The 57,671-nt window shown below is 42.4% G+C and carries 54 protein-coding genes and 2 pseudogenes (2 of these 56 running past the window's edge); 20 read left to right on the top strand and 36 right to left on the bottom strand.

What is annotated here, in order from left to right:
- The 3 genes from addB to BN1765_RS06050 form a co-directional block, all read right to left on the bottom strand.
- Positions 1-3,468: the 5' portion of a helicase-exonuclease AddAB subunit AddB gene (gene addB, locus BN1765_RS06060; protein WP_050614266.1), read on the bottom strand. Its footprint begins 42 nt before the window's first position; 3,468 of the gene's 3,510 nt are visible here — the first part of the coding sequence; its start codon is at positions 3,466-3,468; the stop codon falls past the left edge of the window.
- 136 nt (positions 3,469-3,604) lie between these two features.
- Positions 3,605-4,174 carry a signal peptidase I gene (gene lepB / locus BN1765_RS06055; protein ID WP_050614265.1) on the bottom strand — a complete coding sequence of 190 codons (570 nt, stop codon included), beginning with the start codon at positions 4,172-4,174 and terminating at the stop codon, positions 3,605-3,607.
- 1 nt (position 4,175) lies between these two features.
- A complete protein-coding gene (locus tag BN1765_RS06050; RefSeq protein WP_050614264.1) occupies positions 4,176-4,808 on the bottom strand; it encodes a TVP38/TMEM64 family protein in 633 nt (210 codons plus the stop codon).
- A gap of 313 nt (positions 4,809-5,121) precedes the next feature.
- Between BN1765_RS06050 and BN1765_RS06045 the strand changes: the two genes are divergently transcribed.
- Positions 5,122-5,481 (top strand): YhjD family protein, encoded by a 360-nt coding sequence (locus BN1765_RS06045; RefSeq protein ID WP_050614263.1) that lies wholly within the window; start codon positions 5,122-5,124, stop codon positions 5,479-5,481.
- A 10-nt stretch (positions 5,482-5,491) separates the two neighbouring features.
- Here BN1765_RS06045 and BN1765_RS06040 read toward each other — a convergent pair whose 3' ends face one another.
- Positions 5,492-5,998: a competence protein ComK gene (locus BN1765_RS06040; protein WP_187119426.1), complete on the bottom strand. Its 507-nt coding sequence runs from the start codon at positions 5,996-5,998 to the stop codon at positions 5,492-5,494.
- A 198-nt stretch (positions 5,999-6,196) separates the two neighbouring features.
- Between BN1765_RS06040 and BN1765_RS06035 the strand changes: the two genes are divergently transcribed.
- Complete coding sequence (locus BN1765_RS06035) at positions 6,197-6,436, top strand: IDEAL domain-containing protein (RefSeq protein ID WP_050614261.1); 240 nt, start codon at positions 6,197-6,199, stop codon at positions 6,434-6,436.
- Between the two features lie 75 nt (positions 6,437-6,511).
- Here BN1765_RS06035 and BN1765_RS06030 read toward each other — a convergent pair whose 3' ends face one another.
- Positions 6,512-7,783 (bottom strand): M48 family metallopeptidase, encoded by a 1,272-nt coding sequence (locus tag BN1765_RS06030; protein WP_050614260.1) that lies wholly within the window; start codon positions 7,781-7,783, stop codon positions 6,512-6,514.
- A gap of 311 nt (positions 7,784-8,094) precedes the next feature.
- Between BN1765_RS06030 and BN1765_RS06025 the strand changes: the two genes are divergently transcribed.
- The gene (locus BN1765_RS06025) at positions 8,095-8,679 is read left to right on the top strand and encodes an SCO family protein (protein ID WP_050614259.1); all 585 of its coding nucleotides are present in this window, start codon (positions 8,095-8,097) and stop codon (positions 8,677-8,679) included.
- A 38-nt stretch (positions 8,680-8,717) separates the two neighbouring features.
- Here the strand turns inward: BN1765_RS06025 and BN1765_RS06020 are convergent, their stop codons facing one another.
- The 4 genes from BN1765_RS06020 to BN1765_RS06005 form a co-directional block, all read right to left on the bottom strand.
- Complete coding sequence (locus tag BN1765_RS06020; protein ID WP_050614258.1) at positions 8,718-9,512, bottom strand: ABC transporter ATP-binding protein; 795 nt, start codon at positions 9,510-9,512, stop codon at positions 8,718-8,720.
- Positions 9,487-10,518 (bottom strand): ABC transporter permease, encoded by a 1,032-nt coding sequence (locus BN1765_RS06015; protein WP_050614257.1) that lies wholly within the window; start codon positions 10,516-10,518, stop codon positions 9,487-9,489. Before BN1765_RS06015 ends, BN1765_RS06020 begins: the two co-directional genes overlap by 26 nt.
- Positions 10,519-10,639: 121 nt before the next feature.
- Entirely contained in the window at positions 10,640-11,635 is a 996-nt protein-coding gene (locus BN1765_RS06010; protein WP_050614256.1) for an ABC transporter substrate-binding protein, read from the bottom strand.
- A 517-nt stretch (positions 11,636-12,152) separates the two neighbouring features.
- Positions 12,153-14,240 (bottom strand): peptidoglycan D,D-transpeptidase FtsI family protein, encoded by a 2,088-nt coding sequence (locus BN1765_RS06005; RefSeq protein ID WP_050614255.1) that lies wholly within the window; start codon positions 14,238-14,240, stop codon positions 12,153-12,155.
- Between the two features lie 576 nt (positions 14,241-14,816).
- Between BN1765_RS06005 and BN1765_RS05995 the strand changes: the two genes are divergently transcribed.
- A complete protein-coding gene (locus BN1765_RS05995; RefSeq protein WP_050614253.1) occupies positions 14,817-15,485 on the top strand; it encodes an FHA domain-containing protein in 669 nt (222 codons plus the stop codon).
- Between the two features lie 59 nt (positions 15,486-15,544).
- On the opposite strand, the gene BN1765_RS05990 is transcribed toward BN1765_RS05995, so the two are convergent.
- The gene (locus BN1765_RS05990) at positions 15,545-17,089 is read right to left on the bottom strand and encodes a fatty acid--CoA ligase family protein (RefSeq protein ID WP_050614252.1); all 1,545 of its coding nucleotides are present in this window, start codon (positions 17,087-17,089) and stop codon (positions 15,545-15,547) included.
- Between the two features lie 441 nt (positions 17,090-17,530).
- Positions 17,531-18,520, bottom strand: coding sequence for a lipoate--protein ligase (locus BN1765_RS05985; protein ID WP_050614251.1), 990 nt, complete (start codon positions 18,518-18,520; stop codon positions 17,531-17,533).
- Positions 18,521-18,753: 233 nt separating this feature from the next.
- Between BN1765_RS05985 and yhfH the strand changes: the two genes are divergently transcribed.
- The gene (gene yhfH / locus BN1765_RS19280; RefSeq protein WP_069202997.1) at positions 18,754-18,882 is read left to right on the top strand and encodes a protein YhfH; all 129 of its coding nucleotides are present in this window, start codon (positions 18,754-18,756) and stop codon (positions 18,880-18,882) included.
- A 227-nt stretch (positions 18,883-19,109) separates the two neighbouring features.
- On the opposite strand, the gene BN1765_RS05980 is transcribed toward yhfH, so the two are convergent.
- From BN1765_RS05980 to hemE, 5 genes are all read right to left on the bottom strand, one after another.
- A complete protein-coding gene (locus BN1765_RS05980; protein ID WP_050614250.1) occupies positions 19,110-21,491 on the bottom strand; it encodes a YhgE/Pip domain-containing protein in 2,382 nt (793 codons plus the stop codon).
- Between the two features lie 199 nt (positions 21,492-21,690).
- On the bottom strand, positions 21,691-22,260 hold the full coding sequence (locus BN1765_RS05975; protein ID WP_050614249.1) for a TetR/AcrR family transcriptional regulator: 570 nt from the start codon (positions 22,258-22,260) through the stop codon (positions 21,691-21,693).
- A gap of 107 nt (positions 22,261-22,367) precedes the next feature.
- Positions 22,368-22,520 carry a hypothetical protein gene (locus BN1765_RS05970; protein WP_154666078.1) on the bottom strand — a complete coding sequence of 51 codons (153 nt, stop codon included), beginning with the start codon at positions 22,518-22,520 and terminating at the stop codon, positions 22,368-22,370.
- Positions 22,521-22,612: 92 nt separating this feature from the next.
- Entirely contained in the window at positions 22,613-23,545 is a 933-nt protein-coding gene (gene hemH, locus BN1765_RS05965) for a ferrochelatase (protein ID WP_050614247.1), read from the bottom strand.
- A 342-nt stretch (positions 23,546-23,887) separates the two neighbouring features.
- Positions 23,888-24,922: a uroporphyrinogen decarboxylase gene (hemE, locus tag BN1765_RS05960; protein WP_050614246.1), complete on the bottom strand. Its 1,035-nt coding sequence runs from the start codon at positions 24,920-24,922 to the stop codon at positions 23,888-23,890.
- Positions 24,923-25,205: 283 nt separating this feature from the next.
- Between hemE and BN1765_RS05955 the strand changes: the two genes are divergently transcribed.
- Both BN1765_RS05955 and BN1765_RS05950 read left to right on the top strand, forming a co-directional pair.
- Positions 25,206-25,715 carry an antibiotic biosynthesis monooxygenase family protein gene (locus tag BN1765_RS05955; protein WP_050614245.1) on the top strand — a complete coding sequence of 170 codons (510 nt, stop codon included), beginning with the start codon at positions 25,206-25,208 and terminating at the stop codon, positions 25,713-25,715.
- Positions 25,716-25,812: 97 nt separating this feature from the next.
- Entirely contained in the window at positions 25,813-27,201 is a 1,389-nt protein-coding gene (locus BN1765_RS05950; RefSeq protein ID WP_050614244.1) for a hypothetical protein, read from the top strand.
- Positions 27,202-27,267: 66 nt separating this feature from the next.
- On the opposite strand, the gene BN1765_RS05945 is transcribed toward BN1765_RS05950, so the two are convergent.
- The 3 genes from BN1765_RS05945 to BN1765_RS05935 form a co-directional block, all read right to left on the bottom strand.
- Positions 27,268-27,948 carry a phosphatase PAP2 family protein gene (locus BN1765_RS05945; RefSeq protein WP_050614243.1) on the bottom strand — a complete coding sequence of 227 codons (681 nt, stop codon included), beginning with the start codon at positions 27,946-27,948 and terminating at the stop codon, positions 27,268-27,270.
- A gap of 152 nt (positions 27,949-28,100) precedes the next feature.
- Entirely contained in the window at positions 28,101-29,324 is a 1,224-nt protein-coding gene (locus BN1765_RS05940) for an ABC transporter permease (protein ID WP_050614242.1), read from the bottom strand.
- Complete coding sequence (locus BN1765_RS05935) at positions 29,317-30,060, bottom strand: ABC transporter ATP-binding protein (RefSeq protein WP_050614241.1); 744 nt, start codon at positions 30,058-30,060, stop codon at positions 29,317-29,319. The genes BN1765_RS05940 and BN1765_RS05935 overlap by 8 nt, the downstream gene beginning before the upstream one ends.
- A 632-nt stretch (positions 30,061-30,692) precedes the next feature.
- Here BN1765_RS05935 and BN1765_RS05930 point away from each other — a divergent pair.
- From BN1765_RS05930 to BN1765_RS05920, 3 genes are all read left to right on the top strand, one after another.
- On the top strand, positions 30,693-31,112 hold the full coding sequence (locus BN1765_RS05930; RefSeq protein ID WP_050614240.1) for an HIT family protein: 420 nt from the start codon (positions 30,693-30,695) through the stop codon (positions 31,110-31,112).
- Between the two features lie 158 nt (positions 31,113-31,270).
- Positions 31,271-32,383 carry a 3-phosphoserine/phosphohydroxythreonine transaminase gene (serC, locus tag BN1765_RS05925; protein ID WP_050614239.1) on the top strand — a complete coding sequence of 371 codons (1,113 nt, stop codon included), beginning with the start codon at positions 31,271-31,273 and terminating at the stop codon, positions 32,381-32,383.
- A gap of 92 nt (positions 32,384-32,475) precedes the next feature.
- Entirely contained in the window at positions 32,476-33,003 is a 528-nt protein-coding gene (locus BN1765_RS05920; RefSeq protein WP_050614238.1) for a tryptophan transporter, read from the top strand.
- 186 nt (positions 33,004-33,189) lie between these two features.
- Here BN1765_RS05920 and BN1765_RS19970 read toward each other — a convergent pair whose 3' ends face one another.
- Positions 33,190-33,372 (bottom strand): hypothetical protein, encoded by a 183-nt coding sequence (locus tag BN1765_RS19970; protein ID WP_147554158.1) that lies wholly within the window; start codon positions 33,370-33,372, stop codon positions 33,190-33,192.
- Positions 33,373-33,778: 406 nt separating this feature from the next.
- Here BN1765_RS19970 and BN1765_RS05910 point away from each other — a divergent pair, with 406 nt between their 5' ends.
- The 4 genes from BN1765_RS05910 to BN1765_RS05895 all read left to right on the top strand — a co-directional run bounded on the left by BN1765_RS05910 (position 33,779) and on the right by BN1765_RS05895 (position 36,259).
- Positions 33,779-34,159, top strand: a complete 381-nt coding sequence (locus BN1765_RS05910; protein WP_050614236.1) for a YtxH domain-containing protein — start codon at positions 33,779-33,781, stop codon at positions 34,157-34,159.
- Positions 34,160-34,355: 196 nt separating this feature from the next.
- On the top strand, positions 34,356-34,925 hold the full coding sequence (locus tag BN1765_RS05905) for an HTH-type transcriptional regulator Hpr (protein WP_050614235.1): 570 nt from the start codon (positions 34,356-34,358) through the stop codon (positions 34,923-34,925).
- 502 nt (positions 34,926-35,427) lie between these two features.
- Entirely contained in the window at positions 35,428-35,967 is a 540-nt protein-coding gene (locus BN1765_RS05900; RefSeq protein WP_050614234.1) for a DUF3267 domain-containing protein, read from the top strand.
- A gap of 100 nt (positions 35,968-36,067) precedes the next feature.
- The gene (locus tag BN1765_RS05895; RefSeq protein ID WP_050614233.1) at positions 36,068-36,259 is read left to right on the top strand and encodes a hypothetical protein; all 192 of its coding nucleotides are present in this window, start codon (positions 36,068-36,070) and stop codon (positions 36,257-36,259) included.
- A gap of 46 nt (positions 36,260-36,305) precedes the next feature.
- Here BN1765_RS05895 and BN1765_RS19470 read toward each other — a convergent pair whose 3' ends face one another.
- The 3 genes and pseudogenes from BN1765_RS19470 to BN1765_RS19465 form a co-directional block, all read right to left on the bottom strand.
- Positions 36,306-36,401: a YjcZ family sporulation protein gene (locus tag BN1765_RS19470; protein ID WP_075050784.1), complete on the bottom strand. Its 96-nt coding sequence runs from the start codon at positions 36,399-36,401 to the stop codon at positions 36,306-36,308.
- 44 nt (positions 36,402-36,445) lie between these two features.
- A pseudogene (locus BN1765_RS20660) lies at positions 36,446-36,508 on the bottom strand (YjcZ family sporulation protein); the annotation flags it as partial.
- A 107-nt stretch (positions 36,509-36,615) separates the two neighbouring features.
- The gene (locus tag BN1765_RS19465) at positions 36,616-36,702 is read right to left on the bottom strand and encodes a YjcZ family sporulation protein (RefSeq protein WP_075050783.1); all 87 of its coding nucleotides are present in this window, start codon (positions 36,700-36,702) and stop codon (positions 36,616-36,618) included.
- Positions 36,703-36,885: 183 nt separating this feature from the next.
- On the opposite strand from BN1765_RS19465, the gene BN1765_RS05890 reads away from it, so the two are divergent.
- The gene (locus BN1765_RS05890; RefSeq protein WP_050614232.1) at positions 36,886-37,749 is read left to right on the top strand and encodes a peptidylprolyl isomerase; all 864 of its coding nucleotides are present in this window, start codon (positions 36,886-36,888) and stop codon (positions 37,747-37,749) included.
- 49 nt (positions 37,750-37,798) lie between these two features.
- On the opposite strand, the gene BN1765_RS05885 is transcribed toward BN1765_RS05890, so the two are convergent.
- The 6 genes from BN1765_RS05885 to BN1765_RS05860 all read right to left on the bottom strand — a co-directional run bounded on the left by BN1765_RS05885 (position 37,799) and on the right by BN1765_RS05860 (position 45,822).
- Entirely contained in the window at positions 37,799-37,978 is a 180-nt protein-coding gene (locus tag BN1765_RS05885; RefSeq protein ID WP_050614231.1) for a sporulation YhaL family protein, read from the bottom strand.
- An 81-nt stretch (positions 37,979-38,059) separates the two neighbouring features.
- Positions 38,060-39,289: an HD domain-containing protein gene (locus tag BN1765_RS05880; protein ID WP_050616687.1), complete on the bottom strand. Its 1,230-nt coding sequence runs from the start codon at positions 39,287-39,289 to the stop codon at positions 38,060-38,062.
- 25 nt (positions 39,290-39,314) lie between these two features.
- Positions 39,315-42,308, bottom strand: a complete 2,994-nt coding sequence (locus BN1765_RS05875; protein ID WP_050614230.1) for an ATP-binding protein — start codon at positions 42,306-42,308, stop codon at positions 39,315-39,317.
- Positions 42,305-43,513 (bottom strand): metallophosphoesterase family protein, encoded by a 1,209-nt coding sequence (locus BN1765_RS05870; RefSeq protein WP_050614229.1) that lies wholly within the window; start codon positions 43,511-43,513, stop codon positions 42,305-42,307. The genes BN1765_RS05875 and BN1765_RS05870 overlap by 4 nt, the downstream gene beginning before the upstream one ends.
- A gap of 169 nt (positions 43,514-43,682) precedes the next feature.
- Entirely contained in the window at positions 43,683-44,930 is a 1,248-nt protein-coding gene (locus tag BN1765_RS05865; RefSeq protein WP_050614228.1) for an ABC transporter permease, read from the bottom strand.
- Positions 44,923-45,822, bottom strand: a complete 900-nt coding sequence (locus BN1765_RS05860) for an ABC transporter ATP-binding protein (RefSeq protein WP_050614227.1) — start codon at positions 45,820-45,822, stop codon at positions 44,923-44,925. The genes BN1765_RS05865 and BN1765_RS05860 overlap by 8 nt, the downstream gene beginning before the upstream one ends.
- Before the next feature lie 115 nt (positions 45,823-45,937).
- Here BN1765_RS05860 and BN1765_RS05855 point away from each other — a divergent pair, with 115 nt between their 5' ends.
- Positions 45,938-46,123 (top strand): YhzD family protein, encoded by a 186-nt coding sequence (locus tag BN1765_RS05855; RefSeq protein ID WP_050614226.1) that lies wholly within the window; start codon positions 45,938-45,940, stop codon positions 46,121-46,123.
- A gap of 350 nt (positions 46,124-46,473) precedes the next feature.
- On the opposite strand, the gene BN1765_RS05850 is transcribed toward BN1765_RS05855, so the two are convergent.
- Both BN1765_RS05850 and BN1765_RS05845 read right to left on the bottom strand, forming a co-directional pair.
- Positions 46,474-47,271, bottom strand: a complete 798-nt coding sequence (locus tag BN1765_RS05850) for an enoyl-CoA hydratase (protein ID WP_082195420.1) — start codon at positions 47,269-47,271, stop codon at positions 46,474-46,476.
- Between the two features lie 347 nt (positions 47,272-47,618).
- Positions 47,619-48,416, bottom strand: a complete 798-nt coding sequence (locus tag BN1765_RS05845) for an enoyl-CoA hydratase (RefSeq protein WP_082195420.1) — start codon at positions 48,414-48,416, stop codon at positions 47,619-47,621.
- 514 nt (positions 48,417-48,930) lie between these two features.
- Here BN1765_RS05845 and BN1765_RS19460 point away from each other — a divergent pair.
- A pseudogene (locus BN1765_RS19460) lies at positions 48,931-49,296 on the top strand (IS110 family transposase); the annotation flags it as partial.
- Here BN1765_RS19460 and BN1765_RS05840 read toward each other — a convergent pair.
- Entirely contained in the window at positions 49,271-49,795 is a 525-nt protein-coding gene (locus tag BN1765_RS05840) for an enoyl-CoA hydratase-related protein (protein WP_315969843.1), read from the bottom strand. The pseudogene BN1765_RS19460 and the gene BN1765_RS05840 sit on opposite strands and share 26 nt — an antisense overlap.
- A 583-nt stretch (positions 49,796-50,378) precedes the next feature.
- Here BN1765_RS05840 and BN1765_RS05835 point away from each other — a divergent pair.
- Entirely contained in the window at positions 50,379-51,590 is a 1,212-nt protein-coding gene (locus BN1765_RS05835) for an IS110 family RNA-guided transposase (RefSeq protein WP_050614224.1), read from the top strand.
- A gap of 343 nt (positions 51,591-51,933) precedes the next feature.
- Here the strand turns inward: BN1765_RS05835 and BN1765_RS05830 are convergent, their stop codons facing one another.
- The 4 genes from BN1765_RS05830 to BN1765_RS05815 form a co-directional block, all read right to left on the bottom strand.
- Positions 51,934-53,430, bottom strand: coding sequence for a coproporphyrinogen III oxidase (locus tag BN1765_RS05830; RefSeq protein WP_050614223.1), 1,497 nt, complete (start codon positions 53,428-53,430; stop codon positions 51,934-51,936).
- Positions 53,431-53,583: 153 nt separating this feature from the next.
- Positions 53,584-54,450, bottom strand: coding sequence for an HAD-IIB family hydrolase (locus tag BN1765_RS05825; RefSeq protein WP_050614222.1), 867 nt, complete (start codon positions 54,448-54,450; stop codon positions 53,584-53,586).
- A gap of 139 nt (positions 54,451-54,589) precedes the next feature.
- Positions 54,590-54,943: a YlbF/YmcA family competence regulator gene (locus BN1765_RS05820; protein ID WP_050614221.1), complete on the bottom strand. Its 354-nt coding sequence runs from the start codon at positions 54,941-54,943 to the stop codon at positions 54,590-54,592.
- A 33-nt stretch (positions 54,944-54,976) separates the two neighbouring features.
- Positions 54,977-56,110, bottom strand: coding sequence for a DUF445 domain-containing protein (locus BN1765_RS05815; protein ID WP_050614220.1), 1,134 nt, complete (start codon positions 56,108-56,110; stop codon positions 54,977-54,979).
- A gap of 211 nt (positions 56,111-56,321) precedes the next feature.
- On the opposite strand from BN1765_RS05815, the gene BN1765_RS05810 reads away from it, so the two are divergent.
- Positions 56,322-57,218, top strand: coding sequence for a PucR family transcriptional regulator (locus tag BN1765_RS05810; protein ID WP_050614219.1), 897 nt, complete (start codon positions 56,322-56,324; stop codon positions 57,216-57,218).
- Positions 57,219-57,318: 100 nt separating this feature from the next.
- Positions 57,319-57,671, top strand: the beginning of a protein-coding gene (locus BN1765_RS05805; protein WP_050614218.1) for an ABC transporter ATP-binding protein. Its footprint extends 745 nt past the window's final position; 353 of the gene's 1,098 nt are visible here — the first part of the coding sequence; it begins with the start codon at positions 57,319-57,321; its stop codon lies off the right edge, out of view.

Genomic DNA, 57,671 nt, shown 5'->3' with positions numbered 1-57,671 from the left:
TTCTTCCGGTTTCTTTGGCGGCAGAATGCGGTACTGGTTTTCTTTCAATGCATTGTCAAACATGCACACACTCTTATACGGACAGAAGGTGCACGGTATGCGGTCTTTTAGTTTGTATGGGTTAATGATGGTATTGCCATCCATGATTTCATTGCCTGCCTGCTCATAGACATGATGGATATGCCCGCGAAGCCGGTTCATATCCTGTTCACTCGCCACTGGCGCATTTTTCGCAAAGGAACCATCCTTCAAATAGCTCATTGAAATGACATTAGAAGAGCTTTTTTCTCCCTTGACCAAGTCATGGTCCATCATATTCAATACATCTTGGTCTCCAAGCAACAGACCTTTCATCTTAAATTGCTTAAAGATTTCTTCTTCGATGACATCCCCGCTCAGCATCTCGTTCGCTTTGATGATCGGGTTATGCATATGGAAGTAAAGCATGCCTGCCGGATGGGCGGAAGTCCCGATCAGTTTTTGCGCATGGAGGATAATCACGTCGATATAGGTAAGCATCTGAAGAGCCAGGCCGTAATATACCTCATCCAAATTGATATCCTTGCTGCTTGATTTGTAATCAATGATGCGAAGATACGTTTGCTGGTCTATTTGCGCTTTATCCACTCGGTCGATCCTGCCGATCAATTCCATCTCTGTGCCATTTGCCAATCTGAATGTCAAAGGCGGCAGGCTGCCGGTACTCCCAAATCCAAAATCCAATTCGAGTTTAATCGGTTCAAAGCCGCTGTGCCGGGCTTGCTCGCTCAAGACCATGCTTGCTCTGCTGATGACATTTTCAAGTTTGCGTTTGATATAGAAATGCCGGTTCGTACTGAGCAGGATTTGATTTTGCAGTTTAGGAGCCAGCTGTTCGACTGCCCCATTTGCATATTTTTTGCATTCCTCTTTTGTCAGTGAAGCCCATGACCGCTTCTTCTCCAATAAAGCATCCGATATGATTTTTAATGCCCCATGGAACATTTCGCCAATATCAGGGGCTTCCAGACGGAAGACTTTGCGCTCCTGCAGCTTCAGCCCATGCGATGCAAAATGGGAAAAAGCGCAAGCATTGTATTTCTCCATCCTTGAAACGCTTGCCTTCATGCGTTTGCCGTACAGTTGCTTAGAGGTTTCTTCAGAAAGCGGCTGGGCAATATTTTCATAAAAAAGGCTGCCCAACACTTTTTTGGCCGCTTCTGAATAGATGTCCGATTGGATCAACTGGTTATAGAGGCTGTACCACACGTTTTCAACTTTATAACCGCGGGTTTTCTGCTGAAGCACAGCGGATAAATAGGACAGGGCGACATTTTCATTCGGCATGTACGCAAGCTGCTGTTCTTCGCTTTCCCCGCTCGGCTCGTTTTGGTAGGATTGTTCCTTCAGAGAAGGAATTACATCTTTAATCCTTTGCACATACGGTGATGGCAATAAACTTCCACCTTCCTCATCGCCCAGCGGGTAGCTGAGGAACAATTTCTTTGAAGGAGTGGTGAAAGCCCTGTAGGCGGTGAATTCCTCATCCAAGAGCCGCCGCGTGGAATCCGGCGCCAGTTCAATTCCTAAAGATGAAAGGGATTGTCTGTCCTTATCAGAAAGAATGCCTTCTTCACTGACTTTCATCGGCAGGACCCCTTCATTCAAACCGATCACAAAAGCAATATGGACATCTGTCAGGCGCGATAAATCCATATTGGCGACCATGACTTGGTCGATTGCCGGCGGAACTTGGGAAAACTCCAGCGCTTGGAGGCCGGCATCCAAAATGGTAATGAACTGTTTAAGGCTCAGAGAAGTGCTGCCCAGCGTCTCCACAAACTGATCCAATAGTTCTATTACTGATTTCCATGCTTGGTCATGCCGCCTAGCGCTCAGTAAATCGCCCTTCTCTTCCGCAGCCAGTTCAAGTGCTTCCAATTTCTCAGGGATTTTTGATTCTTCGAGAAACAAATATAATGCCTGTGCATAATCCTGGCCCGTCTTGGCTTTTTTGCATCTTTTCTCCAAAAGGGCAAGTGGCGCGGCAAAAAGTTCCTTCAGTTCATTCAATGATTGCTCAATCGCCCGTTCTTGATCGGTCTGCCCTTTCTGTTCCAATTCAAGACCGCGGAATCTGCGGTATCTCCATCTCTCTTTATCCGTCCAACGATTCCCTTTCACTCCCCGCGAAAGTACATAGTTCTCCAATTGGTCGACGCGCAGCCTCATATCCTTCAGATCACTTTCCAATGGATAAAGCATATCCGTTTTTATCGCCCGGAAGACCGGTTCATATCGCCAATGGGTATTTATGGTTTCAAGCGAGGAACGGATTAGTTCGATCAGTGGATGATGAAGCATTGTCTCCTTGCTGTCAATAAAGACAGGAATGCGATAATCACTGAAGACAGTTGTTATGAGGTCGCTGTAATCATGGCCGTTGCGGACAAGTATAGCAATATCTCTCCATCTGCAATGCCCTCCTCTAACTTGGGAAATAATGTCGCGGGCGACGCCTTCTATTTCTGCGCGGCGATTGACGGCCATCGACAAAGTGATATCACTCTTTCCTTCAAACGAATGCGCCGGTCTCTTATTATAGTAATACTCCAGATGTGCAAGGCTTGGGGATTGCTTGAAACGCCGGATTTGCGAGAATACTAAGTCTTCTTCTATCTCAACATCCAGTTGGCGTGCATGTTGGTATAGCTGATCATACAGGCGCGCGCTCATTGCGAAAAGATAGAATTCATCAGGCGGGCCCTGCCTGAACGGGCGATCCATCGTAAGTGCAATGGTCACCTTGCGACAATGCTTCATCAGCCCATTCACTACTTGTAATTCCTGCGGTGTCATACTGTAAAAACCGTCGATATAAATCTCGGCATCCTGCAGATAAGCCGAGTGCGGTATCTTCTCTGCAAGCAGAGTCAGATAATCCTCTGAATCTATATATTTGCCTATCAAGGCTTGTTCGAATTCACTGTATATAATCTGAAGGTCATGCCATTTATCTTTCAGGCTCTGTTCGGTTTCCTGCTCCATTCTTTCCTTCAGCAAGTTTCCCATATCTTCCGGGGAAATGCAGTACCGCTTCAATTCAATCAGCATCTGTTCCATGGAAGCTGTGAATCCCGCTTTGGATGCGGAACGTTGGAAAAGCCTAAGTTCATCCTTCTTCTCTTCAATGATCTTAGTGATCATCATATTAATGCCTGCAGAGCTTAGATGCAGCCTGCTCATGCCCCCGGTTTCCTGCAGCACCCGAAGGGCCAACCGCGGGAAACTGAAAACCTGCGCTGCTATCGTTCCTTTTAGCCCGGGTGTTCCCGCCAAATTGTATTCCGATAAGAATGTCATTTGATCAGGGACCAGATACAATAATGGTTTCCGGCCAGGCTGATCGTACAGCTTTTGTCTAATATCATTGATCATATAAGTTGTTTTTCCGCTTCCGGAACGCCCTAACACAAAACGCAGTGACAAAAGACACAACTCCTTTCAGGGTAAAACGATGTATTTATTATATCATTTTTGGCCCTTATACCTTTAATGGCAACTGCTGTTATCCAGCATTTCCCTAAAACTCAAAAAGGCAGCTCATGCCCCGAGCTGCCAACAATCAAAATCCAACTTTCAATTCGTCGATTGGCCAATACCTGGCCACCACTTTCCCAACCACTTTTTCTTTTTTGATAAAACCAAAATGCCTGCTATCCAAACTATTCAGACGATTATCTCCCATGACAAACAACATATCCTCCGGGACCTTTTTTTCGCCTGTAAAATCCTCCAACGAAAAATCGCCTGTTTCCTTTTGGCCTAACAACGGTTCAGGCAATCCTTTCAAATACGGTTCCTGGTAATACTCCCCATTTACCAAAAGGCGATCATCTTTATAAACAATCCGATCCCCCGGCAAGCCTATTACCCGCTTTACATAATTTTTTTTAGAATCACCTGTAAATACAATGATATCAAACCGCTTGATAGGGTTGAATTCATAGCTGATTTTATTCACAATCAACTTGTCTGTATCATTTAAAGACGGTTGCATCGAGATGCCATCCACATCATAGCTTGAAAAGAGGAATGCCCGTATACAAGCAATGAGCAACAAACCCCATATGGCTGCTATCAGCCATTGTATTGCTGCCTTTTTGGCACCTTCCGTGGATTGTAATTGCTCCATGCTATCCCTTTTCTCTCTGTCTCTTTTTAATTTTTGATTCTATATCCCTATTTAAGCTTAGTTCAATTCTCTTTCCAACATACCACAGAATAAAAATAATCACTAAAACAATAGCCGTACGGTACGGTTTTGTAATCAGCGATGTGATATCGCTCCCGACGTAACTGATGGTGAAAATCATAACAAGCTTCCCCGCTGCCACAGCAAACATATATTTAAGCGTACTGATCCGCGACAAACCGGCCACAATGTTTACAACCGCTGAAGGGGTAAAGGGAAAGCACAGCATAATGAAGATAGGGCCGAACCCATGTACATCCAGCCATTTAGTTAATTTCTTAACTTGCTTATTCCTTTTAAAGAATGCAAGAAATTTAGTATGGCCATATCTCCGGATAATCAGGAAAACCAATATGGCCCCAACCGTTGAACCAATCCATGTAATCAGGAAACCAATCCATAACCCAAATGCATTCGTATTCGCAATCACAAAGACGACCAGAGGAAGGAATGGAAGAAAGGCTTCAACTAGTGGCAGGAGGATCCCCGGGAATATGCCGAATTCTTTATACTGTTGAATTAATTCGAGTATATGTTCTGTTGTAAAAAATGTTTTTAACGTCTCTGCATCCATATAATGCTCCTTACTCAAACATATTCTAGTAGTACGATAACGTTTCAAATATGTACGTATATTATTTATATTACCTTTTTTTCATATAAAAAAAAGACTATGTTTTCTTTTCCATTAATTTTTTCTATACCCTTTTTTCCACCCATGCCAATCATGTACGCGAAAAAGCCCAGCAAGGAAATATTTTCATTTTTAAGGGGATAATAGCGAAAAGTAGAGACAAAAGACGACTTGATATCAAGCCTATAATCCTATATGATAAAAAGGAACGTATGTTCTATAAGGTGATTGATTGGTTGCAGGAGGGATTAGCATGACACGTATACCGGCGGAAGATCGCGACAAAATTGAGCAGGCTATCTATTTGCCCATGGTGCTGATCATTCTCCAGCGCGATCTTTCCATTTTTGAGAAAGGGCCGTTCAAATTAAGGAACCCTTATATAGAATGGGTTGAACAAACAATTGTATACGTACAGCACGAATTAAGGGACGTCAAACATTTTTTGAGGCAGCAAAACATCCGGGTGAATGAAATGAAACGGGATGATGCTTTTACGATGTATGCCTTTTTTTATAAAGGATACGAAGAACATCATAATTATTTTAATCCAAGAATACGCAATAAGGTAGAAGAGCTATTGAAGCATTATCTTTTCGGGCGCCTGCAATAGCCATGTTGCCCTACGTTTCCTGATCGGCCAAAGCATATCTGCGCTTCGTTTCCATTACATTCTGTTCAAGCTTATTCTTAAGGATTGCTGTTCTGGCAAACTGGGTTTCAAAAGCGCTGAATGACATGGAGAGGCATATCTGTTTTTTATTCCTATAAACAACCCTTGTACAGAAAGGGCCATCTTTCATGTACTGTTTAATATTTGAAAGAGCGATCCAAATGCAATTATCCCTGTCCGGAGAAGTCGTCGGGAACATATATAGAGAAAACGATTTTTCAATTTCAATCGGAGCTTTATGCGTATAGCCCGTTAAATATCTCGTGCCCTTCCTTCTGCCATTGTAATCGCTTCCGAAATATTCACAGCTCTTTTTAATGATATCAATCGGTTTTGCCTTTACCATGATCTCTTCCTCTACTTCTACGATACGCGAGTACATAAAGCCCTCAATCCAGACAGGTTCAATCCACAATGTAAAAGGATTGATTTCATATTCCTCCACCACATTCAACATACCCCTCATCCTTTCTCATTAAAGTTTATAGGAATAAAATACCATATTTTTCTCCCTGTACAGTATTTTTCACAGAAAATTCTAAATTAATTTATGATTATCCTCTAAACCGCCTGTTTTTTTTCGGTATAAAAGTTTTTGGTTGATAAAATTCTGAAAATTCTATATAATTATAAAAAGGTTTAGGGGTGATGCTTCATGAATAATGAACAGTCTTATACAGAAATGATGAAAGCTACTTCAAAGAACAAACAAGCCGCAACTGACACATTCATGCTGGAACTCTATGTCGATATGATTCTTCAGGAAGCACTTCTGAAAGCACAGAAAGAAAAACTGCTACAAAAAATTGACGATGCTCTCGACCACAGAGATCATACCCTCTTCTCAACATACTGCCAGGAATTAATTCAATTGAATAAAAAATTTGGTGCATAAGGCCATAGCCTTTCCGCCCATTATAGTCCGCTTCTGCTAAAAAAAGCCCGCTGTCTTTAGACACGGGCCTTTTGCTTATTCCAAATGTTTATTGGTTTTTCCGTAGCTTTCCAACATGGATATCCGCTCCAGCATGGATGGGTGTGTATAGCGAAATAGCTTCACCAATACGGGCGGGTTCACTTGCGACAGTGAAGACTTCGACAATTCCTGAAAAGTACGAATAGCGGAATCCGGATCCCTCACCATTTCGATTGCATATTGATCGGCACTTTTTTCCTCATAGCGCGATATAGCGTTTGAGACCGGACTCGAAAGGAAACTCAAAATAGATACTATACAAAGGAATACAGGCAGAGAACTTAAGCTCCCCATAGAAGGGATATGCCATTCCATCCCTTTCCTTCTGACCAGCCATTCCATCCATTTCGCGGTGAGCCATAAACCGGCAAAACCTGCTGCTACATACATAGCAATCCCATAATAAATATGTTTTTTTACATAATGGCCCATCTCATGCGCCATAATAAATAAAATTTCATCGTCGCTCAACTTCTGAAGTGTGGTGTCCCACAACACAATCCTTGAATTAGATCCTATTCCTGTCACATAGGCGTTCATTGTATTTGTTTTCGTTGCCATGTCCACTTCAAACACATGCTCAGCAGGAATATTGGCCTTCTTCGCCAAGTGAAGGATTTTGTTTTCCAATTGCTTATCCTTTAGCGGGTAAAAATCGTTGTATAGAGGATCAATCACCACAGGTTTAATGAACATAAAGAACAGCATAAAGGGAATCGACAGCAACCATAAGTAAAACCACCAGCGCTTAGGGCTTTTCCTGATTAAGTAATAAAGCGTGCAAACGATCAAAGTCGTAATCAAGAAAGAAACCCAAAAATCAATCAAACCATCTTTCATCCACATAGCAAAGGATTCATTGGAGATATTATATTTTTTCGACAAATAATAGCTAAGATACTGAAAAGGAAAAGAAGCAGCATATGAGATGAGCGAAAGATAAAATACATAAACGGCATTCTGAATAATGGATAATCTGCTCATCGAAGCGGCAGTCTTCGCCATTTTCCCCGATAAGCCCACTGTCAGTATAACGATATACAACAGCCATTCAAACGGCGTATTCAAAAAGAACAAAAAGTTCTTTACCTTGGAATACTCCTCACTCAATAAGAGCTGCCTTTCATTCATAAATGTAATGGGATCCGCGCTTGTCCCTTTATATTGCCCGGGTATGGATGGATCGCTAAACACAAAGATATACAGATAAACAGCGAGCGCAAATATCACATATATACCTGCCCACTTCATTACTTTTCGTGACATACTCAACCTCCTCCTGCACTAATAGCCTCCATTATGGCGAAGGCAATTCTTAATGCTGTCATACAAGCCCCTTATTAATGTAATGTAAGATGGGACAAATTAGAACCAGCTATTAAGGAAACAGGCCGATAAACAATCAATCGCGATTGTTCATATATTATTCAATATTTTTCCTTTCTACTCATTCATTACCAATAATTGTTGATGTATGATTACGAGGAGGCCATTTCCTTATAAAACGTCACCAATAGGCGCACGCCTTATTGTACATGGCTCCCTCGATGATCACAGTGAAGAAAAGAGGCATCGGCATGAAGAAACTATATATCATATTTACCCTTTTATTAGTGGCCGGGATTGGCTCAGGCATTTATTATTTCACTGAATACCGGCAATCAAAAATGGAATTTCCCAAGGATGCAGTATTACAGACACAATGGGGCGATCCCTATACATATCGTCATTTAACACCCAAAGTCCGGCTGATTGAATTTATGTATACGCAATGCCCTGATATTTGCCCTAATACCACCTTTCAGATGAAGCAGCTTCGCGACCGCCTTGAAAAAGAGGGCGTGTTCGGCAGCAAAGTTGAATTTTTAACCGTATCCTTTGATCCGGACCGGGATACAAAAGAAGTCCTCGACCGGTATGCCCAAACGTTTGAAATAAACAAAAGCAAAGGCTGGTATCTATTGAGCGGAGAGAAAAAGGATGTCCAAAGTCTAGCTGACCATCTGAATTTCCAATACCGCGATCCGGGAACCGGACAATTTGTCCATTCCAGCGCGACCTACTTATTGGATGCAAATAATCGTGTCATCGAGGTATTTGGCATGGGAGAAAAAGACTTTAATCAAAAAAAAGTGTATAAAAAAATCATGCGTGCTATTTAAAGCTTTGAAAAAGAACATCCCGATCAGGATGTTCTTTTTCAAACGAGCATGGCGCGGTCGCTTGCCATTTGCTCTCCACGGATTCTTTGAAATTCACTCAACAACTTTTCAATCGTTAATTGTTTTTTCTGTTCCTCGTCACTCATAAAAATAATCTGGCCTTTGTCCATCAGAATCAATCGATTGCCTAGATCGAGGGCCTGCTGCATATTATGGGTAACCATCAAAGTTGTTAACCCATACTCTTTTACAATATCCTTCGTCAACCGGGTGACCAGCTCGGCACGCGAAGGATCCAGGGCGGCTGTATGTTCATCAAGCAAAAGAATTTTGGGTTCAGTGAATGTCGCCATCAATAAAGATAATGCTTGCCTCTCTCCCCCGGAAAGCAGCCCCACCTTGGCATTCAGCCTGTTTTCCAGGCCAAGGTTCAACGATTCAAGCTTCTCGCGGAATAATTCCTTCCTTTTTTTAGTGACTCCCCATTTAAGATTCCTTGTAGCTGTCCGCCCATAAGCAATAGCTAAATTCTCTTCTATCGTCATAGCCGGAGCCGTTCCGGCCATCGGATCCTGAAAAACACGGCCGATTTGCCGGGCACGCTTATGCTCCTGCAGCGATGTGACATTTTTTCCGTCAATCATGATTTGCCCGATGTCAGGTTTGAGTTTGCCGGAAACCATATTCATTAATGTCGATTTCCCGGCCCCATTGCTGCCAATGACAGTCACAAAGTCACCCTTGGACAAATGAAGATCAATGTGCGACAACGCCATTTTTTCATCAGGCGTGCCTTCATTGAATACTTTATAGATCTGCTTTAATTGTAGCAATATGATCACCTCCAGTAGTGCTGCCCATATCACTCTTCAAATGTAATTCTTTTAGGCGCTTCTGTTTCCGATTGCGTTCTTTCTGCTTATCGATGATTTTCGGCAAAATCAAGGCGATGATGACGATAATGGCTGTAATCAGCTTCATGTCCCCCGTATCCAGGAAGTTAGCCTGCATGGCGAGCGTAACGACAATACGGTAGATGATAGCCCCGCCTACAACCGCAAACGTAGCTCTCATAATAGAACGGCTGCCGAAGACTGCTTCCCCAATTATGACGGACGCCAGGCCGATGACAATCATTCCGATTCCCATACCTACATCACTGAATCCTCCATATTGGGCGATGAGCGCTCCCGATAAAGCGACCAATCCATTTGAAATTCCGAGACCGAGGATTTTCATATTGCTTGTATTGGCCGAAAAACTGTGGATCATATTTTCATTGTCCCCTGTTGCCCGAATCGCAAGGCCGACTTCCGTTTTTAGGAAGGCATCGATGACACACTTAATCAGCAAGGTAACCACAAGCATCGACAGTAAAACGCCCCAGCTTGACGGAAGAATTCCCTGCAGTCCGGCGCTGTCCAACAGCGAACCAACAGCACCGTTTAATGAAGATGAATTCCAGGAATCGCGGATTTTGGAGATGACAGTATCTTCCGTCAATAACGGGACATTCGAACGGCCCATAATCCTCAAGTTAATTGAGTACAGTGCGATCATCATGAGAATTCCGGATAACAATGGATTAATTTTCCCCTTCGTATGAAGAATGCCCGTTATGGAGCCAGCCAAAAAACCGGCACAGGCAGCCACAATCGTCGCTATAATCGGATTATGCCCATTTACAATCATAATTGCCGCTGTCCCTGCACCTGTCACAAAGCTTCCGTCAACCGTCAGATCAGGAAAATCAAGGATTCGGAATGATAAATAGACTCCTAACGCCATAATGGCATATATTACCCCTGCTTCTATTGCATTAAAAATAGCTCCCGCCATACGCCTCTTCCTCTCTCTACAAAATCCAAAGGCTGCTAAAAAAGAAAGCCGACGCAATATCAGATCATTCTTCCTGCCTGCGCCAGCATATCAGCTCTTCTCCTTGCTATAGCAAGTCCCTCTATTTGACGAGCTCTGCTTTTTCCTTCCATTCATCTTTCACGGTCACACCCATTTCTTCAGCCGCTTTTTCGTTGATGGAGAAATGCAATTTTTTTGGGTATTCCGCTGGGATATCCTCTGCTTTTTTACCGTCTTTCAAGATAGAAGCCGCCATTTCGCCAGCCTGATAACCGATATCATAGTAACTGAATCCATATGCAGCGAAAGCACCGCGCTTTACGGAATCCAATTCACCTGCGAATAAAGGCAATTTTTTGTCCTTGGCTACCATAATGACTGATTCGAGAGCTTGCACGACTGTGTTATCGGTTATGATATAGATGGCATCCACTTTGCCTGCTAAGGACTCGGCAGCCTGCTTCACTTCAGATGATGTAGAAACAGATGATTCGACAACTTTCACTCCTTTTTCTTTTGCCGCTTTTTTCATCTCCTTAATTTGGACAAGCGAATTTTGCTCGCCGGAATTATAGATGGTCCCCACCCGCTTAGCTTTCATTTCATCGGCAATGAAAGCCACTGTGCTCGGAATAGCCTCCGGATGGGTGTCAGATGTTCCCGTAATATTCCCGCCAGGTTTCTCCATCGATTTTACCAATTTGGTACTGACAGGATCAGTGACCGATGTAAATATAATCGGAATATCCTTTGTCGCATTCAAAGCAGCCAACGCACTTGGAGTCGCATTTGCAAAAATCAAATCAACTTTTTGCGACACAAAATTATTGGCGATTGTAGCTGTGTTATTCTGATCGCCCTGTGCATTCTGATCATCATATTTTACTTTGAGGCCTTTATCTTTGATTGCTTTCTTAAACCCTTTGCTTGCCTCATCAAGGGACGGATGCTCCACAAATTGCGTAAATCCGATCGTATATGTTTGATCCTTAGAGTCATTTCCGCCCTTTACATCATCATTCGTCTTCGAACTGCAGCCGGCCAATAATAAAATTGACAGCACACCTGCTGCCATTGTCCACCTTGCTTTTCCCATTTGATTTCCCCCTTAGTTTCCGCTCCAATAAAGTGAAATTTTAATTGGCGACGGTTTTCATTCATCTCCGATCGTCTTAGTTGATACAATCAATTTCTTACTGATGCTTGATGACCTGCTTGCACTTCTTCGCCTTCACATATCTTTGAGTCTCAGCGCCAGTTAGAATGGCGGGATAAATAAAGCCAATTTGCTTTTATGCTTTTATGCACTAAATTATATCTGTTTTTTCAAAAAATTCAATCTCTTTTCGATCTTTCTGTACGTTTAAGTGTACTTCAGATAACGGAAAGCGCTTTCTTTTTGGATTTTCCTACCTCCTTTTTTACTTGTCTTTACAAAAGTATTCCACAAGCTCTTTCTACATTCCTTCCCTTTTTCATCAAGAGAAATCGACATCCATCAGCGAGAGGCGAGCTCTTTTTTACATTCTTCCAGAAATTTCATAGGCGAAGAAGCTTTGATGTTGATTTGGCATGAATGATAAAAAGCCTCCCTGAACGAAAGGCTGCTACTTTTATTCTTCTTTTTCCAAATTGTCTTTAACGCCATTTTTTAAATCGAAATAAGCTTTGATGATTCCCTGGCCAATCAATTTATTAATCGGGTCGTTATCGCTCCTCATAGAAGGCACGACAACAGAGAAAGCTACCTCCGGATGTTCATAGGGTGCATAGCCGACGAGTGTCAGGTTATAGGTCGGTTCGCTTAGGTCGGTTTTGTGTTTGACCGGATCGTAGTAGAAGGACTGCGCCGTTCCAGTTTTTCCGGCTATATGGTACTGGCGGTATGGCTCGTGGCCGAAATACTTGAAAGCCGTCCCTCCCTGCTCCTGGTATACACGGCGAAAGCCTTCCTGGACATTGGCGATTTCATTGTCTTTATTATCGATTTTATTGAGGTACACCGGTTTAAAAGAACGGATTAACGATGATTGATGGCGATCGGTAGTGGAAGGCCTGCGAATTTCTTTCACAAGATGAGGTTGCACACGATAGCCCCCATTGGCGATGGTCGATACATATTGAGTCAGCTGCATCGGCGTATACGTATCATATTGCCCGATGGCAAAGTCGAGCAGCAGGCCGGGTGTTTCGGCACGGTTTTTCACACCCGTTGATTCATTTGGCAAATCGATACCCGTTTTCTCCCCAAGTCCAAACTGGCTAAAATGATAGCGCATTTCATCGAAGGCTTCAGACCGATTTGGCAATTTCATATTAGGATGATACTCTCTTCCAAGCATTTTCATCGCCAACTTGAACATATAAACATTGGATGATCGCTTTAAGGCATCTATTTCATTGACCCATCCCATTGAGCTGACGGATTTCTTTACATGAGTGCCTCTCAATTGGATCGGTGCATCCAGCATAGTTGTATAAGGACTAATTTTTCCGGAATGATAGCCAGTCAGTACCGTTGCCCCTTTTACCACAGAGCCCATCTCATAAGCCGAATTGATGGTTCCCAGCGCATAGTCCTTAACCTTTAATTTTCCATTTTCCCTTGTAATCTGCTTGCCGGCCATGCTTAATATTTCTCCGGTCATCGGATTCATCATGACCACAAAAGCTTTATCCATAAATTTGCCTCCGCCGCTGCTTTTGGCCCGGATCAACTCTTTAGTCAGGACATCTTCCACTTTCTTCTGTAGCTCTATATCTGTCGTCAAGACCAGGTCGTCACCTTGCTGGCCTTCCTTGACCGACTTGCTGTCGATAATCTCTCCGGCATTATTTGTGACGACTTCATTCACTGGCTTTACGCCTTGAAGGACGTCTTCGTATTTCATTTCAAGCTGGCTTGTTCCTACACGGTCATTGCGGCTATAACCCCGTGCCAAGTAATAACTGAGCTTTTCTAGGGGCAGCCCCGTTTCAGATGTAGTAACTCTCCCCAATACCGACGCGAATGTATCTTTATACGGGTATTTCCGTTTCCAGTCAATGACAATATCCACACCCGGCAAATCGTCCAGCACTTCACTTACTGTTGCGATTTCTGCCGATGTAACACCTTTATCTTTTATTGGCTGGGGTGTAAAGGCATATCCTTTCTTCATCTCCCGGAAAATGGCCAATACCTTCAGTTCTGCCGCTGTAATGGAATCTAAATCGGCTTTTGTTATTCTCTCCAGCTGCAGATGGTACAGATCTTCCTGTTCTAACTTCTCATTTTGCAATTCGTTTTTATTAAGCTTAGCGGCTGCTTTTTTGGGATGAAGCAGCATCCAATAATCTTTCATATCCCTTTCCGTTATCTTGTCAGTCTCAAGCGTTATGTAGCGGGAAAGTTTTTGGGCGGTTTTGAGCATTTTCTTTGGTGAATCACGTTCACCCTGAATATAAACAATGCTATTGACTCCTTCATTATCAACAATCATGCGATAGTTTTTGTCCATAATGCGACCGCGGGGAACCGATGTTTTGACCGTTTTCTTTTCGGTCTGGTTCACTTGATTCTTATAGTAATCGCCGGATAAAATTTGGACATATCCCAAACGCATAATCAGAGCCACAAAAAGGAGGAAAATCATAAAAAACATGATATTGAGCCTATTCGAACTGGTTTTTTTCTGTTTTTTACGTTCTTTTGCCTTCATTCCTATCTACACTCCTATACGGGTTCCTCAAAAAACCAATAAAGAAACCAGAAAGATTATTCCTACAACACAGTAGAAAAAAATCGTCAAGGGCTGGGGCATAATGATGTATAACATAGAGCAGCAAATGAAGGCGATCCCACTGAACGCACTGACGTTTTTCTTAAACATACTGAAACTCCTTTCAAATCTAATTAGACTGTTAATGTATATGGCTGCCTGTTTAGGCATGCCCCCCACTTCCAATGGCTTCTTGGGCAATGTAAATAATTCCGAGTCTTCCTTCAAAAAGAATTGGTTTATTCATTAAACACTCAGGCTCAGGCTTGGCGAGGATATCCATCTTCGCTATAAAAACCTAATAGGACTTCAATAACTAGCATAACCCCCCCTATCTCATTCATATGCCTTCTCCATTTCCTGATGGGGATACTTTTTTATCTATTTCAAATGATTGGCATCTATTAATCTATTATTCTATAATTATAAAATTGAAACACCAAGCTAACCATGTAATGCAAATGATATGTAAATAACAAGTATCAGAAAATTAAAAATATAGGAGGTGTTCGGCAGTTGATCGAACCGTTTAAACTTATGCTGAAATCTTTCTATGCTGAACACAGAGGAAAATATACATACATTCATGATGGGCAATCCATTCTCATTGGCAGGGCAAGTCTGCATTCTAAAGCGGATTTCACTATATACAATGACTTTGTTTCCAGAGCTCACTGCAAGTTGGCCTTTTTAGAAGGAGTGCTTTATATAACCGATTTGGAAAGCAAGCATGGAACAGAGCTTAATGGCGTCAAGCTGCCCCCTATGCAACCGATACCATTCAATGAAGCTGACCAACTAACTCTGGTGAATGGATTGATTGAATGTCAGATTGAGAGGGATGACCAGGTCACGCGTGAACTGAACCTGGACGATTTATTGAGAGAGAAAGATATAACGTTATATGACAGTATGCAGACACTCTATATCGCCGGCCAGCATATTAAAATGCCCGCCAAGGAATATCTATGTTTCAAGCTCTTATACTCCCGATTGAATGAAGTCGTCCCGAAAGAGGAAATAATGAGGTTTGCCTGGGAAGAAAGGTTGGATACCCCATATTCTTTTGTCAGTGACGAAGAACTCACATCGCTTATCTACCGTGTTCGCAAAAGAATCAAAAGCCATTTCACCATCAAAGCCGTCCCACATAAAGGCTACTATCTGGAAAGAATACGAAAATGAGGGCTACACCATTCCTTAGCAGAAAAAACCAGCCGCCGGCGCGGTTGGTTTTATTCTTCTTACTTTGTCACGATTTCCTTCAATGCCCGGCGAAGAATCTTACCGGTGGTATTCTTCGGTAGTTCCTCCAGAAATTCAATCATCGTCGGCCATTTGTATTTAGCCAAATGCTCCTTGCAATATGCCAACACTTGCTGTTCGGTTAACGAATCGTCACTGCGTACGATAAAAGCATGGACAGCTTCTCCCTGGTCTGGATCAGGAACGCCAAGAACAGCCGCTTCTACGATGCCAGGATGTGAAAATAATACTTCTTCCACTTCACGCGGATAAACATTGTAACCGCCTACAATAATTAAGTCTTTTTTCCGGTCGACGATGTATAAATATCCGTCTTCATCCATGCGCGCCAAATCGCCTGTGTACAGCCATCCGTCTTTAATCGCTGCGGCAGTTTCTTCCGGCATTTTATAATAGCCCTTCATGACATTGGAACCTTGTACGACCAATTCGCCGACTGCCCCTACCGGAAGCTCTTCGCCCATTTCGTCGACCACTTTATTCTTTACATTCAGAATAGACGTACCGATCGATCCGGCTTTTCGGGGACGGTCCAGTGGATTGAAGCAGGTAACCGGCGAGGCTTCAGATAAACCGTAACCTTCAGAAATAATGACATTAAATTTCTGCTCGAAAGCCTTCAGCAATGCAACTGGCATGGAAGCGCCTCCAGAAATGCACAAGCGAAGCGATTTAAAGTCATCCGTGTCTCCATTGTATTGCAGCAAGAAGTTATACATCGTTGGAACTCCTGCAAAGATGGTAGCTTCATACGCTTTCGCTACACGGTAAATCTCTTTCGGACTGAACTTAGGAATGATAATAATCGTTCCGCCCGACATCAATGGTGCGTTCATGCATACCGTCAAACAAAATACATGGAACATCGGCAGAGTTGTAATGACACGGTCATCGGAATTGATTTTCAGATAATCCCCGACATCCTTGGCATTACGGTACAGATTATGGTGTGTAAGCATGGCTCCTTTTGGCTTACCGGTCGTTCCGGACGTGTAGAGAATAACCGCTACATCATCCAGATCCAATTCAGGTTCATCGAATTGCAGGTTGCCCATGCCCAGCACTGTATCAAAGCCATGTAGTTTTGGATAGATGCCTAATTTGCTAGCATCAAAGTGCTCAGGTGCTTTTCCAGTTTCGCATAAAATATAATGTTCTACTGTGGTTAAATGCTTATGTATGCCTTCCATAAGCGGTGCCAGCACATCCAATGTAATAACAGCCTTCACATCCCCGTTCATAAGAATGAAGGAAATTTCATCAGCTGTATAGATTGGATTGATGGGGATCACTGTTGCCCCAGCGCGCAATGCCCCAAAGAAGCCAATCAAGAAATGCGGAGAGTTGCCGGTAATCAGCGCAATATGGTCTCCCTTTGCAATGCCGAGTTTCGTTAATCCACTGGCAAACATAGTGACGGCTGCATCCAGTTCAGCATACGTCTTATGTTGGTCCATAAAATAAAACGCAGCTTTATCCCTATTATCCAGAGCCGTCTGGTGAAGCTGAGATGATAAATTCATACTATTCCTCCCCCATGTACGCTTGCGATTACTCGCCATAAGGAGCCTCATATGTAAAATGTTCATAATGTCCGCACATAAGCTCGGGCATCTGGCTCTGAATGGCTCATGATCGAAGCTGTGCTAAATCAATGAAGATACACACTCACCCTTTTGGGATAAGTGTTCAATGAATTGAATGCAACGGAATAAAAGTCCAAATGTCTGTAACTAGGCTGACTTCTCTTCAATGCATTTCCATAAGGAAACCCCTCACGCAATGAATGAACAGTCACTCATTTTCCGTTACTTCCTATTATATACAATGAAAAATTATCCATCAACCCATAAGTATGACTGCTTTCAAAATTCTGTCAAAAATTGCATGCTCTGTTTTTTTTCCATTGTAAAAAAGACAGAGAATATATTCTCTGCCCTTTTTCTTTTCCTTTTACCTGCTTATCAGTAAATCAACTGGACAATCTCCTCATTGGTTACATTGCCGAAGTAATGCTTCACATCCACCTTTTCAAGAGCTGCCGTGATAGATGCTTTCTCATATTGTACACCAACAAGCAACTGTTCGATTTCCTTTACATCGCCGACACCAAAGAAATCGCCGAAGATTTTGCATTCCTGGATGATCCCCTTTTTTACATGCAGCCGGAATTCAATCAGTCCTACCGGAAAACGCTTGCTGTTCTGGATATTAAAGCTTGGCGATTTACCGTAATTCCAATCCCAGGATTGATAGCGCTCCTTGGATAATTTGTGGATGTTTTTCCAGTCTTCTTCTGTCAGAACATATTCCGGTATGGAATCATACCCTTCAAAGATATTCTTAAGCAATACCTGTTTGAATTCTTCGATGCTCATCGGTTCTTCCAGGAATTCAGAAATATTCGCAACTCGGCTGCGGATCGATTTAATCCCTTTTGACTCAATCTTATCTTTCCGCACCTTCAATGCTGAAACCACATTCTCAATTTCTGAATCCAGCATTAAGGTACCATGGCTGAACATTTTCCCTTTCGTAGAGAATTGGGCATTTCCAGATATCTTCCGCCCATCTACCTGAATATCATTCCGGCCGCTTAGTTCTGCATGGACACCCATTTTGGCAAGCGCCTGGACGACGGGTTCCGTGAACTTGCTGAAATTGTGAAAGCTATTGCCGTCATCCTTCGTGATAAAACTGAAATTCAAATTACCGAGATCATGATAGACGGCACCGCCGCCTGATAATCGGCGGACTACTTTAATGCCGTGGCTTTCCACATATTCAGTATTGATTTCTTCAATTGTATTCTGGTTTTTCCCGATAATGATGGAAGGTTCGTTGATATAGAACAGCAGATAAGAATCCTCTTCTCCTAAGTTCTTAAGCGCATACTCTTCAATCGCTAAATTCACGCGCGGGTCTGTAATCCCTTTATTATCAATAAAAAGCATCTATATTCCTCCAAAGCTAGTGTAATACGTTCTCTTTCATCCCACTGTTCTTTATTATAATAACATTTCACGCTTTTCTACAACTTCCACGCCCAGATGAAAACCAGTTGTATAGGCATTTTAATCGATTTTATTTGTTATAAAACAATCATTGACATTATCGGTACTGTTATAATACAATATAACAAACAAGAAAATTATTTATTCTAAAAATTAAAACGGAGGTAATGACAATGATTCAAAGCAGTGTTGAGTTCTTTAAAAATTTACCGCCAAAAAAATGTACAGAATGCGGAAAAGCCATTGAAGAACAGCATGAGTGTTATGGAAATACCTGCGATCAATGCAATACGCTTGCCTGACCTAAGCGGGTTAAACAAAACGCATTAACGTTTGTTTTTATACTTATGGAGCCAAATTTCTGGCTCATGCTCCCTGTGTATGCATTCCCTGACTGATGTATATAACGCGAAGATGTTCCCTGACATCTTGATTTGACCAGCCAACACAACGGCTGGCCTTTTTTTGTTTTAATACAAAAAAGCCGGTCCATCAGGCAATTGCCCGCTGACCGGCCTTCTTTCGTCTTTTAAGCTTCTACTGTATTTTCGGAAGTAATACCGCTGTATCTTCTCTTATGTTTAAAGATAAAGTAGCCAATCGTTCCGATTATGAAGACAGCGATAAAGATCGCCAAAACACCGATGTTCTGCCACATATAGCTGTAGTCACCACTTGAAATCACCGTCTTGTATCCTCTTACCGTGTAAGTCATTGGCAAGAATGGATTGAAGATTTGCAGGGATTTTGGTAGCAATTCTAACGGGAAAGTTCCTGCACTTGTTGTCAATTGGAAAATCAATAGCAAAATGGCTATAAAACGCCCCGGGTTTCCGAGCGTAGTGACAAAGAATTGGATCAATGTCATGAACACTAAGCTGGTGACAATCGAGAACAGGATGAATAATGGAACACTCTGCACATCGATCCCCAAAAGAAGAAGCATAATGGCATCCGCGATGAGCGCTTGGAGCACTCCGACAATCGCCAATACACCAAACTTGCTCAGGAACCAGGTAAAACCGTTTTTCGGCTGTACAGCTGGCTCAAATAATGGGAAGACGATCGACAGCATCAATGCCCCGACAAACAATCCGAGTGAAAGGAAGTATGGTGCAAAACCTGTGCCGTAGTTTGGTACTGGATCGACCGCTTTTTTATCGACTTCCACTGGTTTTGACATCATATCATACGTTTTATCATCCGCATTTACCTTCGAACTCTCATCGGCGGCTTTTCCAAGCTCATCCTTGAACTGTTTCGTGCCGTCTTCCACTTTGACTGTGCCATCCTGAAGCTCTTTCGCTCCAGCAGACAACTGATTGGTGCCATTCGCCAATTGGCCGGATCCGTCTGCCAGCTGTGTAGCACCGCCGGTCAATTTGGTTAATCCGCTGTTGAGGTCTTGTGAACCTTTTACAGCCTCATTGAATTTTTGCCCATATTGCTGCATACCAGCTACAACTTTATTCTGGCCGTTCTGCAGTTGGCCGATTCCATCTTTCAATTGGCCACTTCCTGCCGCCAATTGGCCTAGGCCATTGTTTAATGTCTGGCTACCATTATTAAGCTCGCCAAGACCAGATGATAATGCTCCGGCGCCATTGCTGACTTTGACGGCTCCATCTTTCAGCTGTGTCGCTCCGGCGTTCAACTGATTAGCTCCTGCTTTCAGCTCATTGGCTCCACTGGCTAGTTTTCCTGCTCCAGTAGCCAGCTCGCCACTTTTAGCAGCTAATTGGCCGCTGCCCTGTTGAAGCTCGGATAGAGAGCTTTTCAGTGCTTGCTGGGCATCTGGCGGCAATGAAGCTAGAACCGGTGCAAGGTTCTCATTCAACTTCTGGATACCTGCTTGCAATTTGGCAGCTCCCTCAGAAAGCCCTGAAGCTCCTTGGCTGACTCCTTCTGCACCTTGAGAAAGATTGTTGGCTCCAGACGCCAATGCAGGCGTTTTACCTGCCAACTGTGCCACACCATCTTTAACCTGATTAGCTCCAACAGCCAATTCTTTTGATTTAGACGATGCTTCTTGCAGGCCGGAAGATACTTTCTGGCTTCCGTCAGCAGCTTGGTTTATCCCGCCGATAAGTTGGCCGCTTTTTGAAGCAAGTGTATCAATCCCTTGCTTCACTTCAACAGTGCCGTTTTCAAGTTGGCCATGCGCTCTGCTCAATTGAACAAGGCCGTTATTCAGCGATTGAGACCCTTTGCCGGCCGCAATCAAGCCATCGTAGACTTGGTCAATTCCGCTCTTGAATTCAATCTGCTTAGAAGCTAGCAATTCGAGTTTTTCTTTGATCGTTTTAGTTCCGTCATTCACTTTCGAAACGCCGTCATACAATGTATTGGCGTTTTTGCTGGCATTTTGATAACCGTCTGCCATTGTCTTGACTTTATCAAACACTGTTTCCGAATAGGTTTTAGTAATCTCTTCAGAAACTGCTGCCTTTATTTTCTCCATGGCTGTATCGCCGATTTGGGCGGATAAGAAGTTATACGCTTCATTCGGCACATACTTCAATTCCAATTTTTTTGGCTCTTCATCCAGGATGGTGGTGGCATTCTTAGAGAAATTCTCCGGAATCTCAACTAGCATATAATATTTCTGGTCATTCAAATCCTGATAGGCCTGCTGTTTGGGTTTATTGACAAATTTGAATTGTTTATTTTCATGCAGGTTATCCGCCAGTTTATCCCCAAGCTTCATTTTTTCATTTTCGAATGTTGCACCTTGATCCTCATTGACGATAACAACAGGCAATTCACTCAGTCTGTCATAAGGGTCCCAAAAAGCATACAGGAACATTCCAGCGTAAAGCACTGGTATCAGCATTACAGCAATGATAGGAATAAGAAGCGATTTATTCGTAAAGATCGACTTCCATTCTCCTATAAATGATTTCCCCTTCATTTTATTCCTCCTAAAATTATGATCCATTTGAAAAATCGGTCATTTCATTCCAAAAAAACGCCTCTTACAACATGTTTATATGAGCACACATAAATTTTAAATAGTTGTAAGGGTCTTTTCTTTTTTATTTTTCTTACTTTGGAAATATGACCAATATATTCATTTAGTCATATAAAAGTAAAAAATGAGGATTACTAGACTAAATCAGTAACCCTTTCTCGACAAAATTCTGGAATAATGTCGCTATTTCTTCTTTCTGTAACGGTTTGTGATGTTTTTCCCAATCAAATATTAATGTTTTGTACGTTTTATACATAAGGAAGGCTGCAAGTTCTGGATTACTTATTTCCAGGCCCTCTTGATTGGCGTCGATTACTTTTTCTTTGATGTAAGCCACAATCGCTTGTTCAATCTCATTCACCATCTCTGCCACTGCAGGGGTTCCGATTTCTTTTTCTTCTTCAAGGAGCTTCATCATAAACTGATGCTTTGTCCGGAATTCCAAAATTTCATTCAACGCTGCCTGAACATTTTCCTGGAAGCTGTGGTCTGGGTCCATGCTTTCTTCTGCCGTTTGCTTGATCTCTTGAATCAATGATTGGACGATTTCCTTAAAAAGCTGCTCTTTATTCGTGAAGAAGTTATAAATCGTACCTTTTCCGACGTTCGCAAGTTTTGCCACCTGCTCCATTGTTGTCGCTTTGTATCCAAATAAGGTAAAAGATTTTGTGGCAGCAGCCAGAATCAGCTGTTTGCGATCAATAGCCATTTCATCACCTCAACATATATGTAGTATCACGTGTGTGACCGATTGACGAATCCGGTCACAAAGTACAAAAAGTACTATATCACAGCCCTTATTTAATTGCAAGATGATTATAGCCACACAAATATAAAATATACGGCTGCAATAACCAATGAAAAACCGATCAGATACAGCAAAACAGTGCCAATTTCTTCGGCGATACGATGCCATATGGCTCTTTTTTTCTTAGGTGTCCCATTCTCATGATGTCCATTAACCAACAATTTATGTTCCTTCTTTCTTAAAAAATCAAATGAAATGAACAAGAAGCTATCCCTTGACTGGTCAGGAATAGCTTCTTGATCTGTTTTTAATTTTATTTCATATTTAGTTTTTTGAGGATAACATCAGATACAGCATCTATAAACTGGGGCTGGCTATTAGGCATTTTTGGGCGGTAGTAAGAAACGCCCAACTCCTCTGTGATCACCTTACATTCGTAATCATTATCATAGAGGACCTCCAGATGCTCTGCCACAAATCCGACTGGGATATAGACAAATGCCTGATAATGGTTTTTTTCGTATAATTCCCGCGTCAGATCCTGAACATCCGGCCCTAACCATGGGTCTGGAGTATTACCGGCGCTTTGCCAACCTAAGGCCCAGTTTTTCACTCCTGCCCCTTTGACAATCATTTCAGCCGTTTCACGTAATTGATCCGGATAAGGATCGTTTTGTAACAAGATTTTTTCAGGAAGGCTATGGGCTGATATTATGAGGACATAGTTCTCTTTCTCTTCGTCCGTCATGCTATCGACTGTTTCATTCATCCGATCTACCCAATACTGTATAAATTTTGGTTCGTCATACCAGCTTTCCACACAAGTGATTTTCGGCCCGCCGATTTTTTCGGATTGAGCCAATGCCCGTCCATTATATGATTTTACACTGAACGTTGAGAAATGCGGGGCAAGGACGATGCTGACAGCTTGCTCAATCCCATCCGCTTTCATTTGGTCCACTGCATCTTCGATGAACGGCTCAATATGTTTCAAACCTAGGTATGCCTTGAATTCCACTTCATCTTGAACGGCATTTAGATGCTCCTCAAGCCCTTTCGCCTGAGCCTCTGTTATAACTGCAAGCGGGGAGATTCCGCCTATTGCTTTATATCTCCGCTGCAAATCCTCCAGCATTTCGGGTGTCGGCTTTCTGCCGTGTCTAATATCAGTATAATAACGCTCTATATCTTCTTCTTTATACGGGGTTCCATATGCCATCACAAGTAAGCCCATCTTTTTTTTCATCCTACATCCACCTTTACCATCGACTTGGTCTGTGTCCGCCTCCTGGGCACTAGCTTGGCTTTAGCCGGGCAAGAACCCAAGATCCGCTATTTAGAAGCAATCAAACGAATAACAGACCCCTATAAATCAATTGTGCCTTACTGTGTCCCTTCCGTTCAATTATTAAGCTCAAATGCGCCACGGCATCTTCTTTATCCCGTTCTTACCGGCCCTAAGATTACATTCCACGGAAGTGAAAGTGAAGAAATGTAAGCATGGAGATCGGACGATCATAAGAACTTGGGTTGATTCACTAATGATCGGTGAAAATGAATAAACACTCCCACCAATCATCGTTTCTCTTTATTTAGCTGAATACGAATGAATAAGATCTGTTAATCGCTTAAGTGTATCGGGATTAACTTCCGGAAATACTCCATGGCCAAGGTTAAAAATATAACCCGGATCCTTCATTCCCTGATCCAAAATAGCCTTTGTCCGTTCTTCTATGACGTCCCAAGGAGCGAGAAGAATTGCCGGGTCTAAATTGCCCTGAACGGTCTTATGGATGCCCATTTCCCTGGCCTGGCTGATTGGAAGCCTCCAATCCAGCCCGACAACATCCAGTGGTAAATCATTCCATTCCATTGCCAGATGGCTAGCGCCGACGCCAAACATAATCAATGGGACCTGCTCTTCGCGAAGGCTGCTGAAAATACGCTGCATGACCGGCTTAATAAATACACGGTAGTCCTCGACATTCAGTGCCCCTACCCAAGAGTCGAATATCTGGATGGCTGTGGCTCCAGCTTTAATCTGTGATTTCACATATGTAACCACCATTTCAGCCAGCTTATCCATCAATGAAAACCACGCTTTAGGTTCTGCATACATAAAAGCTTTCGTTTTATTATAGTTTTTGGATGGGCCGCCTTCGATCATATAGGAAGCAAGTGTAAACGGCGCACCGGAAAAACCGATTAATGGGACATTTAACTGTTCCTTCGTCAACAGGCTAATCGTATCCAGTACATAAGGCACATCTTCCTCAGGGTTGATTTCTCCGAGATTTTCAACATCTTTCAGTGAACGGATCGGGTTTGATATAACTGGCCCGATCCCAGACTTGATTTCCACCTCGACACCAATGGCTGGCAGCGGCGACATAATATCTTTATAGAGGATGGCTGCATCCACCCCATAATTTTCGACCGGAAGCCGGGTCACATAAGCGCACAGTTCGGGCTGATGGGTTATTTCAAACAAAGAATATTTTTCTTTTATCTTGCGGTATTCGGGCTGCGATCTTCCGGCCTGGCGCATATACCAGACTGGAACATAATCTGTCTTTTCTCCTTTTGCCGCTTTTAACAATGTATCGTTGAATGTTGAAGTCATTTAGTCATCTCCCTTTGTATCCCATTTGTATATCTGAAACTGACATTGTTGCGGTTGTGCATCACCATGCGGAACACCCGCAACAATCGTTTATTTTATAGATTTCATTCGATTTTTGCATGCTATATCCACGAAAGGGTAATATGTAAATATAAAACAATATATCCTTTTCTACTAGCAATGTATAGATAACTGAAGTAATTGTCGAAAAATAGTCGTTTTTCTTTTTAGTTACACTATTCAAACATAAGCAAGGATTATATGATGATGGAGGAGAACGAAAATGAATATGTATATTACGTCCGGTACCTATGATTTCTTGGACACCATGAAAAAGAAACATCCTGATTTGAACCTTATTATGCTTCAAGGCGGCCCTTCAGCATTGCTCATCCAGGAAACGGAAGGAAAAAGCATTTTTAAAGAACCGCGCAAATATGAAGTGGTTGAATCAATCGGGGAACTTCGCCAAAATGGCTTCATAGCCATGAACAGTGTCCCAGTAACAGAAGAAGACCGTACAACATTCGAGCATACAAGCAAGTCCAATGAATTGAAAGCCTCACGCCAGCCCGGTTTTGTCGCCAGCCGAATTCTCCGTCCTATCAAGTCTGAAACCTATATTATTCTAACACAATGGACTGAAGAAAGCGCCTTCAACGATTGGCAGTCAACGAAAGAATTCCTTGGAGTTGAAGATCCTAAAGAGAAAAGCTTGCTCGTCAATCCCCAAAGTTTATTTTCAGGCAGAGCCATATTGAATAAGTATTATGTTTTGACTGAAAAACAATAATCCCAGAGCTGCATCACCATATGCGCCCTCTTTCATATTCTGTAGTAAGCATTTTAGGAAAATGCCTATGCCTGCACAGATAGAAGGAGGAATTTTTTTGGGCGTTGAATTGTCTCTCATCCATTGGCTTTACGTGATTTTCATCCTGGGAATAATCGGGTTCATGGTAATGAGGAAAGATACCACCCTCATTTGTATAATCGGCCTGTTCGCCATCGCATTTGTTTCGACGCACAGCTTTGCAGGCAGCATAAGCGGCGTATTCAATAGTTTTGTTTACGCCATTTCCGAGCTTCTACCTACCATTCTGATCATTTCAATCATTGTTTCCATGGGCAAGGTTCTCAGCGATACGGGTATTAATGATGTGATGGCTAGGCCATTCACACGCGTGATGAAAACCCCTGCTCTAGCCTTTTGGACAATCGGTCTTGTCATGATGGTCACTTCCTGGTTTTTCTGGCCATCACCCGCAGTCGCCCTTTTGGGAGCAGTGCTCCTCCCCGCTGCGCTAAGAGTTGGCCTTCCCGCAATAGGGGCAGCTATGGCGATGAACTTATTTGGGCACGGGATTGCCCTCTCAGGCGACTTCGTCATTCAGGCGGCCCCTAAAATCACCGGAGATGCGGCAGGAATCCCTGCCAGCGATGTTATATCAGCGAGCATACCACTAGTCATTATTATGGGTGCTGTAACGACCATTATTGCCTTTTGGATGCTGAAACGTGACATGGCCGCAAACAAACTATCTACCTCTTCTTTAAAACCCATCCCACCTCAACCCGAAAAACAATTATTGCTTTCTACGTTACAAAAAAGGATTTTCGCTATCCTCATTCCTTTATTGTTCATCCTCGATATAATCGCCATGTTTACGTTGGGGCTGCAGGGAGGGGAAGCCACAGCTATTGTCGGCGGAACAGCCATTTTTATTCTGCTTGCCTTGACCATGTTCGCCCATAAATCCAACGGCCTTGAAAAAATAACTTCTTACTTTATTGATGGCTTCCAGTTTGGATTTAAAGTATTCGGCCCGGTCATCCCTATTGCCGCATTCTTTTATTTGGGGGATGCGGGATTTGTGAAAATGATCGGCGACGTTCTTCCGAATGGTTCACAAGGAATTGTGAATGACTTAGGGCAAGCGTTGGCAGATGCCGTGCCATTAAATAAAGGTATTGCAGCCGGGACACTGACAGTCGTCGGCGCTATTACTGGGTTGGACGGTTCCGGATTCTCCGGCATTTCTCTTGCAGGTTCAGTTGCTCACTTATTTGCCCACACCCTCTCTTCAGGAGTTGCTACCTTGACCGCCCTGGGCCAGATTGCAGCCATCTGGGTGGGCGGCGGCACAATCATCCCCTGGGCACTTATACCGGCAGCTGCGATTTGTAATGTAGATCCGTTTGAATTAGCCAGGCGAAACCTTATTCCCGTTTGTATTGGTTTGGCTATCACCACAATCGTTGCCATGTTCCTCTTATAATAATTAAACAAATAGGAAAGGCGTGCAGCGATTCGCAGCACGCCTTTCCTATATTGGCAAATGGCCTTATTCAAGTTCTTTCTCCGGATTGTCCGCTTTTGGTGGAACGAAAGAATCATAAGTTGCCAACACCAAAAGCAAAAATGAAAGCCCCAGACAATAACCCGCTATAATATCCGTTGGAAAATGCGCACTTAGCACAACCCTGCTTATACCGATGGATACGATCAGCACCAAGGCGCCTAACCAAATCAACCATCTTTGCTGTTTACGATCAGCATATTTCGCTAAGAAGTAGGCAATAACTCCGTACGTAACAATCGAAGCCATAGCATGTCCACTCGGAAAGCTATAGCCATAAGCATCGATAGCAGGATCAACCATCGGCCTTTCCCGGGCAACAAGATTTTTCATAAAATGATTCAATTGCTCATTAGCTAAGACAAGGACGACACAAGCAATCCCTCCGATAAAATCCCGTTTTTTCCAAACTAGCCAAATTACCAGCATGGCGGCTGCCAATCTCGTCATCCATGTTGACCCCAATTCTGTCCAATAGACAAAGAATACATGCCAATTCCCGTGGTCCCAGCTTTGAAAATAGGCCTGGATCGGTTTTTCCCATGAGAATGCCAGCCCCGCATTGATTCCATACATAAAAAATAGATAAATGACAAACAAAACAAGGATGAAACCTGCTGTCCAATACGTTTTCGGGCCAGCCAAGACTTTTTGACCTTTCTTCAAAAGCAGCCACCTCCCGCAGCCTGTAATATTCGAACATCTTTGTATACATATATGACCAAGATAGCGGACTATGACATTTTGTCCCAAAAGGCGGACTAAAAATCATCTCGACCAAAAAAGGATGCCTTCACTATAGACATCCTTTAATCGGTTTAATCCCATTTGGCTTTACTGACTTTGACCAATTTTCGATAGGTTCCTTGCAATAGCAAGACAACGGCCAAAGAAACGGCCACAATTGCGATTGCAGCAATAGCGCTATTCGTGATTAGCCCAATGGCAGCAAAAATAACAATCTGCACGGCCATTACGGCGTTCAAAAGCTTTAGGATAGAAGCATCCTTTACCGTCTCTGCGACCGGATACAAATCGTGCCATATCAAATTTTCATGCTGTTTGCGGATTGCCATTAATTGAATGCCAGTCAAATAAACAATAAGGCCAGCTGTAATCATCTGTGGCAACAGTGTGTCGAGCGATAGCTCAATAAGAAGGCCGATGACAGTCAACCTTGCCACTAAGCCTAAAAAATCGCTACTACGTGCAAACGTGCGGACGTATAAATACATATAAGCATTTTTTTGTTTATAGGACACCATTTTCAGAATCGGATCCATCCATTTACGTCGTGCCGGTTTCTGTTTTAGTTTCGGCACATCGGTGAATAAATTGGCAAACCGATAGAACGCCATCATCCTTTTACTCTCCAGGGAAATCAAATGCTCCCAACGAAGCCGCTTTGATTTTACGGCATTTTCGTAATAAAGCCAGATTGCCGTCAAAATCATAAGGACAATCGCCATAAAAAGGAGGCTCCCTTTAGAGAAGGTTACATACAACAAAGCACCGTTAATACAATAGCGGATCAGGCTGTCCATCAAATGAGTGGATCGTTCCTCAAACTTCAAAACGGACCATTTGATGCGCAAATTGACGTATTTGACCACAATCAGCAGGATTAAAATCCAAAAGAAATCTGAAAAACTTCCTTTTTCCACGGCGGCATACATAGGCATGCCCGCAGCAAGGAACAAAAGGAGAATGTACGATTGCAATACCAGGCTAAAGTTGATACTTTTCTTGAAATAAGGCTGAAGCCGTGTTTCGACCGGCAGCAAGAAAAACATGTCTGGTTCCTTCAATAAAGTATGAACAGGGCTATTCGTCAATGGAAAAGCTATTATGATGGAGAGCAACAGGGCAGCCGGGAAGCCCTCGTCTAAAGATTTGACCCACTCGCTGTAATAGTAGGCCAGCCCGCCAAGACCGATGATCAGCACAAATAATAAATGGCCATTGAAAATATAGCGCAGATATTTCTGCAACTCCTGCACAAAAATGCCGAAACGTTCTTTCCATAATACGCTGCTATTCATGGCTGTCTTCTTCTTTCGTCAGTTCAATATACAAATCATCCAGTGTCGCCTGAGGCATAGCGAATTCTCTCCGCAGATCCTCAAGCGTACCCTTGGCGCGAATCTGGCCGTTATGAAGAATAATAAAAGAGTCGCAATAGCGTTCGGCAGTGGCAAGAATATGTGTCGACATCAAAATCCCAGCCCCGCTTTTCTTCATATCCCCCATCATATTGAGAAGCGACTGGATGCCAAGGGGATCCAATCCAACAAAAGGTTCATCCACAATGTATAAAGATGGTTGGATAAGAAACGCACACATAATCATGACTTTTTGCTTCATCCCTTTGGAAAAATGGGCAGGAAACCATTTCAGCCTCTTTTCCATTCTGAATTCTTTCAACAGCTTTTGCTTGCGGCTTTCATATTCCCCTTCCGGCAATCCATATGCCATGGCTGTCAGCTTCAGATGCTCCTCCAATGTTAATTCATCATATAAAACCGGCATTTCCGGAACATAGGTGAACTGCTTGCGATAATTCTCCAGATTTTGATCGGCTGTCATCCCATTAATGGAGATGGTCCCCTTTTTAGGTTCCATTGTGCCAATTATATGCTTGATGGTTGTGCTTTTACCTGCTCCGTTCAAACCGATCAGTCCTACCAATTCTCCTCTATCCACATTAAAACTCACATTATTCAGTACCAGGTTTTTGGTGTACCCGCCTGATAGACCTTCAATTTCCAGTAGTGCCATAATTCAAATCCTTTCTATATGTACACGCTATTAATTTGATTTTATCAAATTTTCTTGTCCATATACACTGTGGCCTTTCTTCAATCCAAAAATAACCAAAAGTTTTTGTTATAGAAATCGGAAATCTGGTTATCATAATTAGTGAGGAAGGGATGACTTTCGTAATTGATGTTTACCCGCCATTTCATCCAATGAAATGAGGTGTCTGAAAAAGACGCAAATGTCGATCCCAACAACTTTCCTAAGATGCAATGAGATGGTTCTCTTGTATCAGGCGGATCGTTCATAAATGAGCACGCTTGCCGATTTCAACAATTGAAATGAGGTGTGTGTGAAAGGCATCCTATCGCTTTAGACGTTGAAAGCATTTCATGTGACAACAAATAGGAGATGGTTGCATTGGACGTTGAAGCTTCTCACTGAATACACTACATGATAAATGAGGTGTCTGCGGCAGAGATCTATTAGCAAAGTTGACGAAAAAAAGTTGATTCCTTCCTCAAAGAGACAGGGTGCACTATCACAAGTGCATCCTGTTTTAATGTCCATGTAGACTCGAGCCATTCTGTGATAAAATAACAAATGAATCCCGCAATTTATTTAAAAATACAGGTTTGAAAGGAACGGTTATTATGTCTGATTGTGTTTTCTGTGGAATCATTAATGGGGATATCCCTTGTTCAAAAGTGTATGAAGATGAGCATGTCCTAGCGTTTCTGGACCTTAGCCAAGTAACAAAAGGCCATACATTAGTCATACCAAAAGTACATAAGAAAAACGTCTATGAATTAACACCTGAAATTGCTGGCCACGTCTTTGCTGCAGTACCGAAGATCGCCAATGCCATCAAAACGGAATTCAATCCAATCGGCATGAATGTCCTTAATAATAACGGCGAAGCAGCTGGCCAATCGGTATTCCATTTCCACATTCATTTATTGCCGCGCTATGGAGAAGGCGATGGCTTCGGTGCTGTATGGAAAACTCATACCAGCGATTATACAAAAGAAGATTTATGCCAAATTGCTGATTCCATCCATCAACATCTGTAAAAAGAAAAACGGCCGGTTTGATTATCGGCCGTTTTTACACATGCCATGACCATATAGCAAAGATTTTTTGAAATTTTTTAAAAATTATGTCTTTTTTAAATGTTTTTTGCTACTATTAAGGGAATTTACCCCGTGACTACAGTAAGGAGGAACAAAGAATGAAACGTGCATACAATTTCAATGCTGGTCCAGCCGCGCTGCCGGAAGCCGTCCTGCAAAAAGCAAATACTGAATGGCTCAACTTTCAGAATTCCGGCATGAGTGTCCTAGAATTAAGCCATAGAAGCCGGTTGTACAGCGATATCCACCAGCAAGCACAATCCTTATTAAGGGAGTTGCTGGATATTCCAGATGAATATGAGGTGTTATTCCTGCAAGGCGGAGCCAGCTTGCAATTTTCAATGGTACCCATGAACCTGCTTGCGGAGGGAAAAACCGCCTCCTATGTCCTCACCGGTGTTTGGTCAGAGAAAGCCTTAGCTGAAGCCAAAAAAATCGGTTCCGTTTCTGTAGCGGCATCTGCAAAGGAAAGTGGCTACAGAACGATTCCTGCCAGCGGACAGCTTGCGTACAGCGAAAATTGTGCCTATCTCCATATCACCAGCAATAACACTATTTACGGAACGCAGTGGCATGATTTTCCAAAAACAAGCGATATTCCTTTAGTGGCTGATATGAGCAGCGACTTGTTAAGCAAAGTGATTGATGTGAAACAATTTGGCCTCATTTATGCCGGTGCCCAAAAAAACCTTGGCCCCTCCGGCGTCACAGTCGTCATAATCCGTAAAGACCTTATAAACAGCCATTTAGACAATCTCCCGGTTATGATGCAGTACAGTACACACAGCAAAGCCCGATCATTGTATAATACACCGCCTACCTTTGCGATTTACATGCTGTTGCTTGTCCTCCAATGGACTAAAGAGCAAGGTGGCATCCCGGCTATCCAGCAAAAAAACGAGGAAAAAGCAAAATTAATCTATGATGCTATCGATGGAAGCGATGGTTTTTATCAAGGACATGCCGATGCCGGTTACCGGTCCAAGATGAATATCACTTTTACCTTGCCTACACAAGAACTGACGGAACAATTCCTTAAACAAGCGGAGGCAGCCGGTTTTGTCGGATTGGCTGGCCACCGTTCGGTAGGAGGCTGCAGGGCTTCAACTTACAATGCAGTTCCCTACGAACATTGCCAAGAGTTGACGCGTTTCATGGAACAATTCCACCATTCAACCGCCAAATTACTTCTAAATGAACAGGCAAAATGATATAATACCAGTAAGTTTTTCGCAGCAGGCACGAGAGCACTGCTGGAGGAACCCAATAAAAGAGCTGAGTTTAGCAGAGGAGAGAATTGAATATGAATAACACAAAGACTTTAGTTTCACTTGCCCTTTTTGTCGGAATCGGAGCCATCCTGCATGCAGTCATACCCCCTATCTTCTTCGGAATGAAACCGGATATGATGCTAACCATGATGTTTCTCGGTATACTTCTTTTTCCACAAATCAAGAATGTTGTATTGCTTGGAATCACAACAGGGATCATTTCAGCGCTCACTTCCGGTTTTCCAGGAGGCGCCTATGCAAACCCTGTAGATAAAATCGTTACAGCATTCGTATTCTTCGGAATGGCCTTGATTATTAAGAAAATGCACTATTCCATCGTGACACTAGGGATGATTACAGCAGTTGGAACATTGGTCTCTGGACTGGTATTTTTAGGAACAGCCTATGTAATCGTCGGCCTGCCCGGCCCTTTCCTCGGATTGATTGGGGCAGTCGTATTGCCTGCAATGGCTTTGAATACCATTGCCATTGTCATTATGTATCCAATTGTCAGTGGAATTCTACGAAAATCACATATACAAGTACAAACAATCAAATAAAATTTGATCGGTAGAGATTCTAATCTACACCAATCGGATTCTTACTGGAGCTGGTTCGCTTCTTCATCTTTACTCCCGCATTAAAGCGGGAGCCTTAGCGCCAGTAAGGCACGAGAAAAGGGACTGCATCAACATATGCAGTCCCTCTCTTTTGCCTTTTATACTTTCCGCCCATCCTATCTTCTTTTATTGCCACATGGTAAAAATCAAACCCAGCAAAAAGCACAATACCGCCACTCCTAAAAACAACAAAGCCTTGCGCCGTAAGCTGTATTTGGAAGGAAAAACGCCTGCGTTGAATGAAAGTGCCGCATGAAATCCGGCCAACGCCATACATATGAGCATCATACCGAATGCAATATACACCATTCTTACCATCATCCCCCTTTGCATTTCCCAAAAAAGCGTTATGGACAATCTGCACCTATAACACATGTATTCCCCAAACCGGGAGTAAATGCCGAGAAAAGAAAGAATAGGGGGCCAAGTTTCATGGTTCAATCAGCTTAAGTTATTCTTAAATAATATATTTTAGCATAAGATTGGTTTAATATGTATGAGATGTGATATATATATTGTATGGAATAAATTTAAAAACTATTTTTAAAAATTTATATTATATAAAAAAGGGATTATCCCTGTTTTGTAGAAAAATAATATATGGATTTTTTTAAATAATTTGGAATATGCATTGACTTCATTTCTTGTTTCATGTTAATTGGAAGTACTAACATTATTCTAAGCAAAGAAAATGAACGATTAAGAGGTGATTAAAATGAAAGGCAAAAACGTGATGCTTGGATTTTTGGCTGGTGCTGCCGTAGGCGGCATAGCAACACTTTTATATGCACCTGCTTCTGGAAAGGATTTGCGCAAAAACATTAAAGAGAATAAGGAAGACATACAAGTTATATTGGCAGACATTAAAGAACGGATTAAAGATATGAAATCTGAAACGGTTTCCGCCTCTAATGTCAGCAAAGAGACCATCAAGGTTTTTGTCAGTGACGTGAAAGAACGCATTTCAGCCTGGAAAACAGACATAGAACCTCACAAACAAGACATCCAATACCGGATAAAAGAAATTGAAAGCGCATTAGGTGAATTGGAACAAGTAGTTTCAACATCACCGGCAGGATCAGAAGCTGAAAAATAAACGCCCGGCAAGGCTTATACAAGGAAAGCATCCTTTCGTCTTTTCTTGTATAAGTTATCATTTTTTAAAATAATAATTATGTAAATCAACTTTAAAAATAAGTAAATTTCTAAAAATTTTGTAAATTTTTACTTTATTAATTTTTATTTTCTTGTCATAATAAATATAAATGATTTGTAAAGTAGGTGGAGTAATCATGGAAGAAAAAAATTATTCGATGAAAGAAGCAATCCTGTTTAGTCATCGAGTTGCTCAGCTCAGCAAGGCATTATGGAAATCAATCGAGAAAGATTGGCAGAATTGGATCAAACCCTATGATTTGAATATCAATGAACATCACATTCTATGGATCGCCCAACACTTGAACGGCGCTTCCATTTCAGATGTGGCCAAATTTGGCGTAATGCACGTTTCGACTGCTTTTAACTTTTCCAAGAAGTTGGAAGAACGCGGTTTATTGAAGTTCTCTAAAAAAGAAAACGATAAACGCAATACGTATATCCAAATTACAGACGCCGGAGAAGACATCTTACTGAAGCTGATGGAAAACTATGATCCTGCAAAGAATGCCGTGTTTGAAGCTTCTCTTCCATTGCATAGCCTTTACGGTAAATTCCCGGATATGATTGAAATCATGGCGATCATCCGTAATATTTACGGAGATGATTTCATGAAAATCTTTGAAACATCATTCAGCAATATCGATAAAAGATTGACAGAGCATGAAGGAAAACTCGTTGAAACCAAAACGGCTGAAACAGTATAAAAAAGTGGGCCCGTTCGAACCATTCTCTTCATTTCTGCAAAAAACGCTACACTCACATCTTGTCTTTTTGGCAAGCGTTTATTAATCTGCAACCGGCATGGAAACGGGCATTTCCAATTGCAAAAGAGACAGAAGCGGATCAAAATGTGATATATATTCCGCTTTTTGTTTTTTGGATTTTTTGCTCAATCATTCACAATGATAACCTTTCCTTCAACACTGATCATTGCTGCTTCTCCATTCTTATTGTATGTCCAGGCATGGCTGATAACCAGCCGTTTTTCACGCCTAATCATTCTCTCCGATTATGTAAACGCCTTCTTTATTCACCTTAATAGGGGCTTCTTGTGATGCCATCTTCCATCTTATTTTCCGTTTGAAAAATTATCGTTTTTCCGCTGAAGAATGGTATTGCTTTTTAGCTTGAAACATCGTAAAGTATTGTAGTATTTTCAAAGCCAACTATAGATTGGCCACCTAAAACAAGCCTTTGGAGGGCAACATGCACTGCTGGAAATCTGTAAACCTGAACAAACAATATGGACCTCAACGGATGTTCATTATTTCATTATTGACAATGCTATTATCATTTACTACTATCTACGCACTGGTGAGTGCCGGGCTTTCAAAAGGCACGCTACATGATGATTATGCCCTGCTTTTCATGGCCGGTATCTTCATGCTTTACCCATTGCATAAAGTGCTGCACCTTCTTCCGTTGCTTTTTGCTTTCAACAAGCTGAAGATCCAGTCGAAACAGCACTTTTATATTCCACAATTTACGATAAGGGTCAAAGATCCCATTTCAAAAATGCTTTTTTTATTCTCACTTTTGACGCCCTTTGTCGTCGTGACAGGAACCTGTCTGTATTTTGCTTTAAGGCTCCCTGCCTATGCGCATTATTTTACGATTCTCTTATCCCTGCATATCGGATTGTGCGCCTCGGACGCCATAACTTTATTCAATATTCTACGGTCTCCCCGCTGCTCTTATGTAGAAGAAAACGATGAAGGATTCGAAATTCTGGTCCGGGAGGCTTAACGGCCCAAAAGATAGTTGGAGTGCCTCCATACTATCTTTTTTATTCTTTATTTGATATTGTATGAGTACAGAATTCGTTTGTAGTTGGGGGGAAATCCGGTTGTCTTGGTTTTTCATGGTTGCCTACTTTATTTTTTCATGGTTCATTCTATATAACATGAACGCGATGACTTATAAATTAATCATACAAAAAGAAATCCCGGAAGTAAAACAGCCTGGCGTGTTTCGGATGATTAATGTCTGTATAACAATCCTATTAATCTCACTCTATGTGAAAGTAGTCTTTACATAAAAATTACTTAAAAAGGCGAAGCTCTCTGCTTCGCCTTTTTATCTGTTTAAAACCAAGAGCAGCCAATAATCACTAAAAGGATGAATAAGACAACCAATAGTGCGAATCCGCTGCCATAGCCATATCCATATCCACCTGACATATTTTTTCCTCCCTTCCTTTCTTTGCATACTGTACAAAGATTTCAAAGCCAGCAGCCCCGATTACCACGAGCAGGATGAATAACACAACCAGTAAAGCCAATCCACCCTAAAAACTTCTACCTGTAGCAGTAACACCTCCGTATCAGGTAATTACCACATTATATTCGGGGACCTTTCGCTAAGAGCAGGCGTCTGTCCTTGTTTCTTTTCTTTTTATCCGATGAATGCACAGCCAACTATTACGAGTAAAATGAACAACACAACCAGTAAGGCAAAACCATTGCTATAACCGTAGCCCATTTTCCATACCTCCTTTATCCTGTACGCTACATACTATGTATTAGGGGATGAGTTGAGTAGGTAACCGCCCATCTTTTCCTAAAATTACTTATTCGCGGCTGAAATTTTTTGAAGTCGGTGCTTTTTATGATATAGTAAGTTTTATGATAGTTTTTGGAATTTAAAAATCTAGGAGTTGTTATGATGAAGAAATGGATACTTCCCGTAGCCCTTACACTTAGCATCACAGGATTGACTGCATGCTCTAACGGGGATAACGAAGCGGTTGTAGAAACGAAAGCAGGCAACGTTACAAAAGATGAATTTTATGATGCTCTTAAAGATAATGGAGGCGAACAAGTCCTTCAAGAACTTGTTTATGAAAAAATTCTTTCCAAAGAATATAAAGTCTCTGATAAAGAACTTGATAAACGTGTCCAGTCACTTAAAGAGCAACTCGGTGACAACTTCGAAATGGCCCTAGCCCAATATGGATATAAAGACGAAGCTGATCTTCGAAAGAACTTCAAGATCGCTATGCTGCAAGAAAAAGCGGCTGTGAAGGATATCAAAGTAACCGACGAAGAAGTTAAAAAAGCTTACGAAGAATACAAACCTGAAATCAAAGCGCGCCACATCTTGGTAGCTGATGAAAAAACAGCAAAAGAAGTGAAGGCTAAATTGGCTGCAGGCGAAAAATTCGAAGATTTAGCGAAGAAATATTCAACAGATACAGCTTCTGCTAAAGAAGGCGGAGACCTAGGCTGGTTCGGCGCTGGCGCAATGGTTCCTGAATTTGAAACAGCAGCTTACAAATTGCAAAAAGACCAAATCAGCGATCCTGTCAAAACGGACAATGGCTACCATATCATTCAAGTGACTGACAAAAAAGAGAAAAAACCGTTCAAAGACATGAAGAAGGATCTTGAATATCAAGTAAAAGTGTCTAAAATCGATACTGAAAAAATCCAAAAAGTAATGGAAAAAGAACTGAAGAAAAACGATGTAAAAGTGAAAGATAAAGATTTGAAGGATGCATTTAAAGCTCAAGAATCTTCAGCTCAATAATCCTATAGAAAGAAGCCTTGTCCTAAATGTGGACAAGGCTTCTTTTCATTCACTTCACTTCTGCCTGTTCGATTCGCTTCGCTTTTTCCTCATACATACGGGCAATGTACTTCTGCCCTTCCTGCTCGATGTATTCATTCTCTATTTCACGTTCTTCGCGCCCCGACTTGATGGCCATAAAGCCGCTCGCCAGAATTCCCGCCAAGATTATGCCGATCACTATTGTCATCTGCCCCATCTCCTTTTTCTGAATGCCCGTGTACAAGCACTGCTACAGTTTATGCAGGCGAAAGAGATTTATGACTGGTCCTTATTTAATTTGTTCTGTGTTTTCGTAACGGCTGTCCAGATAATCAACAATATGGACGATATAGCCTTCGACCGTCTGCGGGCTCCGTATACAAGAGCCCCACTCCGGCAAGCCGTGGTGGCTCAAAATACAATGGCATACGGCATGCAAGTCTTCCATCGTGATGGCAATGCCTTCCGCTTCGATGATTTTTGTGAAAAACAGGACACCATAAGGGATATGGCCAATCATGACTCCCAACTGATCCATGATTATGCCCGTTGCTTTTCTCGATGAAAAATCCGCTTCTGCTGTCGGAAATAAGAAGGAAAACTCATCATACTGTTTGCCTGCATGGTCGTATTCAAGCATCTTGCCGATATCATGGTATAAAATGCTGGTCATAATAATATCGTAATTTGGTTCATTTTCCTGATAATTCATCATGCCATACAGCATTTGATACAGATGGTCGATGGTTTCTTTCCACACAAGCTGCTGGGTGTTGGCCTTGCCTGTCTGCATCTGTGCCCACAACTCATTCTTATGGGCTTTTTCAACGATGCTGATCAGCTTCATCACCGCCTGATAATGGTTTTCTTCTGTTTTCATGATAAAGCGGGCGAATCTCATTAATCCGACAGTGTGCTTCAAAAGCCCTCCCAAGTAATTATGGTGAAAGCCTTTCGCGGCTGGCCGAAGAGAGAATTGCGTCCAAAAACGTTTCATGGCGGCCATGGCTATATCCTTGAACGGTGCATTCAGCTCATCGAGATAGGAAAATAGCTCGACGGTCAGCTCCTCCATATCCTGATGAGTGTAGGCTAGGAGACTAAAAGGATTGATGTCCCCCTTTGCAGGCGCCATGCGATGGACTGTGATTGATTTGAACCCTCTATAATCTTCCACCCGCCCTTCTATTGTAAATACAGAATGCTCCTCAAGAAGCGGTACATACGTTTCCACTTCTCCCTGGTTGTCCCACATTTTTGTATTATAAGCTCCGTTATGATTACTGAATCGCATTTTTAAAAACTGTTTATTTGTTTTAGTCATCTCTACTGAATACTCATTTAAGAGCAAAGTGACCTTGACATTATTCCCCTGCACTTCGTTCTCCAAAGTAAAAGATTCTTCCGAATTCGGCAGTTCGGGGGCAGGAAAAGCAGCAAGGATTTCTTTTCTTTTTTCATCGCTGCAATCATATTGAATCGGGATATTATTATAAAAATAGGTCTTATCCTGTAGCATGTCCTCTTCTTCCCTTCTTTCCGCTTCAAACAGCGGATTCAATTAACGAAATAACCTCGTCTTGCTTGAAATAGTCCAATATATATTCATGGCAAGTAAAGAAAATGATCTGATGCTGTTTCTTCAAATCCCTCAATATAGCCAGCACTCTTTCCAAACGGCGGCGGTCCAAATTAACAAAGCTGTCATCTATAATAATTGGCTGCGGATCCTGCTTATAGGATTCCCTGGCTAAAGCTAAACGAAGGGCTACGTAAACAGCTTCCTGTGTTCCCCTGCTGACTTCTTTAGCTTCGAATATCATCCCATCTTTGCGCTGAAGAAGCAAACAATCGCTTCCTTCATCCCACTCCAATGCTGTATACTCTCCGCCTGTAATGTTAGACGTATAGGAGACAGCACGTTCGAGGATACGCGGAAAACGATCCTTTTTATATTCTTCAACCGTTTTTTCCAGCATGGCTTTCGCTAAGGAAATTTTCATCCATTCACGGGCATCTTCATTCAATGATGATTTTTTCATTTGAAATTCGAATAAACGTTCATCATAGGTGCCCCCATCTTCCAATGCAGCAATCGTATATCTTACATCTGAAAGTTTTTGGACCAATTGGTTTTTCCGTTGCTCTAGTTGTTGCTTCTCTTCCTTCAGCAATTCGATGCTATAATCATTGATGATTTCTTTGCTTTCTTTCCATATCGGTATTTCATCTGCATAAGGTTTTAATTGGATTGTGATTGTTTCTAATTGACGCTGCAAAGACGCTGCTTCTTCAGATTTACTTGCCAGTTCAATAAATGTCTTTTCGTCTTTGCATCCAGCCTGCTGGAATAACTGCTCCATTTGGCCAAGCAATGCCTGATGGCGTGCAGAAGCCTCCTGCTGCCTTTCCTGCCAGTCTTTCAACTGATCCGCCAGTTGCCGATGCTGGATTTTATTTTCCTCCAGGAGACGCAAAGTCTGTTTCAGCAATACCGCTCCTTCCGTGATTGAATCCGGCTGGCGGCCGATATGCTTTTGGCACAATCCGGACAGCAATTGAAAATATTCATCCATTCTTTCTTCTGCAGCTTTCTTTCTTTTGTCCAATTGCCGTTTGCTGTAAATGGATTGCTTTAACGCACTTATCGATTCAAACAAAGATTGCAGAAGAGTTGGAGTGCAATGCAAAATCGGCAATCGCCAGCCATTCAAAATGGTTTGCATGTCAGCTTGCAGCTTCATCTTCCCTTGCTCCCAATGTTCGAATTCATCAACGGTACTGTGGAAGGCTTGTTCATGCTCAGCTTGTTTGACCTTTTCACTATTTAGCTGTTGTCTCCATTCATCATCCTTCTGCAACGATTCCTTGGCTTGGTACACTTGTGCATACCCGGAATCTCCTTGCTTCGCCATGCATTTTTCTTTCCTTGCATACAACTCTCTCAATTCTTCTTCCAACATTCCTGCACCTGCAGGCAGCTTTATAGTATGTTGAAAAAAGTATGCCACTACAGCCACAATCACGGCTATTGCTGCCAAAAGCCAATTTTGCTGGACAGCAAAAACAATCAACAGAATGATACAGAGGGCATAAACAGCCATAAACAGATTCCTGGCTGTTTTCCTCTTATGTTTGTCGCTTCTTTTTTCCAGTTGCACTTTCTTTTCCAATGATTCAATAGATTGGTTAATGAACTGCAGCTCTATTTCATTTTGTTGTTCATTTTGGCTGTTTTCTGTGTAAGTCTGTAGCCGGTCTCTCTCTGGCTCGGGAAGAATCTGCTCCATCAAAAACGAAATTCGTTGTTCAATTGTCCGCAATTGATTTTGCTCGGCTGCCTGTTTTTGGTCAAGATGCTGCTTGTCATTATCTAATCGTGCCGCCTCCTGTTGGATACTGATCACTCTTTCCTTTAGAGAAGAACCAGTATCGAGCTGAAGAATTTCTTCTTCTCCGAGCGTCGTATGGATAAAATCCCGCAATTGCTGGATCTCATCTTGGTTTTCTTCAAGCTTCTGGTCCAGCACCGCCATATCCTCCGTCATATTTTGCATAGAGGGCGCTTGATCGATTGCCTGCCGGATTTTTTCTTCTTCTAGTAGCAATTCTTCATTCACTTCTGCCTTGTCCAATTGCTGCCTGACATTATTTATTTGCTGCTGAACAGTCTCTAAAGATGTTTCAAGCGGCAATAATTCGCCCTTCAGCAACTTTAGCTCGTCCATAGCTCCTTCCGGAAAGGATATATTACCCAATAAAGATAGTTTATCACTGATCCTCGATTCTTCAATCAGCAACGGTTCTGCACTTTTGAAATTGTAACTTGAAATAATTCTCTGCTGGATTGTTTTCAGATTCTCTTCCATTTGCACTTGCTCTTGTTCCAAAGAGGCCAGGGTTTCCTGCCATTCCTTATAGCGGTCCTGTTCCTTTCCAGCCTGGGCTACGCGTTCGTAAGCGTGCTGCAATTCTTTCAACCCTTCATTGATCACCGGCAGCTTCCCGGAAGGCTTGAATAATTGATCCATTCTCTTTTGGAGCCGCTGTTCAGTCTGCAATAGGCTGTCGCTGCCGACCAGTCCTGTAGAAAGCAAATAGCGGCTGATATCTTTTTCATTGACTTCGCTCAGTCCATTTAACCCATTCAGATCAAATGAATAAATATTCTGGAACGTCGTCTTATCGATGCCCTGAAGAAGGATCTTCAAATCTTGCTCTGTTCCCTTTCTTCCATCACTGTAGATGATTGATACATCCCCTGCCGCTTTCCCTTTCACCCTTTGGATGATAACCTCTCCGGCAAGCCGACTCTCCACAGTGATCCTTCCGCCATATGCCGAGTAATCCTTGGGTTCATACCTTTTTTCCGACTGGGACTTTAACGGAAAACCGAAAAGAATGCTGTGGATAAAACTCATCAATGTAGATTTTCCCGCTTCGTTTTCGCCAAAGAAAACCTGAAGCTCCTTTAAATCGGAAAAAGTCTTATTGTGGATTTTTCCGTATCCATATATAGTGATTTCTTTAATAATCAAGATTTTTCTCCCCCAATGGATAATTCAAGTGCCAGCAGTTTTTCAGCTTCCTCTTTCAATTCACGTTTCTCATCGGAAGTTAGGGTGTCTATGTATTTTCTTCCCAGACTATGTTTGAAAATCGGCCGGACGGCTTGGTCAATTTCCTGCTGCGTCCATTCATGCTGATGGATCAAAGCCATAACCGGCTGTTGGAGAAGAGCCGTTTGTTCCTGTTCGACCCGTAGCTGTACCGGAAAGACAAATTGCGGTTGTTTTTCTTCTTCCTCCTGCAGTAACTGCAGCAAGTCCTCGATATAAGAAGAAGTATGGAGAGCGGTATTAGCGCTATGCACCATAATGGACGCAAGCACCTGATAGCGATTATCTCTTTTTTCTTGAATAGCTGCTCTACAGGCTGTAAAAAGGTCGTCAAACGTTTCATTTTCCTTAAATTCCACATCAAGGCTTTCCCAGACAATCGGCGATGTTGCAATGAATTCAAAGGACGACTGGCGCCCTTCCAATTCCACATAATAACAGCCTTTCATGCCCGTCTCTTTGCGGCTGCGCCCTTGAATATTGCCGGGGTAAATAACCGGTGGTGATTGCAGTAATTCCTGCCTTTTATGTATATGGCCCAACGCCCAATAATCGAATTGCTTTTCCTGGAGTTCCGCTAGCGTGAATGGGGCGTATTGGCCATGCTCTGTTTCTCCCTGCAAGTTGCCATGGAGCATGCCGATATGGTAATCCGCTCCCTCTTTCTTTCTGTAATGCTGGATAATCCGGTCCTTGACATGCTGCGTAGGATAGCTATATCCGTATATATGGACAGTTGCCCCTTCTTTTTTCCACGTCATAACATCGAAATGTTCTTTAAATATATGGACATTTTCTGGCTGCCTGATATCAATCCAGCTGCCGCCTAAGTGATCATGATTTCCGTGGATGATATAAACATCAATACTATTTTCCTTCAGTCGCTCCATTTCATTTCTGAGCCTTACTTGCGTCCGAAGATTACGGTTCTCTCCATCAAACAAATCGCCGGCAAGCAACAGGAAGTCGACCTGCCTGTCGATAGCGGCCTGGACGATCCGCTGAAATGAAACAAAAATAGCTTCCTTCATCTGTTCCATGATTGGCTGGGGAAGGTGCCTCAAGCCGACGAAAGGGCTGTCCAAATGCAGGTCCGCCGCATGGATAAAGGTTATTTTTTTCACTTAACATCACCTCATATACTGTCTATCTTACCATAAAGCGCAAGCATCCCTCAGAAGCGGTTTTTAGCGGTTTTTCTTTTCGCTGGAGCCATTTCCTTGCCCGCTTCTTAAGGCCTTTCTGCCAATTACGCCAAAAAGGCAAACAGATTAGCCTGCTTGCCTTTTATCCTTATTTTTTTGTCATCTCCAAAGCTCTCTTAATATTTTTTAAAGAGCCTCCTTTTCCGTACATTAGCACGCCGCCCCTATAGACTTTGGCACCGAAAACAGCCAATGCAATAATGGTCGCTAAGCAAAGAACGACAGAGATGGCGACTTCCAAAAAAGGTACCTCAACCATTCCTACACGAAGGAACATCAACATAGGAGTAAACGGAGGGATAAAGGAACCAACTTTGACAAAGCCCGCTTCCGGATTGCTAAGGCCGAACATCGACATCATGAAAGCGATGATGATCAAGTATGTCATCGGCGTAATCATGGATTGCACTTCTTCCACCCGGCTGACAAGCGATCCAAGAAAAGCGGCCAATGTCGCGTAAATGAAATATCCAAGCAGGGTAAAAAGAATCGCATAAAGAATCGTACTGATCGAGGTATCTCCGAATCCAAATACAGAGAAGAAATCCCCGGGCATATCTGCAAGTGACTTTTTAATGGCAAAATACCCGACTCCAAAAAACAGGAGCAGCTGCGTCATGCTGAGCAACGCGACACCAAGGATTTTGGCAAACATCTGTTGGACCGGAGAGATAGAAGAAATCAATATTTCCATGACACGCGATGTTTTTTCCCCGGCCACCTCAGAGGCAATCATTCCGGCGTACATGAGCACCCCAAAATAAATGACGAACAGAATGACGTAGACAAGTCCTCTTGCCTGATTTAGCTCTTCCTGCGTTTTGGCGCTTTGCTTCGTGGCTACCTTCTCAAAAGCAGCGGGAGCATACAGCTCGGCAATTTTACTGTCGGATAACTTGAGCTGGCTGGCATACAGCCTGTTCTTCAAAGAGGTAAGATGTTGCGACAGTTCATTGCTAACCGTTTCATCGGAAATGCTGTCTGCTTTGTAGATCCCTTTGGGCATTCCTTTGGCGTCCTCTTCAATGATCAAATAGCCATCTACCTTTCCAGAATCCAGCAATTTTTTTGCCTTCTTCTCATCCTTTACTTCTTTTGTTATAAGCTTAGCATTTGCTTTCTTCAATTGATCAGCATATGGCTGGTAATACTGTCCGCTGTGATCGATGACGCCTATAGTCGGATCGCCTTTTTTATCGAATAAATCTATGATTTTCGGCAAATTGCTTACCACAAGCAACAGTACAAGGATGACGGCCGTGGTCACTATGAAACTTTTGGTCTTAAGTTTAGAGAGATATGTATGGGAGAGGACAACCCAGAATTTTTTACTCAAGAGAAGCACCTACTTTCTCTACGAATATGTCGTGCAAGGACGGTTCTTCCACTTCAAATTTCCGGACAAACCCTCGAGCAAATAATTGGCGCTGAATCTCCTCGGCGACAGATTCATCTGCAATCTGAAGCGTGGCCCCTTCCGCTGTCATCCTCATTTTCTTTACTCCCGGTATGTCGGAAAGGGACGACATGTCTAGATCGCTATGTATAATCAGATTTTTCTTGCCGAATGACCGCTTAATTTCTTTTAATTTGCCATGGACAACCGGTTTCCCTTTATCCATGATGCACAAATGCTCGCATAATTCTTCGACATGTTCCATTCGGTGGCTGGAAAATACAATCGTTGTGCCTTTGTTTTTTAATTCCAGGACAGCATCCTTCAATAAATCCACATTCACCGGATCAAGTCCGCTAAAGGGCTCATCCATGATCAATAACTTTGGTTTATGGATAATAGAAGTAATGAATTGAATTTTTTGCTGATTTCCTTTCGATAATTCTTCTACTTTTTTATTCTTGTAATCTGGCACTTTAAAACGATCCAGCCAGTAATCCAATTCTTTAATCGTCTCTGACTTCTTCATGCCGCGTAAACGGGCCAAATAAACGATTTGGTCGATTACTTTCAGCTTAGGGTAAAGTCCTCTTTCTTCCGGCAGATAACCGATTGTATCACTAACGGAATAATCAATCGGCCTTCCATTCCAAGTCACGCTTCCAGAAGTCGGATCAAGCAACCCGAGAATCATCCGGAACGTGGTTGTCTTCCCGGCACCGTTTGCCCCTAAAAATCCAAATATCTCTTGCTCCGGTATCGTGAAGCTAATATGGTCTACAGCTGTGAAATTACCAAATTTTTTGGTAACAGAATCAATAACAAGGGCCATCGTATGCAGCCTCCTTTTTCTCTTCACCAACTACAGTGGGCCTCTTTCTTTACAAATTAAGGATAACTATGCAAAAATAAGTATTAATCTGAAAATAAAAAAGGTTGTGAACTAAATGGAAACATATAAACTTACTGCATTTGACCCAAAAGGAGAAAAACTGCTGGATGAATCTTTTCAAGCAGAAAATGATGATCATGCCAAGTCAATCGGCGAACAGCTTTTAGCCGAAAAAAAGGTTGCGGATATTACACACCGCTGTGTCTCTCCTCGAGGCAAGCTAATTTTATTCCATCGCTAAAAAATCTGGCAGGCCCCTCAACTGCCATAAACACACACATTCACTGTTTGTTGTAAAGTTGTATTCTTTACGTTTAGTATATTTTTAGGTTCAGATGAAGTCAATAATGCTAAATTGTAAAAATTCAACAATTAATCTTTAACGAAAAAGAAGGAGCATCTCCATGCCGTTATATCGGCTAATGAGAAAGCCCCTTCTTTTTTATCCTGTTCTCCCTGGCGCTAAGACTCCCACTTCAACACGAAGGTGAAGACAAGAAAGCATAAGCAGGAGATCAAGCGGCAGTAAGAAAAAGTCAACGAATAATTGACAGGCGGATTAACGCCCTCACCGATCAGCACTTCACTGGATTATTTGCCTTGAAAATTCGGTTTTCTTTTTTCAAGAAAGGCTTTTACCCCTTCTTTATGGTCTTCTGTCTTCCGCATCTTTAATTGCCCATGCTTCTCAAGCTCGAGCATTTTCAATAATTCTGGGCGATTACGCTCAGCCAGGATTTTTTTTGTGCGAATCATGGCTTGAATCGGGCTCTGGAGCCATTCTTTCGTTTTAGTGCCCACAGCCTCTGCCAAATCATCAGTCACCCCGTGGATCAAATCCAATTCTTTTGCTTCATCGGCAGAGAGCACTTTGCCTTCCCAAATCAATTCTTTAGCCTTGACATCTCCAATTCGCTTGCTGAGGAAGAAATGGCCGCCCCCATCCGGGATTAAGCCGATTCCGATAAAGTTCATTGCAATTTTACTGTTGCGGTCGGCGATCATATAGTCCGTTGCCAATGCAAGGCTAAGGCCAAGCCCTGCCGCAGCACCATGTATTTCACAAATCGTCAATTTTGGCATGCAATACAGGGATACTGCCAGGTCAGAAATATACTCCATTACCGTAAAGAATTCTTTCTCCTCATCCATTTGCAGCATCATCTTAATATCGCCGCCTGATGAAAACGCTTTCCCAGAACCTTTTAAAATGACAATGTCGACTGTTTCATCAGTAGCAATATCCCGCAGCACATGGCTAAGTTCCTTTAACATCTCAACATCCAAAGCATTCATCGATTGTGGTCGGTTAAGCTCCACCGTAATAACACGATCATTTTTATGAACTAAAACCGTCTCAGTTTTCGAAGCATAATCCACTTCAGCCAAAACATATTCCTCCCTTTCCCCTTACAAAAAATGGTCCATACTCTTATTATATCGTTTCATCCCAACACAGCAAACTAATAATTCAGATAAAATAGAAAAGCGGAGAACACCCGTTTAGCGGTGTAGGGACTGGAGGACTTTCTCTTTGAGATAAAGGAAACACGGTGAGGCACGAACCGATGTTGACTTATCGTAGAAGAAAAGGCTGAAGTCCCCTAACCGCTGGGTGTTCGGAGCTAGACAAAATAGAAAAGCGGAAGACCTCCGTTTAGCTCCGTACAAACTGGAGTGTTTCTCTCAAAATAAACANGCGGATTAACGCCCTCACCGATCAGCACTTCACTGGATTATTTGCCTTGAAAATTCGGTTTTCTTTTTTCAAGAAAGGCTTTTACCCCTTCTTTATGGTCTTCTGTCTTCCGCATCTTTAATTGCCCATGCTTCTCAAGCTCGAGCATTTTCAATAATTCTGGGCGATTACGCTCAGCCAGGATTTTTTTTGTGCGAATCATGGCTTGAATCGGGCTCTGGAGCCATTCTTTCGTTTTAGTGCCCACAGCCTCTGCCAAATCATCAGTCACCCCGTGGATCAAATCCAATTCTTTTGCTTCATCGGCAGAGAGCACTTTGCCTTCCCAAATCAATTCTTTAGCCTTGACATCTCCAATTCGCTTGCTGAGGAAGAAATGGCCGCCCCCATCCGGGATTAAGCCGATTCCGATAAAGTTCATTGCAATTTTACTGTTGCGGTCGGCGATCATATAGTCCGTTGCCAATGCAAGGCTAAGGCCAAGCCCTGCCGCAGCACCATGTATTTCACAAATCGTCAATTTTGGCATGCAATACAGGGATACTGCCAGGTCAGAAATATACTCCATTACCGTAAAGAATTCTTTCTCCTCATCCATTTGCAGCATCATCTTAATATCGCCGCCTGATGAAAACGCTTTCCCAGAACCTTTTAAAATGACAATGTCGACTGTTTCATCAGTAGCAATATCCCGCAGCACATGGCTAAGTTCCTTTAACATCTCAACATCCAAAGCATTCATCGATTGTGGTCGGTTAAGCTCCACCGTAATAACACGATCATTTTTATGAACTAAAACCGTCTCAGTTTTCGAAGCATAATCCACTTCAGCCAAAACATATTCCTCCCTTTCCCCTTACAAAAAATGGTCCATACTCTTATTATATCGTTTCATCCCAACACAGCAAACTAATAATTCAGATAAAATAGAAAAGCGGAGAACACCCGTTTAGCGGTGTAGGGACTGGAGGACTTTCTCTTTGAGATAAAGGAAACACGGTGAGGCACGAACCGATGTTGACTTATCGTAGAAGAAAAGGCTGAAGTCCCCTAACCGCTGGGTGTTCGGAGCTAGACAAAATAGAAAAGCGGAAGACCTCCGTTTAGCTCCGTACAAACTGGAGTGTTTCTCTCAAAATAAACATACTACTATTTTTTATATAGTAAAGAGGAAGAAACGGCCGCGTGTTTCCGAGGATCTTGAATCCGTAAAATAAACTGGCCTTCTTCACTTACCTTATTTGAATCAGTTTTTAGTATGTTGGATCCTTTGAGATCGTGTAAAAGAAATGGGAATCGATAAGAGTAAGATGGAGACTTCAATTTCATTTATTTCAGGAGGAATCAGAATGAAACACGTCATCGCTTTCGATGTCAGTATGGGGAAAAGTTATATGGTGATTTACAATAGCGCACAAAAATGTGAGTACGAAGGGGATATCCTTCATACACGCCCATCATTCAACTGGCTGAAGGATAAAGTGGAGGAAATCATTCAAGTAGATGGCGAACAGCCTTCCATTGTCTTCGAATCCACGGGAGTCTATTCCCGTCCTTTAGAACGTTTTTTCAGAGAAAGTTCCTTGCCTTATTGCCTTCTTAATCCACTAGAAGCAAAAAAACAATGTGATTCCTTACGAATCCATAAAACTGATCGCAGCGATGCCCATCGCTTGGCATTAACCCACTTCAAAGAGAACCGGCGAGTAGAAACGCCGGNCCGTGGATCAAATCCAATTCTTTTGCTTCATCGGCAGAGAGCACTTTGCCTTCCCAAATCAATTCTTTAGCCTTGACATCTCCAATTCGCTTGCTGAGGAAGAAATGGCCGCCCCCATCCGGGATTAAGCCGATTCCGATAAAGTTCATTGCAATTTTACTGTTGCGGTCGGCGATCATATAGTCCGTTGCCAATGCAAGGCTAAGGCCAAGCCCTGCCGCAGCACCATGTATTTCACAAATCGTCAATTTTGGCATGCAATACAGGGATACTGCCAGGTCAGAAATATACTCCATTACCGTAAAGAATTCTTTCTCCTCATCCATTTGCAGCATCATCTTAATATCGCCGCCTGATGAAAACGCTTTCCCAGAACCTTTTAAAATGACAATGTCGACTGTTTCATCAGTAGCAATATCCCGCAGCACATGGCTAAGTTCCTTTAACATCTCAACATCCAAAGCATTCATCGATTGTGGTCGGTTAAGCTCCACCGTAATAACACGATCATTTTTATGAACTAAAACCGTCTCAGTTTTCGAAGCATAATCCACTTCAGCCAAAACATATTCCTCCCTTTCCCCTTACAAAAAATGGTCCATACTCTTATTATATCGTTTCATCCCAACACAGCAAACTAATAATTCAGATAAAATAGAAAAGCGGAGAACACCCGTTTAGCGGTGTAGGGACTGGAGGACTTTCTCTTTGAGATAAAGGAAACACGGTGAGGCACGAACCGATGTTGACTTATCGTAGAAGAAAAGGCTGAAGTCCCCTAACCGCTGGGTGTTCGGAGCTAGACAAAATAGAAAAGCGGAAGACCTCCGTTTAGCTCCGTACAAACTGGAGTGTTTCTCTCAAAATAAACATACTACTATTTTTTATATAGTAAAGAGGAAGAAACGGCCGCGTGTTTCCGAGGATCTTGAATCCGTAAAATAAACTGGCCTTCTTCACTTACCTTATTTGAATCAGTTTTTAGTATGTTGGATCCTTTGAGATCGTGTAAAAGAAATGGGAATCGATAAGAGTAAGATGGAGACTTCAATTTCATTTATTTCAGGAGGAATCAGAATGAAACACGTCATCGCTTTCGATGTCAGTATGGGGAAAAGTTATATGGTGATTTACAATAGCGCACAAAAATGTGAGTACGAAGGGGATATCCTTCATACACGCCCATCATTCAACTGGCTGAAGGATAAAGTGGAGGAAATCATTCAAGTAGATGGCGAACAGCCTTCCATTGTCTTCGAATCCACGGGAGTCTATTCCCGTCCTTTAGAACGTTTTTTCAGAGAAAGTTCCTTGCCTTATTGCCTTCTTAATCCACTAGAAGCAAAAAAACAATGTGATTCCTTACGAATCCATAAAACTGATCGCAGCGATGCCCATCGCTTGGCATTAACCCACTTCAAAGAGAACCGGCGAGTAGAAACGCCGGGTGATGATGTCCACCAACAATTGAAATCTTTATCTCGCTTATATGACGAGCTAGACAAAGAATTATCCATGACCCGGAATCGTTTACATAAAGTCCTACAACTTACCTTTCCAGAGTTAGATACGCTCTTCTCATCTAAATCTGAGTTGTTCCTACAAATCGTTCAATTGTTTCCACATCCAGATTTGGTCCTGGCCCATTCTAAAACGGTGATTAAAAACAAGATCATCCATCGCACTCGAAAGCGCCTATCCAAACTCCAAGCCGAACAGAAAGCCATTGAACTCCTGGAAGCAGCCCGAAACTCCTATCCTGCCGTCCACTCTATGGATGTGGTCTGTGATCAAGTTCGGCTCTATGCCCAGCGCTATCTTGATATCAATGAACAAAAAGAGGACTGCATTACAAAGATGATGGTATTCGCACAAGAATTAGAAGAATATCCTATCCTATTAAGTATTCCTGGAATCGGCCCTAACACAGCTGTTCGCTTAATCGCCGAAATTGGCAATATCCACCGGTTTACTACCCATAAGCAACTGAATGCTTATGCAGGGATTGATATACGCCGATTTCAGTCTGGCAAGACCTTTTACAGGGACAAAATTAATAAACGAGGGAATAAACACTTACGAAAACTGTTGTATCTGATCATCCAAAACATGATTAAACAAAGAAGGTTTGGCCATAACCATATTGTTAATTACTATGACAAATTAAAAATGCAACCCTATAACAAATGCCATAAGGTTGCATCCATCGCATGTGTAAATAAGCTGTTGAAGAATATCTTCTTTCTTATTACACACCATGTCACCTATGACTTCCGGTTAGCCGCCTGATGCATAGGTGACATCCTTATCATACCATAGCCCCCCTAACAAAAAAATGAAATCCAATCGTTAGGTCTATTTGGTATGCCCTATTCCCCTCATTTTTTACTAATAATTTTCATTAATATGCTTGACTAATCGTAAGAAAGGATACACGGCGAGGCACGAGCCGATGTTGACTTATTGAAGAGAGAAACGCGAAGTTTGCTAGGAGCTGGAGGTCTGCAGCTAGACACCACCGAAAAGCGGAAGACCTCCGTTTAGCTCCGTACAAACTGGAGTGTTTCTCTCAAAATAACCACACTAGCTCCGCTCGCAAAAAAACTGCCTGCCGAATCGGCAGGCAGTTCCATCAGTCAGCAAAAAGCTGCTTAAGAATTTGAATTTTGTCTTCTGTATATTTTTTGTAACTGTCATTATATGATTTTGGATCTTTCGGATTCGCAAAATGCTGGATGGCACCTGTATGCCGATCGATGAATTTGCTGGCCGCTCCGCAACCGATACCGATAATCGTCTGCTGTTCTTCCATAATCATGATATTATAGATGCTTTCCTGGCCGGGGAACGAGTAGCCGACGTTTTCCAGGTTGCCGAGAATATTCTGCTGGCGGTACAAATAATAAGGCACATAGCCGTGCTCCCTCGTCCAGCTTTCCGCAAGATTCATCATCCGCTCCACTTCATAACGGTCTGCTACTTGATATTTATCCTTATTCTGCGTCATTTCCGATGCCCGCTTGAATGACAGGGTATGCACTGTTAAGGATTCCGGCATAAGCTTTTCCGTTTCATCCAACGAATGCTGGAATTCTTTTGTACCTTCACCCGGCAGCCCTATGATCAAATCCATATTGATATTATTCATACCCATTTCTCTCGCCATATGGAATTTGTCAATGGTTTCTGCTACAGAATGATGGCGGCCAATAGCTTTAAGGGTTTCATCTGAATAAGATTGGGGATTGATAGAGATGCGGTCGATGTTCCACTTGTTGAGCACTTCCAGCTTTTCGGGTGTGATTGTATCGGGACGTCCCGCTTCCACTGTTATTTCTCTGACATTTTTCACATCCGGGAAATGCTTATACATTTGTTCGTACATCATGTCCATATCTTTGGCGCTGACTGAAGTTGGTGTGCCTCCCCCATAGTAGATTGTCGTGATAGGCACTTTTAACTCTTTCAATACTTGACCGATTTTTTCAATTTCATAATGAAGCCCTTCAAGGAAAATCGGCACAGAGCTTCTTTGGGCTGCGATGGCATAGGCCGGGAATGTGCAATACGCGCATTTGGTCGGACAAAATGGAATGCCGATGTAGATGCTCACTTCATTACGCAAATCATACAAATCCGGCACTACTTGCAGCTGGCGGTCCACAATCTCTTGCATAAGATCAATCTTTTCGTCGGTAATGCTGTATTGGTCATGCAGGAATCGGTGGGCCTCTTCCTTTGTTGCCCCTTCCCGCAGTGATTTATGAAGTAATTTAGTCGGGCGTATGCCTGTCAGGAACCCCCATTTCTGATGGATGCCGGTTAGTTGCTGAAGGGCATCTAGATAAGCATAGGACACCGTATTTTTTAACTGCGTGAAACGCTCCTTATCCGTGCCTTCAATATCTTCTTTTCGGCAACTCCCCTTATATATACGGGAGGACGATTGGTCTGTCAATTCCACATCGACCAATATGCCGTTGCTGTACTTTACCGTGAAAGAAGCGATTAACTGCGGCCCTTTACCCTTGGCAAAGGTCACCTTGGTATTCTCAAAAAATAAATTAGCAATCAATCGCAATGGTCTGAGGAATCTTTCATCTTGCAATCCCTTTATTTCTATTAGCAAAACTATCACCTTTAATTCGTATTTTTTACATTTACAGTCTGCTAATAGTGTACAGAAAGGGATTGGCAAGGTCAAACAGAAGCAGCAAAACACCGTTAGCAAAAAAACACAAAAATAGCCGGAGTTTACTGCCCCAGCCATTCGTATGCTTCATTATTTTAATAAGTTCAGTTTTTCAAGAAACTGCAGCTGATATTGTTTTCGGAATAATTCCTTTACCATATAAGATACACCTTCATCATCATTCCCTCTGGTTACCCAATCCGCCTGCATTCTTAAGGACGGGCTTCCGCTGCCCATTGCTACTCCGACGCCGGCTCCCAAGATCATGTCGCAGTCGTCGTCACTGTCACCGATTGCGACCAACTCACGGCGATGGACCTTAAAATGTTGGGCAAGATAGTCAAGCCCCTTCCATTTACCGACACCTTCAGGAATAATGAACACTTTGCCGTTATCCTTCAAGATGACAGACACATCATCGAACATTTGTTCAATGAGGGTACGGCATTCTTCTTGTTCCCTTCTACTACTGAATTGCGCCTCTATTCCCAATGGATGATCCTGATGGTCATTGAGATAGTCAGAAACGCTGTCTACATATTGTTGCGAGAACATTGTTTGTTCACTTACATACAAGGCTGCTTTCCCGATGAAATGCTCAGGCATGTTTACCCGATTGCACACTTGTTTCTTTTCATAATTCAACTTAAATGGGGTTGCCAAGCCTTCGAGCAACTGCACAACGCTTTTTGTCGTCTTTTCGGATAATTTTTTCATAAACAGCGGCTTATCAATCGATGTTCCAATATAGGCACCATGTGCGGCTATAATCATCGGATTGATTTTCAGGGATTTAGCCACTTTTTTGCAGGATTGATAATTGCGGGAAGTAACGAGGGCCACAATGACTCCTTTGGAATGTACATATTCGAGCGCTTCCTTAGTAGCCTTGCTGAAGCGTCCATTGCTTTGCAGGAGCGTTCCATCTATATTAACGGCCAATAGCTTATAAATCATGGTGATCTCCCCTTATAAGTAGGATGTTTACCATAATACTTATGACGCCAGCATGCGCAATAGAACCTTCCCCATCACAGGCAGAAGCGGTTGCGGGGCAAAAGAAAACTCCCTCTAAATGTGCAGAGGGAGTCTTGACTTAAAATGGTTGCGGGCCGTATAAATCTTCTAAAGGTTTCATGATGATTTTATTCATTTCGCCGATTAGCATGCTTAATCTTTGTTCGGCATTCATCAGTTTTGCAATTGTATCGTGCTGTTGGACAAGCTGAAGCGATTTTTGGGCATGGTCGATTTCTTCTTGTGTAATTTCTTGGCCTGCCATTTGTTTTTGCTGAAGCTGCATTTGCAGCTCGCGAAAGTTATCAAACATTTTCTTTGCAGCCTCATCTTGGTTGACAGCATCGAACCATTTTTTTAATTCGTTGTATTCTGTACTTTGGCGGATTCCTTTTTCCATTTCATAAGCTATATCATATACATTTATGCTCATTTTTCCACTCCTCTAAGCTTTATTGTCAATCGTTCAGAACAGCATGACGACAAGGCCTTGCACTAAACCGATTACGCCGCCCAAAAAGCCGCCCAGATAGGTAATCATTCCAAGCTCCCTCTTGGCGATGGAAAGAATGATCTCTTCCAATCTTTCCAATGAAAAAGTATTGACCTGTTCTTGTACGATCTCGTCTAAATGCAACTTTTCCACAAATAATTCAACATGGGCGAATAGCCGTTCAAAGACAGCATCCATTAACTTAGGAAGCAGCTGATCGTTGATAAAAGCTTCATTTGCGGCTATGGCTTCCCCTATGGAAAGAGCATAGTACTTATCTAATTGTAACATGTTTATTAGTTGGTGTTGAAGAGGGGCTATTATTTTTCTGATTTGCCATTCCTCAGCAAGAGATTGAATGTCGCGCCCCTTCAATATATGCCATTCTTTCATGATTAATTCGGTCATCGTTTCTTTCGTTCCCTCAGAACGCAGGAACTTTAAGATTTCGGGTTGGATTTTGTCGACCAATTTTTCGTTTTTCATAAACATCTGAACCATATTCCAAAGCATTCCTTTATCTTCAAAGAAACGGTCCAGCAATTTTTCAAGCTGCTTTCTGCCTTCAGGGGAGCTGAAATACTCTTCACCCTTCTGGATAATAAAATCTGCTGCTTCCGGAATCTTCGCTTTTACCGCATCGACCATTTGGTTAGGCAGGACTTGTTCTAAAGGGACCTGCTTGTTTTCTTCCATCCAAGCGTCAATTTTTCCGGCAACAAGAGAAGCTACTTTATCTTCAATTTTTTGCTGTGTTTGGTGAAACCCCATGTCTTCCAGGCTTTCTCCAATGCTTGTCTCGTTCTGTTTCATCTGCTTCACTTTAGACTGAAGCCAACCAAGCAAATCTTGGCGGAACTTGGCAGTCAGGATTTTTTGCTGGATGCTCTCTCCTGTCAGCAAATGTTCTACAACTAACTTCCCTACCTGTTCTGCCAGCTCATTTCGCCGCTTCGGAATCAAACCCGGAGTGAATGGGATCTTCTTTCCGAATAGATACATCGGATTGTAAGGCCGGAACAACATTCTAATGGCGATGAAATTTGTAAAAGCACCGATCAAGGCGCCAATAATTATCATGAAAATAATTGAATACACATTATTCATTATTTTACCCCTTTATGATTATGCTCGCTATTTAGTTATTTGCTATCTATATTATAGAAGGAAACTCTTAATCGCAACCTGAACGCATGCGCGCACATTATTTTTCCCGTCCTTCCCCATTATTGTCTCCACACATCCACTCTACTATAATGTGGATATAATACTGCCAGACAAAACATGATCCATACTAATTCAGAAAGGCGGGATCAGATTGATTGCCAACTTGCAGAGTTTCTATAAAGATACCATTCTAACAACAACCGCTGCGCCTTCATCGCCAGGTTACTTTTGGATTGAAGTAGGAGCAGAAAAATTGGGCATTCCCTCCAATCAGCTATCCCAGGCTGAGAAAAATTTATTGGAAGCCCTCTATCCTTCCAGCCGCACCATTCGCCAAAATAGCCGACAGCTCAACTGGCGGCTGTTCTTTGAAGAAGACGACAAATTGCCGCTTACCAACTGGAAACAGCTTCGTATTCTGTATTTCACCATAACACAGGAAGACCTCGCGCTCCAAGAATGGGAAGAAGCGCTGCTCTCTTTTTTCCATCCTGATTCGATTCTCGTATGGACAAGCCAAACTGAGGGCTTCATCTTGGAAGAAAGCAAGACTCATTCCATCGACAGGGAGGAATTGGAGACCATTATTCATACATTAGAGATGGATTTTTATTGCGGCATGCGGTTCTATATCGGCAGCCAACAAAATGTTGGCACAAATTTGCGCAGCCATTACCGCATGGAAAAAAACAGTTTTTTTAAAGCATTGGCCTACAATCCAACCAAAAAGGTATATTCCATACAAAGTGCTTTTCTTTATCTCCTCCTATCAGGCCTTGGACCGGAAACCAATTGGTATATTAAAGAGATTCTTGGCGATACAGCCCGTGACCAGGAGATGATTAAGACCATCAAAACCTATCTGGCCCACAATCAAAACGCCACATTGACTGCCAAAGAATTGTTCATTCATCGCAATAGCCTGCAGTATAGGATCGATAAATTCATAGACAAAACGGGCCTCGACATTAAACAATTCCAGGATGCAGCCGTTGTCTATATGGCCATTCTTTTACTTAAAGCCCAAAGGAACACAGATGCACAATAAAACGTTTTCATTTTTATGCACTATACCCATATTCAACCATTAGTCCTTCTCCTAAAATGAAAGAAGACAAGATCCAATCTAACTTGTGGAGGGACTTTATATGGCTGAATTGCGTTTGGAGCATATCTATAAAATATATGATAATAAAGTAACGGCAGTGGAAGATTTTAATCTACATATCGAAGATCGGGAATTCATTGTTTTTGTAGGGCCGTCTGGCTGCGGAAAATCAACAACCCTCCGTATGATTGCTGGCCTGGAGGAAATATCAAAAGGCGACTTCTACATCGATGGGAAACGCGTCAACGATACGCCGCCTAAAAACAGGGACATCGCCATGGTTTTCCAAAATTATGCTTTATATCCCCATATGACAGTATTCGATAATATGGCTTTTGGCCTGAAGCTTCGAAAAATGCCAAAAGCAGAAATCAAGCAGCGAGTGGAAGAAGC

Source organism: Bacillus testis, from assembly GCF_001243895.1.
GTDB lineage: Bacteria > Bacillota > Bacilli > Bacillales > DSM-1321 > Bacillus_AD > Bacillus_AD testis.
This window is presented reverse-complemented; position numbering and strand designations above follow the sequence as displayed.

Excerpts from the sequence above, each read along its gene's own strand:
- yhfH (WP_069202997.1), top strand. The coding sequence starts at position 18,754 with ATGATTCAAAGCAGTGTTGAGTTCTTTAAAAATTTACCGCCAAAAAAA.
- BN1765_RS05935 (WP_050614241.1), bottom strand. The coding sequence starts at position 30,060 with ATGGCACTACTGGAAATTGAAGGTCTATCAGGCGGGTACACCAAAAAC.
- BN1765_RS05885 (WP_050614231.1), bottom strand. The coding sequence starts at position 37,978 with ATGACAATAGTGATCGGCATAATCTTGGCGGGAATTCTGGCGAGCGGC.
- BN1765_RS05900 (WP_050614234.1), top strand. The coding sequence starts at position 35,428 with ATGCACTGCTGGAAATCTGTAAACCTGAACAAACAATATGGACCTCAA.
- BN1765_RS19465 (WP_075050783.1), bottom strand. The coding sequence starts at position 36,702 with ATGGGCTACGGTTATAGCAATGGTTTTGCCTTACTGGTTGTGTTGTTC.
- BN1765_RS06040 (WP_187119426.1), bottom strand. The coding sequence starts at position 5,998 with ATGTTGAATGTGGTGGAGGAATATGAAATCAATCCTTTTACATTGTGG.
- BN1765_RS05860 (WP_050614227.1), bottom strand. The coding sequence starts at position 45,822 with ATGGCCCTTGTTATTGATTCTGTTACCAAAAAATTTGGTAATTTCACA.
- BN1765_RS05990 (WP_050614252.1), bottom strand. The coding sequence starts at position 17,089 with ATGAATTTATCATCTCAGCTTCACCAGACGGCTCTGGATAATAGGGAT.
- BN1765_RS05825 (WP_050614222.1), bottom strand. The coding sequence starts at position 54,450 with ATGATTTATAAGCTATTGGCCGTTAATATAGATGGAACGCTCCTGCAA.
- BN1765_RS05835 (WP_050614224.1), top strand. The coding sequence starts at position 50,379 with ATGAAACACGTCATCGCTTTCGATGTCAGTATGGGGAAAAGTTATATG.
- hemH (WP_050614247.1), bottom strand. The coding sequence starts at position 23,545 with ATGAAAAAAAAGATGGGCTTACTTGTGATGGCATATGGAACCCCGTAT.
- BN1765_RS05890 (WP_050614232.1), top strand. The coding sequence starts at position 36,886 with ATGAAGAAATGGATACTTCCCGTAGCCCTTACACTTAGCATCACAGGA.
- BN1765_RS06030 (WP_050614260.1), bottom strand. The coding sequence starts at position 7,783 with ATGTCACGAAAAGTAATGAAGTGGGCAGGTATATATGTGATATTTGCG.
- BN1765_RS06015 (WP_050614257.1), bottom strand. The coding sequence starts at position 10,518 with ATGGCGGGAGCTATTTTTAATGCAATAGAAGCAGGGGTAATATATGCC.
- BN1765_RS19470 (WP_075050784.1), bottom strand. The coding sequence starts at position 36,401 with ATGTCAGGTGGATATGGATATGGCTATGGCAGCGGATTCGCACTATTG.
- BN1765_RS05820 (WP_050614221.1), bottom strand. The coding sequence starts at position 54,943 with ATGAGCATAAATGTATATGATATAGCTTATGAAATGGAAAAAGGAATC.
- BN1765_RS06010 (WP_050614256.1), bottom strand. The coding sequence starts at position 11,635 with ATGGGAAAAGCAAGGTGGACAATGGCAGCAGGTGTGCTGTCAATTTTA.
- BN1765_RS06005 (WP_050614255.1), bottom strand. The coding sequence starts at position 14,240 with ATGAAGGCAAAAGAACGTAAAAAACAGAAAAAAACCAGTTCGAATAGG.
- BN1765_RS06050 (WP_050614264.1), bottom strand. The coding sequence starts at position 4,808 with ATGGATGCAGAGACGTTAAAAACATTTTTTACAACAGAACATATACTC.
- BN1765_RS05975 (WP_050614249.1), bottom strand. The coding sequence starts at position 22,260 with ATGGCTATTGATCGCAAACAGCTGATTCTGGCTGCTGCCACAAAATCT.
- BN1765_RS05905 (WP_050614235.1), top strand. The coding sequence starts at position 34,356 with ATGGAAGAAAAAAATTATTCGATGAAAGAAGCAATCCTGTTTAGTCAT.
- serC (WP_050614239.1), top strand. The coding sequence starts at position 31,271 with ATGAAACGTGCATACAATTTCAATGCTGGTCCAGCCGCGCTGCCGGAA.
- BN1765_RS05920 (WP_050614238.1), top strand. The coding sequence starts at position 32,476 with ATGAATAACACAAAGACTTTAGTTTCACTTGCCCTTTTTGTCGGAATC.
- BN1765_RS05980 (WP_050614250.1), bottom strand. The coding sequence starts at position 21,491 with ATGAAGGGGAAATCATTTATAGGAGAATGGAAGTCGATCTTTACGAAT.
- BN1765_RS05910 (WP_050614236.1), top strand. The coding sequence starts at position 33,779 with ATGAAAGGCAAAAACGTGATGCTTGGATTTTTGGCTGGTGCTGCCGTA.
- BN1765_RS05930 (WP_050614240.1), top strand. The coding sequence starts at position 30,693 with ATGTCTGATTGTGTTTTCTGTGGAATCATTAATGGGGATATCCCTTGT.
- hemE (WP_050614246.1), bottom strand. The coding sequence starts at position 24,922 with ATGACTTCAACATTCAACGATACATTGTTAAAAGCGGCAAAAGGAGAA.
- BN1765_RS06025 (WP_050614259.1), top strand. The coding sequence starts at position 8,095 with ATGAAGAAACTATATATCATATTTACCCTTTTATTAGTGGCCGGGATT.
- BN1765_RS05880 (WP_050616687.1), bottom strand. The coding sequence starts at position 39,289 with ATGCTACAGGATAAGACCTATTTTTATAATAATATCCCGATTCAATAT.
- BN1765_RS06045 (WP_050614263.1), top strand. The coding sequence starts at position 5,122 with ATGACACGTATACCGGCGGAAGATCGCGACAAAATTGAGCAGGCTATC.
- BN1765_RS19970 (WP_147554158.1), bottom strand. The coding sequence starts at position 33,372 with ATGGTGTATATTGCATTCGGTATGATGCTCATATGTATGGCGTTGGCC.
- BN1765_RS05940 (WP_050614242.1), bottom strand. The coding sequence starts at position 29,324 with ATGAATAGCAGCGTATTATGGAAAGAACGTTTCGGCATTTTTGTGCAG.
- BN1765_RS05955 (WP_050614245.1), top strand. The coding sequence starts at position 25,206 with ATGAATATGTATATTACGTCCGGTACCTATGATTTCTTGGACACCATG.
- BN1765_RS05855 (WP_050614226.1), top strand. The coding sequence starts at position 45,938 with ATGGAAACATATAAACTTACTGCATTTGACCCAAAAGGAGAAAAACTG.
- lepB (WP_050614265.1), bottom strand. The coding sequence starts at position 4,174 with ATGGAGCAATTACAATCCACGGAAGGTGCCAAAAAGGCAGCAATACAA.
- BN1765_RS06035 (WP_050614261.1), top strand. The coding sequence starts at position 6,197 with ATGAATAATGAACAGTCTTATACAGAAATGATGAAAGCTACTTCAAAG.
- BN1765_RS05815 (WP_050614220.1), bottom strand. The coding sequence starts at position 56,110 with ATGAATAATGTGTATTCAATTATTTTCATGATAATTATTGGCGCCTTG.
- BN1765_RS05985 (WP_050614251.1), bottom strand. The coding sequence starts at position 18,520 with ATGCTTTTTATTGATAATAAAGGGATTACAGACCCGCGCGTGAATTTA.